This window comes from Bacillus sp. B19-2, from assembly GCF_022832475.1.
GTDB classification, from domain to species: domain Bacteria; phylum Bacillota; class Bacilli; order Bacillales; family Bacillaceae; genus Bacillus; species Bacillus paralicheniformis.
This window is the reverse complement of record NZ_JALHKQ010000001.1, coordinates 287294-344635: the sequence shown is the minus strand read 5'-3', so window position 1 is coordinate 344635 and position 57342 is coordinate 287294. Positions and strand designations below refer to the sequence as shown.

Sequence of the window (57342 nt, the reverse complement as noted above, 5' to 3'; positions counted from 1 at the left end):
GAGCTTCTCTGGCTGATCAGACAAAAGCTCAGACATACAGATGTGATGATGATTACGGCGGCGAAAGAAGTTGAGTATGTCGAGCAGGCGATTCGCGCGGGAGCCGTCGATTATTTGATCAAGCCGATTATGTTTTCCAGACTGAAAGAAACGCTGTTAAACTATCGGTCCTACCGGCTCAAGGTAAATGAAATGTCTTCAATCGATCAGACAGACGTTGACAGCTTGATGGCAAAAAGGCGAAGCATCATGAAAGAAAAACAAACCGCTGAAGCCGATTATCCGAAAGGAATCGACGGTCTGACGCTGAAAAAAGTAGCCGGCGTTTTAAACAAAAGCGAAAACAGTGATGGCATCACCGCCGAAAATCTCGGGCGCACCATCGGTGTCAGCCGGACGACCGCAAGACGCTATTTAGAATTTTTAGCTGCCGAAAAACATGTGAAAACAGAACTTTTCTATGGAACCGTCGGACGTCCCGAACGGCGCTACAAGCCTGTGAAAAATGAAAGTCCGGAAACATAGCGTTCCGGACATCAAAAGCCTAGCCTTCCAAATCGATCGATTTTTTATTTCTGTTCTTCATTGCCCGGGAAATCGGCGGCACGATGAGCGACAAAAGAGCTGTTATCAATAAACCGATTGTGACGGGACTTTCAAAAAACACGGACAGGCTTCCTGATGACAGCGTCATCGCTTGTCTAAATGATTCTTCCATCAAACTTCCGAGAATAAAAGCCAAAATAAACGGAGCCGCTGGAAAAGACAGCACTCTCATAAAATATCCGAGGATTCCGAAGAACACAAGAATATAAAGGTGCACGACATTAAATGTCACGGCATAGACGCCGATCAGGCAGAAAACAAATATGAGCGAAATCAACAGCTGCTTTGGAATCAGAAGAATTTTTGACAAGAAAGGAATTAACGGCAAATTTAAAATCAGCAGAAATAAATTGCCGATATACATGCTTGCGATCACGCCCCAGAACACGTCGGGATGATCTGTCAGCATGAGGGGCCCCGGCTGAACGCCGACGACCAAAAGGGCGCCGAGCAGGACGGCCGTTGTCCCTGACCCGGGAATCCCGAGTGTCAGAAGGGGTACGAATGCGCCGCTCGTTGCCGCATTGTTTGAAGTCTCAGGTGCTGCGACCCCTTTAATATTTCCCTTTCCAAACGTTTCAGGATGTTTTGAGATTCTTTTCTCCGTAATATAAGAAATAAATGATGCAATTGTCGCCCCTGCACCGGGCAGGATGCCGAGCAAAAATCCGATGACCGAATGCCTTGCAATCGGTCCCGAAATCTCTTTCATTTCGCTTTTCGTCAGCTTCAGGCTGCCGACCTGAGACGCTCCCTCCGTCATCGGCTTGTTCCGCGTCTTGATTAAGAACGCAACTTCAGCAAGTGCAAACAAACCGAGAGCCACAATCAGAAAATCGATGCCTTCGAGAAGGCTTGCCGCACCGAATGTAAACCGTTCGGTCCCCGTCTGCGGATCAATCCCGATGGTAGCGGTCATAAAGCCCAATGTCGTAGAAATCAGCGCCTTGACTGTCGATCCTTCGGAAAGGCTCGAAATTGCCACCAGGCCGAGCATCATCAATGCAAAATATTCTGTCGGTCCAAATGTCACCGCAATGTTTGCCATTGCCGGCGCGACGAGCATCAGCGCAACTACGGTGATCGTTCCGCCTGCGAAAGAGCAGATGGCAGCGATGGCGAGGGCTTTCCCCGCTTTTCCCTGCTTTGCCATCGGATAGCCGTCAAACGATGTCGCGACAGTGCCCGCTACTCCGGGTGCATTTAACAGAATCGATGACGTCGAACCGCCAAAAACCGCTCCGTAATAGACACCCGCCATCAAAATTAACGCGGAGGCCGGGTCCATTCCATAACTTAGTGGGATCATAATGGCAATCGCGGTGATCGGTCCGAGCCCGGGCAGCATCCCGATAACCGTCCCGATCAGCACCCCGATAAAAGCGAACATGATATTTTGCGGAGTCAGCGCCACCTGAAACCCGTATAATATACTATCTAACATGCACTTCCCTCCTTATGTTCGATTAAAAAGGCATAACCCCCTGCGGAAGCATGATGTTGAGCACATAATTGAATGAAAAATAAATTGTGCTGCTGAAAATCAGTGAAACGATCGCAGCCGTTTTCCAATTCCGATATCCCAACACCGCGGGCAAAACGACCAGCAGCAATACCGTAGAAAGCAAAAATCCGATGAATTCTAAAACCGAAATGTAGATCAACAGAGAAACAACACAGAGCATCATGACCTTGACGTCTTTTTTCTTCAGCTGAAACAGCTTTTTCACCGTTGTATCCTTTTGATCTTTTTCAAAAAACAGAAATATTCCCAAAATGAGAAGCAATATGCCTAAACTTTTCGGCAGCACGTCCGCATCGATCACCGCGTACGGATAGCTGTCTAAATTAAAGCTGAGCGCCAGGTAAATGGCTGCCACAGCCAAAATGATGACAGAAACGGCCCGGTTTGTGATTCTCATGGTTTACACCAGCCTTTCTCGATTTCAGCTTGCCGGTCGCCGGCTGTGCCGGGCAAAGCTTTTAAGGCTTTCCCGTACCGGCAACCGTGCGGAGACCATTTTATTTGCCACCCAATCCGATATCATCAAGAAGCGCTTCCATTTCTTTATATTGAGCGTCAAGATAGTCTTTGAATTCTTGATGGCCCATAAAGTTATCCGTCCATCCATAGCTGTCCCGAATCGATTTCCAGCTGTCTTTTTCCATCATCTCTTTGATTTTTTCTTCATAGTATTTTACGGCGGACTCGCTCATTCCCGGAGGTCCCATAAATCCTCTCCAGACCGTAAATTCATCATCGATTCCCTGCTCTTTTAAGGTCGGAAAATCTTTGACGGTATCTCCTTTCATGCGCTCGGGAGCGGTGATGGCCAGCACTCTGACTTTTCCGGCGCGCGCCTGTTCGGCCGCTTCACCGACACCCGTCGAGTAGACATCGGCTTTTTTACCGAGCAGCATGCTCATCCCGGCGCCGTCTTGCGCCGTAATGTATTTCAGCTCTTTCGCATCAACGCCAGCCTTTTGAACAGCGCTGACAAATTGCATGTGGTCCATGCTTCCCGGAGAAGACGTCCCTACAATAGAAGCTTTTTTCGGATCTTTTTTCAGCGCATCCACAAGGTCTGTCATCGACTGATAAGGCGAATCTTTATGAACGACAAACGCTCCGTAGTCGGCAATCACGCTTGCGATCGGCGTAAAATCATTGTGGCCGTACTGGGATTGTCCGTTTAAAGGCACGAACAAAATCGGCGGAGATGTAACAAACAACGTATGGTTATCACCTTTTTTGCGGTGGACATACGACCATCCCGACGCTCCCCCGCCGCCCGGTTTATTGACGACAGCCATCTTTTTAATCAATTTTTCTTCACCCATAATTTTCGAGATCGTTCTGGCCGTTGTATCCCATCCCCCGCCGGCTCCGGCAGGCGCAACGACCTCAATTGCTTTCGAAGGTTTAAAGTCTTTTTCGTTCGCGGCTTTATTTGAAGCCGTGTTTCCGCCGCATCCTCCCAAAATCAGCGCAAACACAAGTAAAATTGCAAAGCCGTAACATCTACCCCTCTTTGTCATGTCGTGCTCCCCCTTAATTGTAATCGCTTTCATTATAGCTCCTCCGACTTTTCGTGCACAGTTTAACTGCATAATATTCTTTTTGTTCATAAAGTTCACAAAAAATCTTCCTCAAATAGAGATGTAATTTTTGTTAAAGGATATTTACGGGATCAACTTCTGGCGAATGAAAAACCCCTCTCCGCAGAGAAGGGTCAGTCTTTCAATTTGATATTACATTCTTTAAGGAAGGTACATCGCAAATTTGCCGTTTGCCACCAGGCTGTTCAGCATGTAAAGGCATGATCCGTAATAATCTTCTGGAATATAGGCGCTGTTAAACGCATTGGCAAATCCCGTCCTTAATGATGCATCGCTTGCTGCACTCGCGCCGCCCGCATTGGCGGCGATCAGGCCAACCGGGCTTCCTTTTTTGACGGCCGTCCCATTCAGCGTATATTCATGGGCGGTTCTCCCGTGGTTTTCCCGTTTCATAAACGTCAAGAACTTGTTAACCGCTTTTTGCTCGCTGGCGCGATATGCGTTATCTGCCGAGGACCAAAGTGTATAATCCATAGCGATATGGGACACCGTCCGCCAAGCATCATAGCTGAAATTTCGGTCTGTTTCCGTTGAGGAATGAGCCGCATCGCATACGCCGTCAAAGCCGGCTTCATCGGGAAACAGGCCTGTCGCGGCATTGGTGACGGTTGATCCGTTATTTAAAACGCTTTTAAACGTCGTTTAGTATGTTCGAGATTTGTTTGCTGCGTCTTTCCAAAAATACTGCTGGCTGCTTCTGGCGCTTTTAGCGAATAACTCGAAAAAAGCAGGAACGTGGTAGGATGGGTCCGTCCAATTGACATAAGGGCCGAATCGAACCATCGCATAGCGCTGATCCTTGCTGTTTTTTATAAACACTCGCGATTCCTTACCGGCGTTGGCGTATTCTCCGTCACCGGCCAAAGCGTCAAGCATGTCTTGAGCCCGCGCTTTGTAATCATACGGGTATTTTTTATCTCCCCAGCGGCCGGACGCCATCATGAGCGCTGCCGCAAACCAGACCTCGCCGTCAGATGCAACATTCTGATCAATGGTTTGCACGTCAGAGCCGTTCGTTTTCATATGCCAGCTATGATAGCCGTACAAACTGTCGTTTCTGTCAGAATGGCGCATATATTTACGGACGAAATCCCACAGCTTTTGGAACTTATACTCATCATTCATTTGCAGCGTAATCATCATCCCGTAACTCATACCCTCTGTTTTGACGCTGTAGTAGCCATTGCCCAGGTTATCATCCGTCGTCGAAGCGATGTATGCTGAACCGTCCTTCATATAATGAAACAGCGATCCGCCTTTACCATCGCCTTTCGCATCAAAGTATTTTTTATAGGCCTGATTCAAATTGTTTTTGCCCGTTGTTCCGAGAATATCCGGAGTCTTGGAATGTACGGCTGCCATGGCTGTTTGAGAATAAGCGGCACAAAAACATGTTAAACCAATAAAGACAGCCATGATCCATGTTAAACTTTTTCGCATCAAATCGTTCTCACCTTTCAAAATTTGTCATAACACCAATCCATCTTGATCAATGAAACTGGAAGTGTATAGATCAGATTGACCTATTCGGTTTAGGGCGGAAATGATCGTTTTCTTTGAAAGTGGAGAGCCGTTTGAAAGATGTAAAATGGGAGGAGGGAAGTTGTGGAAAATTTAAAGCTAATGAAGACACTTCGTATCATTGTTCCAGAAAGTTAAAGCCGGCTTCAAAAGAAACCGGCTTTTTTATGCGAAGTGCTTTTTTATTGTATGAAGAGCATGATCCGCTGCAATTAGTGTTCCATACTCTTTCAGCATATGAATCGTCGTCTTTGATTCTGAGGCATACTCCAGTAGAATGCTCAGCTGGTTTTCCACCTCTTCATCAGGCAGTTCACTGAAATCCACGAATAAATAATAGCGGTTCTCGTGAGAATATAATGTCGTTTGGCAGCCGCTGATAGACATTTTTGACAGTGAGATTAAATCCTCAAAATCGTCAAACTTTAAAACAAACTGCAGTTTCTGCTCTTCTGCCTGCTCTTCTTTTTGAAAGTCGTCAAGCAAAGCATCAAGGCTTTCTTCTGCTACATGCTGTTTTTTATCTTCAGGAATCGGCAGTTCCAGCTTTTGTCCGTCTTTGGACAGCTGAGCTCTTGTCACAATGATTTCCAATCCCTTATCAAGGGCCTGCACTTGAATCCAAAGGGGGCCTTCAACGGCAAACTCTTCTTCTTCGTGCACTTCGTCCATCATTTCCCAAAAAAGCTCTTCACTGCGTTCTCGATTGTACCAAATTTCTTCTCTGTCAAACCCGCGGTCTTCGATATCACCGTAGGAAATATAAAACTTAACCGTGTGTTCGTTTATTCTTTCGATTTCCATTTGCCAACCTTCCCTTCTTTGTAAGATGTTGAAGGGATAACTAAGCTCCCAATTAATTGTACTTTACTACACTTTACCCATTACGTCCACTTCTTAACCTTACCCATGATCAATCTTTATTTTCTATTTTATGATAAAAAAGGCGGAAAAGAAATAAAAACGCCTCCAAGGTCAAGCTAACATATTTTCCGGCCTGCTTCATATATTAGTTGTACAAGCAGCAGCTGTAGATGCGGGCGCCTTTTCAGGCAAGCCCCGATGCAAAGGCAAAGCGAGGTGCCAGTGGATGGAACACGATATACTGATGTCGTTCCTTGTGATCATCGGAATCGATCTCATACTTGGCGGCGATAACGCTGTTGTGATTGCAATGGCAAGCCGTCATTTGCCTCCCCGGCAAAGACAAAAAGCGATCATCATCGGCACATTGATCGCCATCATGATGAGAATCGCGCTAACAATGGCAGCAGTGTACCTGCTCGCGGTTCCTTATCTGCAATTTATCGGAGGAATCTTCCTGTTGTACTTAGGATATCAGCTTCTGATTGAGAAAAAAGATGCCCAGCATGTCAAAGGCGGGACATCTTTATTTAAGGCGATCCGCATCATCGTGATTGCCGATTTGTTCATGTCGCTTGATAATGTGATTGCGGTCGCTGGAGCTTCGCACGGACGCCTGATGCTAGTCGTTGTCGGCCTGATGGTCTCCGTTCCGGTCATCATTTGGGGCAGCAGGCTGATTCAAGCGGCTCTTGCCAAATTTCCGCTCTTCATATACGCGGGAAGCGGACTGCTCGCTTATACTGGCGGCGAAATGATCGTCAGGGAGCGGGAGTTGTCTTCCTTTATGGCGCAGCACAGCACCCTCGAAATGCTGCTGCCCGTCCTGACGGTGATTTTTGTGATTTTAGCCAGTATTTATTATGAACAGACGAGTGAAAAGCATTAAAAAAAGAAGGCTGAAAAATTCAGCCTTCTCAGCGTGCCGACAAACCTTCGCATTCGTTGTCAGGGCCTGCGCGTCGGTGCTCACGAATAGAATAAGGTTCAGCGGCTAACCACTCAGGCGTCCTGCCTGAACGCCGCCGTCATCACATCCTGTGAAAGTCTGCTCCGATGCTCGGCCATCCTAGACTGCAAAGGTTTTCGGATCACGCTGAATCAAAAGTTGACAAAATCGTTTAAATTTTGTCTACAACTAAAAGAAGGCTGAAAAATTCAGCCTTCTTTTAGTTTGCGAGACGCTGCGCTTCGCGAAGCTGGAATGTGCGCACTTTGCGCGGCAGGAAGCGGCGGATTTCGTCTTCGTTGTATCCAACCTGCAGGCGCTTTTCGTCAATGATGATCGGACGGCGCAAAAGGCCCGGATGTTCATTGATGAGCTGGTACAGCTCTTGAAGCGGCATTGTTTCAAGGTTGACGTTCAGTTTTTGGAACACTTTGGAACGGGTTGAAATAATTTCGTCTGTTCCGTCTTCCGTCATTCGTAAAATCTCTTTTATTTCATCAATTGATAAAGGCTCTGAAAAAATATTTCTTTCCGTAAACGGAATATCATGTTCTTCTAACCATGCGCGCGCCTTTCTGCAAGACGTGCAGCTTGGGGATGTATATAATGTAACCATATTGCTTCACTCCTTAAAAAGTAGAATGAAATTAGCGTATTCTTAAATTGAAATAAATCTAAAAAAGTAATCTTTATTGAGTATTATACTATAAAAAAGTAAGTGTGAACAGTCTGTAACAGAAATTTTTTGACAATCCAGCGACTTTTGCTTTTTTATGCCATCTGTTATTCTCATTTAGCTCAATTCATCGAAAATGTTCTTCTGTTTATGATCGTCAACAATCGTCAGGACGTCATCCACATCTTCATAAGATTCTCCATACCACTTCTCATCTTTGTATGTATGGATTTTTTCGTACGTTTCTTTCATCGCGTCAAACACTTCTTTCTCCGTGTTTGATTTTGGAGACCAATACAAAATCTCCATTTTGTTCACTTTGCCGGTTGCGAGTGACCGGCGGCGGTAACCAATCGACTCAGCGTGTTTAAAGTTTTCCTTTTGATAAAATTTAAGACGTTTCGCCGTATCGGCATCATCTTCATCCACGGGCTCGACTTCGAGGAGGATCGGTTTGTTTTTCTTTTTCAGCTTCTCAATCAGCTTGGAACCAAGTCCCTGTCCTCGCGCGTCTTTAGAAACGAATAAATAGTCGATGAAAATAAAAGAGTCGAATTCGGCGTACATCAACACATGATGGCGGCCTTCTTCTTTATGGTAAATATCGTTTTGTTCCTTTAACAATGCTTCCATGTGCTCTTTTGATTTCATTTCTTCAATCGGGAAATACTCGCTAAGCTTCTCATACCAATTCATTGATTTGCTCCTTATGGATGTTCTAATTTCACACTTTAGATATACCCGCTTTCTTTTTAGTTTAAACAAAATCTTTTTTAGAAAGGAGCTTCAGTGAAGCTGAGCATGTTACCTACATATACTAAGACGGTTGTCTCCCGCGAAGGTTTCAAATTTTTTCTCAAAAAATGGCCGGCGGTTGTTCGGCATAAAAAAAGACAGCCTTGTGCCGGCTGTCTTCCTGCTTCGTTTATTTGGATTGATAGGCTTTAAATTCTTCCTCTGTGCACATAACGAAATGGCCGGGCTTTACTTCGCGGAGCTCCATCTGTTCGTCGCCTTTCAGCTGATGGACACTTGGATCATATGTCTTCCGCACGCGCGTGCGCTCATAATCCGGATCAGGCAGCGGAATGGCGGAAAGCAATGATTGTGTATACGGATGAAGCGGATTTTCATACAGTTCATCTGCCGGCGCCAATTCAACAAGCTTCCCGAAATACATGACGCCGATCCTGTCGCTGATGTATTTGACCATCGACAGATCGTGAGCGATGAAAAGGTATGTAAGCCCTCTTTCCTTTTGCAAATCCTTCATTAAATTGACGACTTGCGCTTGAATGGACACGTCCAGAGCGGAGATCGGTTCATCGGCAATGATGAATTCCGGCTCGACCGCAAGCGCCCTTGCGATTCCGATCCGCTGGCGCTGTCCGCCGGAAAATTCGTGCGGATAGCGGTTCGCGTGCTCTTTATTTAAGCCGACGAGTTTGAGGAGTTCATGAACGCGCTCAAGCCGCTCTTTTTTCGTTTTGGCCAAACCGTGGATATCAATTCCTTCTGCGATGATGTCGGCAACCGTCATCCGCGGATTCAAGGAAGCATACGGGTCCTGAAAAATCATCTGCATCTTCCGGTTGAATTCGAGAAGGTCCTTGGCAGACTTTTTGTCGTGGACATTCTTTCCCTTAAACAAGACTTCTCCGGAAGTCGCTTGATACAAACGAATGATCGAACGGCCGGTCGTCGACTTTCCGCAGCCGGATTCACCGACAAGACCGAGCGTTTCCCCTTTGTAAATGTCAAAAGAGATTCCGTCAACAGCTTTCACAATCCCTTTCGGCGTTGAAAAGTGCTGTTTTAAATTCTTGATTTCGAGCAGTTTTTCTGCCACATCATTCACCTTCTTTCACTTGAACCGGTTTTTCATACTGATTTTTAAACTCCTTCATCTTGCTTTGGACAGCCGCCGGCGGCTCGACTTTTGGAGCGTCCGGGTGCAAAAGCCATGACTTCACGTAGTGTGTATCAGATATTTTAAACATCGGCGGTTCTTGTTCAAAATCGATTTTCATTGCGTACGGGCTTCTTAATGCAAAGGCATCGCCCTTCGGCGGATTGGTCAAATCAGGCGGAGATCCCGGTATCGCCATTAATTCTTCATCACCGTCGTTGTCAAGGCTCGGCATTGATGCCAACAGCCCCCATGTATACGGATGCTTCGGATTGTAGAAAATCTCGTCGACCGTACCGATCTCCACAATCTGTCCCGCGTACATGACGGCGACTCTGTCTGCGACATTCGCGACAACGCCGAGATCGTGCGTAATAAAAATGATGGATGTCTCGATCTTTTTCTGCAATTCTTTCATCAGCTCTAAAATCTGCGCCTGAATCGTCACATCAAGAGCTGTCGTCGGTTCGTCCGCGATTAAAAGCTTTGGATTGGCCGCAAGCGCCATCGCGATGACGACGCGCTGCCGCATCCCGCCGCTGAATTCGTGCGGATACTGGTTGACGCGGCGTTCAGGCATCGGAATTCCGACCAGGCTGAGAAGCTCTACCGCCCGCTTATTGGCCTCTTCTTTTGAGATCTTTTCATGCTTAAACAGCACTTCTGTGATTTGACGGCCGACTTTCATCGTCGGGTTCAAGGAAGTCATCGGATCCTGAAAGATCATGCCGATCTCTTTTCCCCTGATTGACTGCATTTCTTTTTCCTTTTTCGGAACCAGGTCTTGTCCGTCAAATAAAATTTGTCCGTTTTTGAAATAGCCCGGCGGCATCGGAATCAGTTTCATAATCGCCTGCGAAGTGACGCTTTTGCCTGATCCGGATTCTCCAACAATTGCAAGCGTCTCTCCTTTGTCGACATGAAAGTTGACGCCGCGGATCGCCTGTACTTCTCCGGCGTATGTTTTAAAAGAAATGGCTAAATCTTTCACTTCAAGTAAGTGTTTCATCTTTCTCACTCCTTTATTTACGCAGCTTCGGATCTAAAGCGTCGCGCAGTCCGTCGCCGATAACGTTGAATGCAAACATGGTCAGACAGATAAAAGTAGCCGGGAAGAACAGGCGCCACGGGTAATACTCCAATCCCTGCACACCGTCTGTTGCCATCGTTCCCCAGCTTGCAAGCGGCTGCGGAACCCCGAGGCCGAGGTAGCTTAAAAACGCTTCATAGAAAATAGCCGTAGGCACGGTTAATGTCATGGTTACCAAGATCGGGCTCATGATGTTGGGCAGCAAGTGCTTTCTGATGATGCGCGAGTTTTTCGCTCCCAAAGTTCTTGAGGCGAGCACAAACTCCTGATTTTTGAGCTGGAGTACTTGTCCACGGACGATTCTCGCCATGTTGATCCATCCCGTAATAACCATCGCCACGATCATCGTGATCAAGCCTTTTCCCATGACTACGAGCAGCAGGATCGTCATTAATAAGGAAGGAATCGCCCATAAAATATCTGCAATTCTCATCATAATTTCGTCAGTACGTCCGCCTCTGATGCCGGATATCGCACCCCATATCACACCGATCAAAACGTCGATCAGCGCGGCAGCCAGTCCGATTGTCAGCGAGATGCGCGCGCCGACCCATGTACGGACGAATACGTCCCTTCCAAGGTCATCTGTTCCAAACCAGTGCTCACCGCTCGGCGGCTGGTTCGCATTCGTTAAATCAGTTTCTTCATATTGAAAGCTTGAGAATACCGGCGCGAAGATAGCCATCAGAGCGATCAGGATCAGAACCACCAGTCCAAACAGCGCCAGCTTGTTTTCTTTAAATCTCAAGAATACGTCTGTCCAAAAAGAAAGGTTTTTCTTTGAGATCTTTTCGGCTTCGCTATGGTCAACAGCTGCAGGTTCAAACATGTCTTTTGGTATTTGCTGCATCCTCTTACTCCCCTTTCTTAGCGCCAAACAGTTTAATGCGCGGATCAATTAAGCCGTATAAAAGATCGACGATCAAGACACAAAGCAGCAAGATTGCCCCGAAGAAGACGGTAACACCCATGATCACCGTGTAGTCTCGGTTCGTAATGCTGGTGACAAAGTGCATGCCGAGTCCTGGTATACCGAAGACTTTTTCGACGACAAACGTTCCTGTCAAAATGGACGCCGCCATTGGCCCCATATATGTAACAACCGGCATGATGGCATTTCGTATCGCATGCTTAAACGTAACGGCTGGTGTGCTCAAACCTTTTGCACGCGCCGTGCGGATATAGTCGCTGCTCAGCACTTCAAGCATGCTCGAACGCGTCAAACGGGCGATAAACGCCATCGGCATCGAGGAAACAGCGATTGCAGGAAGGACAGTGTGTCCCCATGACTCCCATTGTGCGACAGGGAACACGCCCAGCTTCATTGCCAGCACGTATTGGAGAAGTGCGGCCATGATGAAGTTCGGCACTGAGATCCCGACAACCGCAATGATCATCGCTGTGTAGTCCTGCCACTTGTTTCGCTTCAGCGCGGCGATCACGCCGAACAAAACGCCGAAAGCGAGCGCAAGGCAAATCGCTTCCAATCCGAGTGTAAAAGAAATCGGAAAACCTGAGCTGATCAAGTCGTTCACAGTTTGTCCCTTATATTTAAATGACGGCCCGAAATCCCACTTTGCTACCGATACTAAATAATCGAGATATTGTTTAAAAAGAGGCTGGTCTAAACCATAGTAGGAATTGAGACTGGCTTCAATTGCAGGGGGAAGTTTCCTCTCGCCTGAAAAGGGTCCGCCCGGTATCGCTCTCATCAGGAAGAAGGTAGCTGTGACGATAACCCAGAGAGAAATTAACATATAAACAAGACGACGGCCTAAAAATTTAATCAATTTTACACACCTCCGAATATTCAGTCTATTAACTTCTTTTCATAAATAAAAGTATATGGGGGGAAAGTCTAAGCCCCATATACTTTCATGCAATTTTATTCAAAATACGCGGTTTTGAAATAGATCTCACCAGTACCGGTTAGAACAAAGTCTTTTAAGCTTTCATCATGAAGATACGGCATTGTGTAGAAGTAGATCGGTGCGACCGGCAGTTCATCCATGATGATGCTTTCTGCTTCTTTCATCAGCTCGATACGTTTCGCTGAATCAGTTTCTCTCGATGCTTTATTCAGCAGCTCTTTATACTTTGCGTTTTCCCAGTTCGTATCATTGTTTCCGCCTTCTTTGTCGCGGTATGTTTCAAGGAAGTTCATTCCGTCGTTAAAGTCGGCGGTCCAGCCTAAACGGCCGATTTGATAGTTTCCGGCATGGAGCTTATCGATGTAAACGTTCCATTCTTCATTGCCTAATTCCACATCTACACCCAGTTCCTTGTTCCACATTTCCTGAACGGCTTGAGCGATTTTTTGGTGCGCTTCATCCGTGTTGAAGGAAAGTGTGATTTTCGGAAGGTCTGACGCTTTTTTCAAACCGAGCTCTTTCAAGCCTTTTTCCAAGTATTCTTTCGCCTTATCGACATCATGGTCTTTGAAATAGCCTTTATTTGACTCAAAGCCGTGGACTGCCGGCGGCACTAATCCCATCGCAGGCAGCTGTTCCGCTTGCGTGATATTTTTAACGATCGCTTCGCGGTTGATCGCGTATGTCAGCGCCTTGCGGATGTTGACATTGTTCAGCGGAGCCGCTTCAGTGTTGAATTTGTACAGGTAAACCGATGCGAACGGATCAATGTTCAGGCCTTCTTTTTTCAGGCTTGGAATCGCATCCGTTGAAATCTGGTCAAGCGGCTGTCCTACAAAGTCAAGCTCGCCTTTTTTGTACATGTTCAGACCCGTGTTCGGATCGTTGACCATCGCCATATTGATTTTCTTCAGCTTAACAGCGTCTTTATCCCAGTACTGGTCGTTTTTCTCCAGTACGATGTTTCCGCCGTGCTTCCATTTCGCCATTTTGAAAGGTCCGTTAGATACGTAGTTCTCGTCTGCGTTTGTGTACCATTTCGCATTCTTCTCTGCTACCTTTTTATTGACTGGCATATATGTGTAGAATGCTGTCAGTTCAGTAAAATACGGTGTCGGTTTTTCAAGCTCGACTTTTAAATTCTTATCATTAACAGCTTTAACGCCGACATCTTCAATTTTCCCTTTGCCGGTGTTCGCTGCTTCCCCGCCTTTTAAGTAGTAAAGCTGATACGCATATTGCGATTCGTTTTTAGGGTCGAGCGCCCATTTCCATGCGTATTCAAAATCCCCTGCTGTTACAGGATCTCCATTTGACCATTTCGCGTCGCGGAGTGTGAATGTGTATGTTTTTTGGTCGTCGCTGACTTCGATTTTTTCGGCTGCCGCTTCAACCGGCTTTCCGTCTTTGCCGATTGTCGTCAATCCTTCAAAAGTCTGACGAAGCACGTTTGCAGACACCGAATCGTTTGCGAGTCCCGGATGTAGTGAAAACGGTTCTGTTTTAATGTTGACATTTAATGTGTCTTTCCCTTTGCTGTCTTTTTTACCGCCGTCACCGGAGCTTGAGCCGAAGCCGCAGGCGCTGAGGACGAGTGTGAAAATGAGCATTAAACTGATAAATGACAAACGCTTCTTCAAAGAGAAACCCCCCCAATTTCTTGTTTTTTTAGTTCCTTACTCCTGAACATTCAGATTTATCATAAAAAAGTAATAGGCCCACTTGCCATACTTTTTCCTCTGTTTCGTCTTTTCTGAATATTTGTTATGTAAGAAACCTGTAACACCGAGGTGAACAAATTCATTATAATTAATAGAATAATTTATTGCAATATTAATTTTCAATTATTTTTTTATTCAAACTATTTATGATTGTCAGGTTTTCTGCCAAATGTACAAATACACTTCTCTGTTTTAAAGCGTAACCACATTAAAAGGAAAGTTTATGTTTTACAGGTTAAAACGTTTTACACGTATAACATTAACCATTCTTTATATCGAACCGGACGATGCTGCGCCAACTTTATTCAGCCCGGTATTCGTTTTCTTTTCCCCGAGGCTGTCGACTTTCATTTAAAATTTATATATAATAAAATTATGAATAACATGCGATGAAGAAGAAGAGTACACATTTCTCCCCATTTAAAGAGAGTCCGCGGTGCTGGGAGCGGATAATGGCGAATGTGGAATGGGCTTCGGAGCAGCTGACCGAACACGGATAAGTAGGCTCAGCCGGAGAAGACTCCGTTACAAACGTCTAGAGCGATTTCATTTTGACCATAATGAAATAATCAGGGTGGTACCACGGTTCATTCGTCCCTTTTCTTTTAAGGGAAGAATGGGCCTTTTTATTTTGAAATGGAAAGAGGGATTCACATGAAAAAAACGATTTTTTCCGGTATCCAGCCGAGCGGCTCTGTCACCCTCGGTAACTATATCGGAGCGATGAAGCAGTTTGTCGACTTGCAGGATGACTACAACTGTTACTTCTGCATCGTCGATCAGCACGCGATCACAGTCCCGCAGGACCGGCTCGCGCTGAGAAAGAACATCCGGAACCTTGCCGCGCTGTATTTGGCGATCGGCCTCGATCCAAAAAAAGCGACGCTGTTTATCCAATCGGAAGTGCCTGCGCACGCTCAGGCGGGATGGATGCTTCAGTGCGTCGCCTACATCGGCGAGCTTGAGCGGATGACGCAGTACAAAGATAAATCAGCCGGAAAAGAAGCTGTCGTCTCCGGGCTTTTGACATATCCTCCATTAATGGCGGCGGACATTCTGCTTTACGGAACAGACGTCGTCCCTGTCGGAGAAGATCAGAAGCAGCATCTTGAATTAACCCGGAACTTGGCGGAGCGTTTCAATAAGAAATACAATGACATTTTCACAGTTCCGGAGGTTAAAATACCGAAGGTCGGCGCCCGCATTATGTCGCTTGCCGACCCGCTCAAAAAGATGAGCAAATCCGATCCGAACCAAAAAGCGTTCATCACCCTGCTCGACGAACCAAAACAGCTTGAGAAAAAAATCAAAAGCGCTGTCACGGATTCCGACGGAATCGTCAAATATGATAAAGAAAACAAGCCCGGCGTATCCAACCTTCTAACGATCTATTCGATTCTCGGACAAGTCTCAATCGAAGAGCTTGAAGCAAAATACGAAGGCAAAGGCTACGGTGAATTTAAATCAGACCTTGCTGAAGTCGTCATCGGCGCACTGAAGCCGATTCAAGACCGTTACCACGAATTGATCGAATCTGAAGAGCTGGACCGGATTTTGGACGAAGGCGCCGAACGCGCAAATCAAACAGCAAACAAAATGCTGAAAAAAATGGAAAACGCGATGGGGCTCGGCCGAAAAAGACGCTGATCCAAAAACACCTTCTGATTGTACGATAATCGGAAGGTGTTTTTCATAGAGAACAGCCGCAGCTCCGCATTCACTTGCCTCCGGATCACGATACTCCTATAATAAATGATTCAAAACACATGTCTCCAGTCCTTCATTGACCGCTTTGTCAGAAAGACAGCTCACATTTTTTATTTTTTAATATAGAATTTTCGCTTTTGCAAATAAAAAGACCGCCGCACTTCCGGCAGTCTTGATTCTTAATTTAGTTGACTTTAGACTCATTCTCAATTTCCCAAAGCTTTTCAAAAAACGGCTGTCCTTTAATCAAATTTTCACAAAAGTCCCTGTGTTTGTCTGACCATCCGTCGATCGTCTCATTGAAAAGCATGTCCCAAATTTCTTCAAATGTCATGCGCTTGATCTGTTCATACATATACGGATTCCATTCGGTGTACCAATAGGCGATCTCGGCCCGGTTTTGGAGCCCTTTGAGCTGATCGAGCGCCATGAACAGCAGCTGTTTGAGCTGGCGTTCTTTTCTCGTTAATCCTCTGACATGCTCCGGTGATAAGGATAAAATGTGGTATTCTTTGGAAGATTGCAGCTTCTCTGGTGCAAACTCGTAAGTTTCCGCTTCAACGTCCTTCACCATTTCATAAACGAGCTGCTCCTGTCTCGGGATGAGGCGGCTTTTTCTTACAGGTATTGTGTAACCGGCCGTATCGACCGCGAGAATACCTATGCCGTCCGTTACGACGAAACAATGATCAAGCTGTGTCCGCTCATGATTTTTGCGAATATACGCTTTTTGATGAACCTCGTTCAATAATTCGGCCGGAAGCTCTGACAAATCATTTTCTATGTAGTGAAACAAAACAGACGACACCCTTAACAAAGGCACCTGGTCAAGCAATTCAACACTGTCTTCCTTCCGCCATTCATGAAAGTGGCAGACGTTGTAGCCATTTTCTTCTCCCTCAAACCAATTCACCCACACATCATGAAGAAACAACATTTCTAACCCCTCACTTTTAATAAAAACTGTTGTCCACAGTATAGGCAAGGGGGAAGGAATTTATTCCAAGCGGATGAGATTATGGCAATCGCCATCAAAAAAAAGCCAAGGGCGGCAATCCCTTAGCTTTTTATTTCATATTCTTCGGATCAAGCGCATCGCGGAGTCCAGACAATGGGCAAAATCATGATGACTGAATGAAGCAATTCACACATTATTTATTCAACACGTTTGTAAAAAAGCTGTATTCTTTAGCGTTTATTTTTTCTGATGAAGGAATTGATCTTAAAGAAGACTGAAACACCCAATAAACAGATACAAACAGCATTGCAATTCCTCCTATAAAGAAAACCTTATCGCTGCCGATCAATGACGCGGTAAACCCTCCAAGCAAAGATCCAAAAGGAGCTGCTATGCTTGTCAAACTTGCGATAAAAGAAAAAACTCTCCCTATAAACTCTTCCGGCAGTATGCTTTGCAAAATGGACATGAAAATGACGTTTGTCACGCCGATGGATATTTGAGACAAACCAAATAAAATAATCGATATGTATGAAGAGGTGGCGACCGCCGAAATACTCCATAAAACCCCTGAAATGAAAAATCCGTATATCGTAAGTGATCCTATCGCGAATCGACCAAACACTGTTGCTAATATTGAACCTAACAGTAAACCGCATGACATGGAAGCCAAATAATATCCATAGTATTCTTCTCCTCCTCTAATCGAAGAGAAGCTTGGCAAAATCACAATCGTCGCACTAAGCATGAAGTTAGAAATCATCGAGCCCAAGAGGATTTTTGGAATGAGGGAATGACGAATGAGTGTAAATCCCTCTTTTATATCCGTTGTATAATTGTGTATGACTTTTTTGAAGTGGAATCGGGGCTTATGTTCTATCTCATTTTTTTGTTCTAATTTTACGCACTTAAAAAACAGCGCCGCTAACAAAAAAGTGAAAGAATCAACTAAGTATATGCTTATAGCTCCTGCCGAAGCAATCACAATACCTGCAATACCAGTAAATATAATATCTGTACCTTGATATGAAAATGACATAAGTGAGTTTGCTTTAACCAGATCTTGACTTTTGATTATTTTAGGCAGTGCGGCAGATTGCGCAGGATAAGTAAATTGCTCAATGAATACGATAAGTGGCATAATCATCATGATGATCCAAATGTTCAAATATCCAATGAAATAAAAAAGCGGAATAATCAACACCAAAATAGCTTGGATAAGTTGACTCCAAACCAAAACTTTATTTAATCTGACTTTATCAACAATCGGACCTGTTAAAAACTGCAAAACAGTCGGGAACATCGTTAAAAAACCAGCTAATCCGGAATAAAATGTACTTTTTGATAAATCAAACACAAGCCACATTGCCGCAACTGTATACATACTGTCCCCAATATTGGTTACCAAACGCCCCAATATCAAGAATAAAAAGTTTTTATTTTTCAATACGCTTAACATCGTTAAAACCTCTATTCATTTAACAAAGCGATTTATTTTTTTGCTACGGCTCCCATTTCTTCATTTAACAGTTCCAAAAGATCTTCAGGAGTTGGAAGACCTGCTTCTGTTTGAACAAAGTGAGATACCAAAGATTTACGAATGATGATTACCTTTGGTACCTCATTTATGAAAGTGTTCTTTATCGACTAACAGGAAACATTCGTTCAATGTCCACCACATAGATTCATTGAAAGCTAAATTTATGAACCTTCCATTTTGTTAAAATATTGCCCCTAAAATACGCTGCACAGATCATTTAATATTCTTCGGATCAAGCGCATCGCGGAGTCCGTCGCCTAAGAAGTTAAAGCACAGCACAGTGAACAGGATCATCAGGCCCGGGAACAGCGGATACCACCACGCCTGGATCATGATCGTAAAGTTCTGAGCATCCTGAAGCATATTGCCCCAGCTTGCCATCGGCGGCTGAACCCCGAATCCAAGATAGCTTAATGCCGATTCCGCAAGGATCACGGTACCGACGGAAAGCGTCGCGGCAACGATAATCGGCCCCATCGCATTCGGAAGAATATGAGAAAAAATGATTTTGTAATTTCTTGTGCCGATCGTTTTCGCCGCCAAGACGAACTCCCTCGACCTCAAGGACAAAAACTCGCTCCGGACGAGGCGCGCCGTCGTCGTCCATCTCGTCAAGGCGAATATTAAAATCAGTTTATCTATGCCCGGCTGGAAGATGGTGACCAGCGTGATCAACAGAAAGATGTCGGGTATGGATAATACAATATCCACCAGCCTCATCATAATGGCATCGATTATTCCGCCAAAGTAGCCGGCGATTGCGCCGACCACCGTACCTATCGTAATCGATCCAAGTACAGAGGCAAAGCCTACAAGTAAAGAAACCCGAGCCCCATAAAGTAAACGGCTGAAAATATCTCGGCCAAACTTGTCTGTTCCCATTAAATGTTCACCACTTGGCGGTTTTAGCTTATTCAACAGGTTTTGCTGTTCTGGCGGGTATGGAGCGATCACCGGAGCAAAAATCGCTGATAGGACAATAATAGATAATAAAACTCCTCCAATTACCGCCAGCTTGTTTTTATAAAACTTTTCAAAAAAGATTTTTGTCATTGTCTCGGGCTTTGGTGCGACATTTTCCTGCAATGTGATCTCCGGCGAAGGTGTCGATGGATTTGGCTGTGTCATGAATCAATTCCCTCCTTCATTAATACTCAATCCGCGGATCGACCATTGCATAAAGAATATCCGCAACTAAATTTCCAATGACAACAAGTGTGGCTGAAATAACCGTCATTGCCATAATGACAGGATAGTCCCTCTGGAAAGCAGAGTCGACAAACAGCTTTCCAAGTCCTGGCCAACTGAAAATCTGTTCAGTAACGACAGCTCCGCCGATGAAAGAAGGAATCATCAGACCAAAGATCGTAATAACCGGAAGCAAACCATTTCGAAGCCCATGCTTGTACACGACACGATTTTCTTTAAAACCCTTTGCCCTCGCCGTCCGCATGTAGTCTTGCCTGAGCACATCAAGCATGCTCGATCTCGTGTAGCGGGTGAGTCCCGCCATATCTGCGGTCGCCAGGACAAATGCAGGCAAAATTAAATGATGAATACGATCCCATAAACTAAAATCAGCATTCAGAGTCATAACGCCTCCGGTTGGAAACCATCCTAAATTGACAGCAAGAAACATGATTAGAATCAGTCCAAGCCAAAAATTTGGGACGGCAAGACCGATAAATGATGTGAATGTGATGCCATAATCCAATTTAGAATATGGCCGCCTAGCTGAAAGCACTCCAAGCGGGATCGATATGAGGAGAGCCAAAATGGTTGAAACGAGCATTAACAATAACGTATTCGGCAATCTCGCCATAATCAAATCGGTCACTGGCGTTCCTTTTCTGACGATTGAAGTACCGAAGTCGCCTTGAACCATATTTCCGAGCCACTTTAAATATTGAACAGGTTCAGGTTCATCCAACCCGTATTTTTCAATGAATTTTTCGCGGTCTCCCGCGCTGATGGTCGGATCCATCATCAATGCCATTGGATCTCCCGGCGCTGCTTTCATAATCGCAAATGACAAAATCGTAATGCCAAATAATATTGGAATCGACATGAGCGTCCTTCGAATGATATATGTAATCATTTTTTATCCCCTTTTTTAAAAGTCATTCAGAATGAAGGGAAGGAAGCTGCAAGCTACACTTCCCTCAAGGGATTCTCGTTATTTTTGATCCAGCCACCAGTCTTCGGCTTTATAGAAATCTTCTTTCGGATGGAATACGTAACCTTTCATATTTTTTGGCATCGCTCTATGGTAATTCGTATAATACAAGAATGTATACGGCTGATCTTCCGCCAGAATTTCGTAAATATCTTCATACGCCTTTTTATATTCTTCACGGTCCTTCAACGTTTTAGCTTCATCCAGAAGTTTATCAAGCTTTTTATTTTGATACCAAACATAGTTTAGTCCTTTTTCAGCTTCTTTCGAATGGAAAATGTTGCTCTGATCAGGGAACGTAGCAAGGCTCCAGCCCATGATCATCGCATCAAAATCCCAATTCGGCGGGTTCATTTGTTCAATTAAAGCACTCCATTCAACAATTTGCGGTTTTGCTTGAATACCAATTTCTTTTAATTGCTGCTGAACAACAACCGCGAGGTCTTCACGTGTTTTGTTTCCTTGGTTCGTTTTAATAACGAAAGAAAACTTTTTGCCGTCCTTATCTAAAATCCCATCACCATCTGAGTCTGTCCATCCGGCTTCTTTGAGCAGTTTTTTTGCTTTCTCTGGATCGTATTCAAACGTTTTAAACTTATCTTTGTTATCCGGATAGTTCCATGAAAGCGGGCTTTCCGGGATGTTTGCGATTTCCCCATCTCCATCAAGAACTTGGTCAACGAGCGCCTGACGGTCAAGCGCATGTGTTAATGCTTGGCGAACCTTTTTATCTTTAAACAGCTCATTTCTTTCGTTCCAGCCGATATACGTATAATTCAGACCTAAATCGGTTTCCATCTTCACATTGTTAAATTTCTCGGCCGTTTTATAGTCTGGTCCTGGCGTAACGACCAAGTAATCGACATCTCCAGCTTGAAGCTGTGACAGCGCTGCATTTGAATCCGGGATAATTTTATACGTGATCGAATCTAAGTGAGGACGTCCGGCATAATAATCATCAAAAGCCTCAACCTTGACATATTGTCCTTCTTTCCATTCTTTAAATTTAAACGGTCCCGTTCCAACCGGATTCTTTCGATTAAATTCGTGTTCGCCAAGCTCGCTGATCGGTACATCTTTTAAAATGTGCTTAGGCAGAATACCGTAACTGGAAAGTGTAACATTGTAAAAATACGGATCCGGCTTCTTTAATTTAAACTGTACTTCATATTTACCTTTTTTCGTGACGGACTCTATCATTTTAAAGTTCGAGCCGCGTTCTCCGACGTAGTCATCACTCATCGGAATGCTGTAAGTAAATACGACATCATCAGCTGTCATTTCTTCACCGTCATGAAACTTGACGCCTTCTTTGAGCTTAACATCAAATGTCAACCCATCCTCCGATTCTTTCACTTCATCAGCAAGCCGGTTCTCCACTTCAAGTTTCTCATTAACGTCTAACAAAGTGCTGTAGATCAGTCTTTCAATATCTGAACTTGCTGTATCAGTTGAATACAGTGAATTAAACAGCGTCGGTTCACCTGTGGATCCAGCAATCAGATCTCCGCCCTGCTGCGGCTTCCCGTCAGATTTGCCTTCTTTTTCGTCCCCTCCGACTTCGCCGCTGTTGCAGGCCGTTAGAAAAATCGATAAGATCAGCAGCAAGCTTAAAATTGAAAATCCTGTTTTGCGTTTATTCATTTTATGAATTCCCCCTTATTAAACTGTTGTCCTTCTTTCCACCCGATTGACCCCCGTTTTTTAAAGAAGACATTCCCCCTCTCAAGGATTTAATATGTGACGGCCTCCCCCTTTATTCGTAAAGGTGGCACGCCGCGAAATGGTTTATTTTCACTTCCTTGAAAGCGGGTTCGGCTTCCGCGCAAATCGCTTTTGCAGCCGGACACCTCGTATGAAAGACACAGCCTTTCGGAGGGTTGGCGGGGCTCGGCAGCTCGCCCTTTAAAACGATTCGCTCCCGCTTTGTCCCGCCTTTCTTCCTAGTGACGGGAACGGCGGACAGAAGCGCCTGCGTGTATGGATGAAGCGGGTTGTCGTACAGCTCATGCTTGTCTGTCAGCTCCATCATTTTGCCGAGATACATGACGCCGACCCTGTCGCTGATGTGGCGGACGACGCTCAAATCATGGGAAATGAACAAATATGTCAGATTGAATTCTTCCTGAAGCTCTTCCATCAGGTTGATCACTTGAGCCTGGATCGACACGTCCAATGCGGATACCGGTTCATCGGCGATAATAAGCTCCGGATTTAAAGCGAGCGCCCGTGCGATTCCGATCCGCTGGCGCTGCCCTCCGGAAAATTCGTGGGGATAGCGGTTCGCAAACGACGGATGCAACCCGACCTTTGCCAAAAGCTCTTCGGCTTTTTCGTTACGTTCTTTGAAATTGTACATATGATGCGTGTGGAAGGGTTCTTTGATGATGGAACGCAGCGTTTTTCTCGGGTTCAGTGAGGCAAACGGATCTTGGAAAACCATCTGGATGTTTTTGCGGACGCTCTTTCTCAATGCTTCTTCCGACAAACTTGAAATGTCGCGGCCTTTGTAAAAGATCTGTCCTGCCGTCGGTTTATAAAGGCGGATCATCGTCCGTCCGGCGGTCGACTTTCCGCAGCCCGATTCACCGACAATGCCGAGAGTTTCGCCGCGTTTAAGCGAAAAGCTGATGCCGTCAACCGCTTTGACATCGCCGATTTTTTTCTGAAATATCCCTGAGCGGATCGGAAAGTACTTTTTGACATCTTTCAGCTCCAGAAGGGATTCTTGCGGGTTCATTTCCTGTCCGGGCTGTAATCGTTCAGCTGATGAAGTCATCCCTTATTCTCCCTCCTCATATAAAAAACATCTGACAGACCGGCCGTCCGGACGCGTCTTCAAGCCCGGCTGCGCTCCCCAGCATTTGTCGACCGCGCTCGGACACCTCGGAGCAAACCGGCAGCCGGCCGGAAGGTTGTCAGGCGTCGGCACATTTCCTTTAATGGCTGTTAATTTTTCAATGGAGCCTTCAATAACAGGGATGGAGTTTAACAGTCCTTTTGTGTAGGGATGCAGGGGTTCGTCGAATAGTTCATCTACTGTGGCATTTTCAACAACTTGTCCGCAATACATGACGATCACGCGGTCCGCAATTTCAGACACAACGCCGAGATCGTGGGTAATGAGAAGTATGGAGGTATCGAATTTGTCGCATAGGTCTTTCATCAGTTCCAGCACTTGGGCTTGAATGGTGACGTCAAGCGCTGTTGTCGGTTCATCCGCGATGAGCAGCTTCGGATTGCAGCTTAAAGCAATGGCGATCATCACCCTCTGCCTCATGCCGCCCGACAGGCGGTGCGGATATTCTTTCATCAGCTCGCCTGCCCTCGAAAAGCCGACAAGCTTTAATAATTCTACCGCTTTTTTGACGGCTTCTTTTTTCGATAGCTTTTTATGATAGATCAGCACCTCTGTGATTTGTTCGCCGATCGTCAAAACCGGATTGAGCGAGGTCATCGGCTCCTGAAAAATCATCGAGATTTCATTTCCACGGATCTTGCATAAATCTTGTTCTTTGTATGTAACGAGATCCCGTCCTTCGAGCTTGATGGAACCGTTTATGATCTTTCCGCCCGAGCCCTCGACGAGTCCCATGATTGACAGAGACGTGATGCTTTTACCGGATCCCGATTCACCGACCAGCGCCACGGTTTCCCCTTTTTTAATTGAAAAATCAACGCCGTCCACTGCGGGTATCGGCTGCTTTTTTCTGAAAAAATAAGTTTTTAAATCATTGACTTCCAGCAATGCGCTCATCCAGATTCCCCTTCCATAGACCAGAAGTTAAATATTATGAAAAACTAATATATTACTTTTTTAGAATTTTCTTAATATGACTGAATTATCTTAAAATTTTATAGTTGTATATTATTACATAATCATTACAAAAGCAAGGAGTTTTTTGATTTTTTGTAATAATATTAATTTAATCCCATAATTTTAGTATTTTAAAGCGATAGCTTTATAAAGTCTTCTGACGGGAAGGATAAAACGTCGGCAACCTTCAAATTTCGAGCCGATAAATATTTTTTTACAATACTGTAACCGACAGCATATCCGAGCATGTCGGGGTAGTGCCCTTTTCCAAATAAAATATTGGAGAATAGCCGGCTATCGTGTCGGCGCAGCTCGAAATGAGGCTTTACGAACCGGTCCTGGAAATGACGAAGCTGTTTTTCGGAGTAATATGACGTCCATGCGGCTGTTTCGGCTTCCCCCAACCGTTCGAAAACGGCATATTCTGCGATGCCTTCGAGAATGATTGTATCAAGCAGCGTCATCTTTTTTTCTTCTTTCGGCATATTTTCTAACCGGCAAACGTGATTATATTCGTGCGTCATGATTGCAGAAATCGATGACCGGGGAAGATCTGCCGATAAAAACAAAAATAATTTGTCGCTGAACGCGAGGCCTGATTTCGAGCCAAATTCGACGCGGATTTTGCGGTTTCTTTCATCGACAGGCAGGATGAAAATCGGAACATCCGGTCCGTTCCATCTTTTGCAGAGCAGCTGTTCTTCCCGTCTGACATGCTGAAATAAGCCGTTTTTCTTAAGCTGCTTCATCGTACGCTCCCCGTCCGTCCACGAACGGAACAAGCCGTGGGTCTGCAGGTGGCTGACAATCGCCGCCGCATCCGCTTTTGAAGCGCCTTTAAAATACGGCAGGAGAAAGCTTGACAATTCCCGCACGGATGAAGCCTGTTCAAGCCATTCATACGTGCTTGCTATACTCATTTTAGATCACACTCCTTTTTCATCTGTATGGTATGCACGCTAAAAAAAAACGGCCACCATCTAAAATGGCAGCCGTTTATATTGCGGTTATTCATATTTTTTGAAAATCAGTGTTGCGTTGTGTCCGCCGAAACCGAGCGAGTTGCTGAGCACGACATTTACGTCCTGGCGGCGGGCTTGATCCGGTACATAGTCCAGATCGCAATCTTCATCAGGTGTTTCGATATTGATTGTCGGAGGAATGATGCCTTCCTTAATGGCAAGGACGGAGAAAATCGCTTCGATGCCTCCGGCAGCTCCGAGCAAGTGCCCTGTCATCGATTTTGTCGAGCTGACGGCAAGCTTGTAGGCATGCTCTCCGAACACTTCTTTAATGGCGATCGTTTCAAATTTATCATTGTACGGCGTACTTGTTCCGTGCGCATTGATATAATCAATGCTCTCAGGGGACAGACCCGCATCTTTGATCGCTTCTTTCATGGCTCTGACGCCGCCTTCCCCATTTGGCGCAGGAGCCGTGATATGATAGGCGTCTCCCGTTGATCCGTAACCGACCACTTCCGCGTAGATTGTCGCTCCGCGGTTTAACGCGTGCTCAAGCTCCTCAAGAACGACGATTCCCGCTCCTTCTCCCATGACGAAGCCGTCGCGGTTTTTGTCAAATGGACGGCTTGCCGTTTTCGGATCCGGGTTAGTGGACAGCGCTTTATTGGCGGAAAAGCCGGCAAACGACATTCTTGTAAGCGGGGCTTCCGTTCCCCCGGAGATCATGACATCTGCATCGCCGCGCTGAATAACTTTAAAGGCGTCGCCGATTGAGTTTGTCCCCGTCGCGCAAGCCGTCACCGTACAAGAGTTGACCCCTTTTGCACCGAGAGAGATCGAAATCTGGCCGGTCGCCATATCAGGAATCATCATTGGTACAAAGAACGGGCTGACGCGCCGCGGTCCTTTTGTTAAAAATGTTTCGAACTGCTGTTCAAGCGTTTCAAGGCCGCCGATCCCGGAACCGACCCAGACGCCGACCCGGTCTGCGTTGCTCTCGTTAATGTCGAGCCCCGCGTCTTCCACGGCCATTTTCGCCGACACAACGGCATATTGTGTGAAGCGGTCCATTTTTCTCGCGTCTTTTTTATCCATGTAATCTTCTATCTTAAAATCTTTCAGTTCCGCGGCTACTTTAGCTGGATACTCGTCCGCGTTCACCCTTGTGATCGGACCGACTCCGGAAACTCCGTTGACCGCGTTGTTCCAGCTCGTTTTGACGTCATTACCAAGAGGTGATAAAGCTCCTAATCCGGTAATGACTACTCTTTTACTATTCATAAGTTGCACCTCACCTTTCTTTTAGCGGCCCCAGCGCATGGCGATGGCTCCCCATGTCAAACCTCCGCCGAAGCCGACCATCACAATGACGTCACCGTCTTTTATTTTACCAGCTTCAAGCTCTTCCACAAGAGAAATCGGAATTGAAGCAGCTGATGTGTTTCCGTATTTATGAACCGTTTTAGACATTTTTTCGACTGGAAGCTCCAAACGTTCGCGCGCCGCTTCCATGATCCGGATGTTGGCTTGATGCGGTACCAAAAAGTCGACATCCTCTTTGGATAATCCGGCTTTTTCAATGACATTCACACTGGATTCACCCATTTGGCGGACGGCAAACTTGAACACTTCTCTGCCATTCATGATTGTATGATCTTTTTCATCCAAGTACAAGTGCTTTCCGCCTCTGCCGTCTGCACCGAGCTCAAAAGACAAAATCCCTTTATCGTCGCTGACAGGCCCGACAACTGCGGCGCCCGCACCGTCTCCGAAAAGAACAGCGGTATTGCGGTCATCCCAGTCCGTAATGCTTGAGAGCTTTTCAACTCCGATGACAAGCACATGCTTATACGTTCCGGCTTCGATAAACTGTTTTCCAGTGACTAAACCGTACATAAAACCGGCGCACGCTGCGCTGATATCCATTGCACAGGCATTGAATGCACCGAGCTTTTCTTGAATCATGCAGGACACTGTTGGGAATGCCTGATCAGGAGTAACGGTGGCGACGAGAATCATATCAAGATCTTCCGCCGCGATGTTTGCGTCTTCCATCGCTTTTCTAGCGGCGGCCACAGCCATGTCGGACGTTTTCTCGTCTTCAGCTGCGATTCTTCTTTCTTCTATGCCTGTTCTTGTACGAATCCACTCGTCAGAAGTTTCAACCATTTTTTCCAAGTCGAAATTGGTCAGCACCTTTTCAGGGATGTACCGGCCGATTCCAATAATTCCAGCTTTCATAGGAAAGACTCCTTTATACATGATTTTTTCCAACTAATGTTATGAGTAATTATTAGTATCTGGTACTAATCCTACCCTATTTTTTTTTAGTTGGCAATATATTCGTCTAATCTAGCAGACCAAAACATTCATATAGTAGTGATATATATGAAAAAGGAGGGATGAAGAGTGGCGAACGACGATTTTTTCACAAAAATGATGTTTGGCGCAAACGCACCCGGCAGGCATGAAGAGACGGAGACGGAGACGGATGCGGATGCCGATGCGGAAACCGCCGAAGACGCTGAAGTTCCTCAGGAAGCCGATTACATGCACGTGTTGAATCAGGTTGGAGAAATTATGGATTCGATCGATGAGCTGAAACCTGTATTTAAAGAAATCGGCTCAATGGTCAGCGCTTTGAAAAATAAGATATCCATATAAAAAAGCCACTTCTTCTGAAAAGTGGCTTTTTAAGCGTGTGCGGGCGTTTAAGTCAGGCGTCTGAACCGGCGTCCGCTTTACCGAGCTCGTAAGCCTCGGCCATCACTTTCGTAAACAAGTTCATGAATGGCTCAAGCATTTCCGGGGAAAGTTCAATTCCCGCTTTTTCCATCTCTGCTTTCGCTTTCGGAACGTACTTCATGGCAATTTGCAAAAATTCCATCGATTTTTCGTGCATCTTGATCACCTCAATGTTCGTTTGGCAGTTTGTTTGTTTTTTTGTATTCGTCAATCAGCCGATTCATCTTTTCTTGAAATGACTGATCGACAACAGGGCTGAATTTTCCCATTTCGATGACGCCGTCTTGAATGTCAAATGAGCGCTTGCCGCCTTTAAGCGTTCCTTTATTAAACTCATCGGCGGTGAGTTCATAAGCGTCGTCTACATGCTGTATGGTGCTTGTCAAAACGACATTCTCACCCAATTCCGACTGGTCGCTTACATAGCCGATAGCGTACAGCCCGTCCTTTTTGATTTGTTCGATGACAGGGACATTATACCCGTCTCCGGCCGGATACACAACATCCGCGCCTGCCTTCTTCATTTGTTCATACAGTTTGACGGCATTTTCGCTGTCGTCCCACTGGCCGACATATGCTGTCATCACCTCAATGTCCGGATCGAGGTATTTTGCTCCTTCGGCAAACCCTTCTACTTCAGGTTGCCATTTATACGTTGCGAGCACGCCGATTTTCTTTGTTTTTGACTGATGGGCCGCCGTCATTCCGCCGAAAAACCCCATCGCTTCTCCTTCAAGCGATATGCTTGTCACATTTTGGTGGTCGGCTTTCGAGTTCATTAAAACAAAATGAATATCAGGATAATCTTTGCATATCTCATTAAAGGCTTTTTCATATTCGCTTCCGTGCCCGTAGATGAGGTTGACGCCTTTTTTATGAAAATCTTCTACAGCCATTTTAATGGCAGCGTCATTATCGATTCCCTCTTTATAATAGACGTCGACATTGTAGACGGATTGTATTCTTAATAATCCTTTATATCCTTTGGTTCCCCATACTTGGTCATTTATCGTATCAGGGACAAGCAAACCGACTTTTTCAATTTTCCCTTTCAGCGGCGATTGTCCGCAGCCGCTTAGCGCCAGGAGAATGAAAAAAATCGCGACAAGCCTGTACACCATGCCATGTTCAACTCCCTTTCGAAAAAAAGCAATTCAAATCTATCTTTATTGTATCCTTTCAAGTGTAAATTAGGAAGATCTTTCTTATTTTTTGTCGAAAAATGTAGACATTTGTCTGCTCCATTCTTGAATGACCTCATCGGCTTTATCGGCTGGCGTCTCCTGTACAAACCGCAAATCCGAAAAATCTTTTTCAACAGCACAGGCAGCGGCTTGTGCGGCCGCGTCGTTCACAAAAAGCGCTCCGTCCCTGTTTTGTTTATCCTCTGCCCTGACGTCCCACGGACCGAACAGATCCGGAAGCACGATCAGTTCAACGCCCTTTTCTTCCATGCCGGCGCGTAAATCCTCTTCGAATTGTTCTTGATAGACAAACAGAATAACAGGCTTGTTTTCAACGCCGGCAGCCAGCGCTTCTTCCGGCACTGAGCCTGTGTATTGGATGAAGACTTGTTCGTACGGGGCTTCGAGCTCTTTTTCGATGAGGCGGAAATGCTGGTTTCTCCCCAGCCACATCAGCCGCTCTTCGAGGTACATCAGCTTTTTTTCGTCGCTTGTCTGTTCCAGCTTTACATCGATGTCAACACCCTCTTCAAGTAGATGTTCACAAAATGAAAGGCCGAAGAACTCATCTGCTCCATATACAAGTGCCGGCTTCATTCGATGGACCACCTTTCGTTTCAGCTTTTTTAACCAAGCAAAAAACAGCCCTTTTCACCATTTTCGGGCTGCTATTATTCTATTCTCTATAAGACTTTTTCATGCGTTTTGAAAAAGTTCGCGATTGCTGAATGAATGCGCTGAGGATGTTCAGACAGGTGCAGGGTAAGTCCCACGCTGTGACGGCCTTTAAGCTGGCGCTCCTCAAACGTTTTGGCATGAATCATATACGGATACGGTGAGCCGTTCAGTCTTTGCCAAATATGAACGGGCACGAGATTTTGATAAGGGGAGATGCTTTTGAACGGATAATCGGCAGCCTCCCGCTCCGTAATTCGGTAGCTTGCGGCAATTTCTTTAATAAACTGTTTGTAGAAAAACTTGTTTTCTTTTTCTCGTTTATGATGAGCCTGAAGATCGAGGCAAGGATTAACCATCGCTGCAGAACGTATTTGGTTCGGGATCGAGCGAAGGAGCTCATCTGCAATGAGGGCGCCTGTGCCTTCCGCCAATAGATGAATTTTTTCATTTAAAATCTCTTGTTTGAACACGTAATGAATCAGCTGTTTAGCATATGCAACCGCTTTTTCGGAGCCCCAGTGCCTGCCGAACAAATTGCTGTTTACCAGGGTGTAGCCTTTGTTTCTCAGGCTCGTTAGAAGCTGATTTCTCCCGTAATGCTGAAGCCAGAAGCTCGAATCTTCCCCGACGAAATGGTTCCGGTCGCCGAAAATGAACACCAGAAAACCGTTCGGCTTGTACGGAAGATGAACCACGTTCCATTCTGAATCCACTTGAAAAAAACGTTCGGTTATTTTCATCACTTGCCTGCCTCCTTCCTGCCGTAATCTGCTCATTATTTTATGTCGTACGTGCAGCAAACGAATAAGGAAAAGTCCCAGTCTTCATGATGAAAAATGAACTTTAATAAAATGTCCTTTATGATATTTCTGAAAACAGAGTTGAAAGCCCTGTCTTGTTCACTAAAATGTCTTTTCCAGCTGGCTATGTATATGGTATGATAAGTTTTAGAATTGAATGAGAAGGACGAGGTGGAAAACGTGCGATTTGTGGTCGCTTTTTTCTGGACATTTCTTTTGACGCAGATGGCCTGCTATATTGTCGGCGCCATGAACGGTGCTGGGTATGACCTACAAACCAGTGTCATTATGGGCTTTATCATCACCGCAGCCGTTATTGTTCTTGGAGAAATTATGCCTGTTAAACAGGATGCAAGTCAACATTAAAACCCCGGCTTTTGAAAGCGGGGTTTTTTGCTTTAGACAGCCAGCCGTCCGAAAAAGCCGACGGCTGTTTTTTAAGGCTTTCTTTTATATGTCCAGAGCCGGTTATGGTTGGAGGTTTCAGGGAAGAACTCGCCGGCGCTCAATTTGATTTGCTGAGGATTCTGAACCATGCTCCCCGTTTCGCCGATCTCCACATACACTCCATTATTGGGCGCTTTTTGACCCGGCCGGAATTGACGCTGCTGTCCCATTTGCTTCACTCCCTTTTATGATTAGATTACCCCACTCTCCCAAAAAACATGTCGATTTTATCTTTACATCTGTTTGCTTTGTGTAGTTTAATGAAAAAAGTGTTCCGAAAATTGAAACGAACCGCCCGTTCATTCCGTCTTTTAAAAGGGCGTCACAACTCGTGGGAAACGGAGGAGTATCATGGATTTTTTAATGTTGATCAAGTATATCCTTTTAGGGTTGCTTCAGGGATTCACAGAGCCGATTCCTGTTTCTTCAAGCGGCCACTTGGTGCTTGCACAGCACTTTTTAGGCTTGAACATTGAAGGCTTCAGTTTTGAGCTTTTGATGAATGCCGGTTCTTTAATTGCCGTATTGCTCGTTTATAAAAACGATATTTTCAGGCTGGCGGTAAACGGACTGTCTTATGTCACAACAAAAAATGAAAAAGGAAAAGCGGACTTCAGGTTTATCATCTATCTGATTATCGCCACGATTCCTGCCGGTGTCATCGGCGTTTTATTTGATGATGAGATTTCGGCTTTCTTTAAAGACGGCGTACGGATCACCGCGGTTACTTTGCTGATCACGGGTCTGGCATTGTTTCTCATTCGCAATTTGCGCGGCCGGAAAAACGACGGCGAAATCAGGCTGAGAGACGCCGTGATCATCGGCTTGTCGCAAATGGTGGCACTTGTTCCCGGTATCAGCCGTTCGGGAGCAACGATCGTTCCTGCGATGGCGCTCGGTCTCAAATCTGAAACCGCGCTCAGGTTTTCATTTTTACTGTACATACCGGTCAGTCTTGGCGGGACCATTTTAAGCATTACCGATATTTTTCATGATCCGCGTTTAGGGGAGCTTTTCCTTCCTTATTTGTTTGCGTTCATCGCATCGATTATCGCTACATACTTTTCATTGCGCTGGTTCATGAATATTATGGCGAAAGGAAACTTGGTTTATTTCTCGATTTACTGCTTTGTCATCGGCATCGCCGTTTTGATATTCGCCTAAAAAAACAGCTGATCAAGTGTGATCAGCTGTTAGATTGTTGACAAAATCCCAAAACGACTTTTTGTTTTGGGATTTTGTCATTCCTTCAGCGTGACCCGCAACCCTTGCAGTCTAGGAAGGCTGAGCATCGGAAGCTGACTTTCACAGGATGTGATGACGGCGGCGTTCAGGCAGGACGCCTGGGCGGTTAGCCGCCGATCCTTCACCTATTCGTGAGCACCGACGCGCAGGCCTGACAACGAATGCGAGGGTTTGTCGACACGCTGACAGCTGATCAATTGTGATCAGCTGTTTTTTATTTAAGATAACAGTGCTTTTAATAAAGCTTTTTGGACGTGAAGGCGGTTTTCAGCCTGCTGGAATACCGCTGAATTCGGGCCGTCGATGATCTCTGCGGTGACCTCTTCTTCCCGGTGGGCAGGAAGGCAGTGCAGAAAGACGTAATCCGGTTTGGCATGGGAGACAAGCGCTCTGTTGACCTGATAAGGAGCAAAGATATTCATCCGTTCTTCGGCTTCCTTCTCCTGGCCCATGCTTGTAAACACATCGGAATAGATGACATCCGCATGTTGAACGGCTGACACGGGGTCATTTGTGATTGTGACGGCCGCTCCGGACTCTTCGGCGAATCCCTCGGCCAGTTTTACCACTTCCTGATTCGGCTCATACCTTTCAGGCGAAGCGACCGTAATGTCGCATCCCACTTTCGCGCAGCCGATTAACAGCGAATGCGCGACATTGTTTCCGTCTCCAACATAAACGGCTTTCAGCCCTTTTAATGTTCCTTTCATCTCTTGAATCGTCAAGAGGTCACTAAGCGCCTGACACGGATGAAAAAGATCGGTCAATCCGTTGATCACGGGAATCTCGGCATGCTTGGCAAGCTCTTCGACTTTTTCGTGCTCGAATGTGCGGATCATAATCGCGTCGACATAACCCGAAAGCACTTTCGCGGTATCTGCGATCGTTTCCCCTCTGCCCAGCTGCATGTCTTTACTGCTTAAAAACAGGGCGTTTCCGCCGAGCTGCGCCATTCCGGCTTCAAATGATACGCGCGTTCTCGTCGACGACTTTTCAAAGATCATCGCCAATGTTTTTCCTTTAAAGATGTCTTGAATTTTATTTTGCTTCATCTCTGCTGCCTCTTTCAGCAAATAAACGATCTCTTCTTTTGAAAAGTCTTTCAGGCTTAAAAAATCGTTGCCCGACAGATTGATTTCCCGGGTCGCCCCGATGTTTACAGTAGACATGTCTCCACTTCCTTTTTATATAAATCTTTAAGCGACACGGCTTTAGTCGTTCCATGCCCGCTCGTCAAAAATGCCCGCACCGTCTCTTCCTCCGTCATTACCGCCACACCGTGGGTGACGGCTTCCATTCGCTGCTTGCTCGCCTCTTTTGATTCGGCTAAATGGATGTGCAGCGCTTTGTCTTTCCGTTTGATCCAGCCCGGAAAATCGTCCGACTGTACGGTGAAACCCGCCTGTTCTGCGAGAGAACGAAGCTCACCGGCCCCTTCCATGTAAATGCAGCCTTTCGTTTGCCAGATTCCCGCAAAGATTTTCTTCAGGGCGCTTTCCGGATTGAAGCCGACATACATGCCTTCTCCGGTCGATTTCATTTCCGGCCCAAGCTTCAAATCGACATCCTGAATAGCGTGCGATGAAAAGACCGGAAACTTCACGGCAACGCCGTGTGAGTTTTTGGCGGCGGGCTTCAATTCTTTGAGTGACGAACCGGCCAACAGCTGCGCCGCAAGCGGGATCATCGGAACCCCCATCACCTTGCTGACAACCGGAACCGTCCGGCTCGCCCTCGGATTGACTTCAAGGATGAGCAGTTCATCCGCATCCGCTATAAATTGAATGTTCATAATACCTTTAAATCCGAGCTTGCGTACGATTTTTGCGGCAGCATCCCGCGCGGCGCTTTTCATCTCCGGAGTGACCGAAGGCCCCGGCAAAATCGCGTAACTGTCACCTGAATGCACGCCCGCTTTTTCAATATGCTCGATATAAGTCGGGATATAAAGATCGTCGCCATCGCTGACAAGGTCGATTTCAAACTCTTTTCCCGATACGTATTGATCGATCAGAATCGGGTAAGGCATTTGCGACGCTCCGCCCAGCAGCTCTCTGAGCTCCGCTTCGGAGTGAACGATCATCATGCCCATACCGCCGATCACATATGACGGCCTGATCAGCACAGGATAGCCGATTTCGTTCGCTTTCTGCACCGCTTCCGCTTTTGATGAAGCCGTTTCTCCTTTGGCATGGGAGATGCCGAGCTCGTCAAGAAGCTGATAAAATTGATCGCGATCTTCAAGTATGTCAAGGGTTTCCGATGATGTCCCAAGCAGGGTGATGCCCGCTTTTTCAATCGCTTCAGCCACATTGATGGCGGATTGGCCGCCGAATTGAACAATCGCAAAGTCGATGTCTTCCGCTTCAGCGACATTGAGAATATGCTCGGGTGTAATCGGTTCAAAGTACAGGCGGTCTGCCATTTCATAATCCGTGCTGACGGTTTCCGGGTTGTTGTTCAGCATAATTGTTTCAAACCCGAGGTTTTTCAGCGTCATGACGCCGTGCACGGCGCTGTAGTCAAATTCGACTCCCTGGCCGATCCGTATCGGGCCGGAACCGATAATCAGTGCGCGCTTTTTCGTTTTTTGAGAGATGTCTCCGTCGCTTTTCCCGAAATACGTCGAGTAAAAATAGTTTGTCTTCGCATCAAATTCTGCTGCGCATGTATCGACGATTTTAAAGGATGCGGCAATGCCCATTTTCTTGCGGAGCGCGCGCACTTCTTCTTCCGTCTTTCCGGTGAGGGAAGCGATCGTAAAGTCGGTAAATCCCTTTTCTTTCACCTTTTTCAAAAGGCTGACGGACAGCGCGTCTCCCTGTTGCATCAACATGTTTTCCAGCTGAATGATGTTAGAAAACACATGAAGGAAATAGTTATCGATTTTCGTTTTCTCATGTATCTCGCTGATGGAAGCCCCCCTGCTCAGCAGCTCCATGACCGCAAAGAAACGGCGGTCATCAGGGGTCTCAAGCAGCTTCCACAACACTTCTGAAGATACGCCGCCAAGTTCGGGCAAATGGGTTCCTGACGTTTTCAGCTCAAGGGATGCGACCGCTTTTTGCAGGGCCGCTTCAAGATTGCGGTCAATCGCCATGACTTCTCCGGTCGCTTTCATTTTCGTGCCGAGCTTACGGTCGGCTTGTTTGAATTTGTCGAACGGCCATCGCGGAAATTTGACGACGACATAGTCAAGCGCAGGCTCGAAGCTGGCGTATGTCGAATCTGTGAGCGGATTTTTCAGCTCGGCAAGCGTGTAGCCGACAGCCAGTTTAGCCGCCATTTTTGCGATCGGATAGCCGGTCGCTTTTGAGGCGAGCGCCGATGAACGGCTGACTCTCGGATTCACCTCGATGACATAATAATTTTTGCTTTCCGGGTCCAAAGCGAATTGAATGTTGCAGCCGCCGACAACATCGAGCGCGGAAATGATCTTTAAGCTGGCAGAACGAAGCATTTGATAATCCGCATCCGTTAATGTCTGCGACGGGGCGACAACGATCGAATCCCCCGTATGGACGCCGACCGGATCGATGTTTTCCATATTGCAGACGGTGATGCATGTATTGTTTCTGTCACGCATGACTTCGTATTCGATTTCTTTAAAACCGGCAATGCTTTTTTCGACAAGGCATTGATGAATCGGGCTTGCGAGGAGGGCGCTTTCGATTAAAGGCAGGAACTCCTCTTTCGTCGCCGCGATGCCGCCTCCTTTTCCGCCCAGTGTATAGGCCGGCCGCACGATAATCGGAAAACCGATTGAGAGCGCAAAACGAAGCGCATCATCTTGATTGTCAACGATTTCTGAATCCGGCACAGGTTCGTTCAGCTCCTTCATCAAGGCGCGGAATTTTTCCCTGTCTTCGCCCTTTTCGATCGTATCGACAGATGTTCCAAGCAGCTTTACCCCGTATGTTTTAAGAATACCGGCCTTTTCGAGCTCGACAGCCAAATTCAGCGCTGTCTGTCCCCCCAGATTGGCGAGCAGTCCGTCCGGTTTTTCGCGCTTGATGATTTGTGTGAGGCTTTCCACTGTCAAGGGCTCAAAATAGATTTCATCTGCAAAAGATTCATCGGTCATGATGGTCGCCGGGTTGCTGTTGACTAAAATCACCCGGTAGCCTTCGCTTTTCAGCGCCATGCAGCCCTGGGTTCCGGAGTAGTCGAATTCAGCGGCCTGCCCGATAATAATCGGCCCCGATCCGATAACGAGAATGCTTTTGATGGTTTGATCTTTAGGCATGGGCGATCTCTCTCCTTGCTTCGTTCAATTTCTGCAAATATTCGCCGAATATCCATTCGCTTTCAGCCGGTCCCGGATGGGCTTCCGGATGAAACTGAACGGATATGACAGGCAGTGTTTTATGCATCAGCCCTTCTACTGAACCGTCGTTGACATGATGAAACCTGACGGAAAATTCATTTTCGCTGATGGTGTCCCGATCAACGACATAGCTGTGGTTTTGGCTTGTCATGAACACGCGTCCGGTCTCTTTGTCCATGACTGGATGATTGGCTCCCCTGTGGCCGAACGGAAGCTTATAAGTATCGCTTCCGAATGCGAGCGCGATCAGCTGGTGTCCGAGGCAGATGCCGAGAGTCGGATAGGAAGAGATGATATCCCGGAGCGCATCCAGATATGGAAGGATCGCTTTCGGATCGCCCGGCCCGTTTGAAAGGACGATCCCGTCCGGATTCAGCTTTGAAATGCCGTCCATCTCTTGATAGGGAACGACCGTTACTTTGCAGCCCCGGTTTGCAAGCGATGAAGCGATCGACTTTTTATAGCCGAAATCGATCACCGCAATATGCATATTGCCTTCCCCGAAGGCGCCGTTTTCGTTTTGTCCGGCAACCTGTGCCGCATAGTTTTCCAGTTTGCGCGGAGCCGGAATGCCGTCCTTTTGTTGCGTCAGTCTGGCATTCAGCGTCCCCTTTGCCCTGATATGCTGGACAACCGCTCTTGTGTCAACGTGCGATAAAAGCGGAACATCCCACTTCGCCAAGTATTCCCGAAGGCTTTCTGTCGCCTGATGATGGGAAAACCAGTCACACGCTTCATAGACGACAACCCCTTTTACCTGAGGCCGTTTGCTTTCATCATCGCTTTTATTGATTCCGTAGTTGCCGATCAGCGGGTACGTAAAGACAATGATCTGGCCTTTATAAGAAGGGTCTGTCAAAACCTCCTGATAGCCGGTCATGCCCGTAAAAAAGACGACTTCACCGGTGCAGCCGTCAAGACCGTCCAGTTCACCGCTGAAGGATGTACCATCTTCAAGAACTAAATATCCTTCCATCTTATGCCCACCTTTGATGAATAAATAATGATATTCATGAATTTTTATACTTGTATATCGAAAAAAAATTACTGTTTTACAGCTGAATGATGTGCCATGACAGCTTTCAGCTTTTCCACGGCCGCTTTGATTTCGCTTTTCGCAACCGTCAATGGCGGCAGAAGTCTGATCACGTTCGGGCCCGCGGGAAGAACGAGCAAGCCTTCCTTTTGAAGCGCTTCGATCAGCGGCTGCACAGGTTCTTTGCACTCGATTCCGGCGATCAGCCCTTTCCCGCGGATATCTTTTACAAACGGAAATTGAAGCTTATCTTTCAGCTGTTGATGCAAAAATGCACCTTTGGCGCTCACTTCTTCAAGAAAGCTTCCCTCAAAAATGGTCTCCAACGTGGCGTGTGCTGCAGCCATCGCCAGCATGTTCCCTCCGAATGTCGTGCCGTGGGAACCCGGAGAGAACGCTTCTGAAAGTTCTTTTTTCCCGATGACGGCTCCGACCGGAAAACCGCTGCCCAGCCCTTTCGCGACCGTGATGATATCAGGTGACAGCCCTTCGTGTTCATAGCCGAAAGCTTTACCGGTGCGTCCGATTCCGGTTTGAACTTCGTCAACGATAAGGAGAGCCTGCTTTTCGCGGCAAAAATCTTGAACGCTCTGCAGAAATTCCCTGCTCGCCGGGATGACGCCGCCTTCGCCTTGAATCGGCTCGAGCATCACCGCCGCGATATCTTTTTCACCCTGCAATTCGGCAAATGCTTTCGGCTCGTTGTATGGTAAGTAGTGGAATCCTTCAAGCATTGGTCCGAATCCGTGCTTAATCTTTTCCTGTCCGGTTGCGGCCATTCCCGCATATGTCCGTCCGTGGAACGATTGCTGAAACGTTACGATTTTTGTTTTTTGCGTGTGTTTTCGCGCAAGCTTCACCGCCCCTTCATTCGCTTCCGCTCCGCTGTTGCAAAAGAAGACGAGATCGCCTGCACTGTTTTTGGCAAGAAGCTGTGCAACCTTTTCTTGAAGCTCATTTTGAAACAGATTGGAAACATGCCAGACATCATCAAGCTGTTTTTTGACAGCAGCTGTCACTGAATCAGGGCAATGCCCGAGATTGCAGACCGCGATTCCCTGGACGAAATCGAGATAAGCGTTCCCCTTTTCATCCTGAACGATCGTGCCTTTCGCTTTTTTAATATTGATATTCCAGCGGCTGTACGTCTGAAATAAATGACTCACGATACGGCCTCCTTTTGTTTGATGATTTTCGTGCCGATGAAATCGTCTTTCGTGAGGAAAGATCCTTTTCCGCTCACGATCATCACTTCATCCACTTCATCTGTGAGGGCTTCTTTTGCAGAATCCACTTTTGGTATCATGCCTCCCGAGATCACACCTTCAGCCATCAGGCTTTCGATGTCTGCGGGCGTCAGCTCTTTCAGCATTTCTTCGTTTTTCATAATCCCTTTGACGTCTGTCACAAACATTAATTTGTCAGCGCGCAAGGCTGCCGCAACAGCCGATGCCGCCAAATCGGCGTTCACATTCAAAGTCTCACAGCCATCCGTCATCGAGAGGGGGGCGATAACCGGAATAAACCCTTTTTCCATGAGCGCTTCGGCCATTCCGACGTTCACTTTTTTAATGCGCCCGACCTGACCGTATTGTTTTTCATTTAAATAGTCGGCAAGGAGCAGTCCCCCGTCTTTTCCTGATACGCCGACAGCCGGAAGGCCGTGCTTTGTCAGCTCTGTAACGAAAAATTTGTTGATCGAACCGGATAAGACCATTTCAGCGACTTCAAGAACCGCTTTTGTCGTCTTGCGCTGTCCGTTGACGAATTCGGTTCGAATATTGAGTTTCTTCAGCATCTTTGTAATATCGGGTCCGCCCCCGTGGACGAGAGCAATTTTCCAGCCGTTTTCTGTCAGCTCTTTCAGATTTTGAAAAAATTCATCCGATAGTTCGCGGATGACGCTTCCGCCGCATTTAAAAACGATTGTTTTATCCATTGTGATCCCCTTTTTACGTACGATAGCTCGCATTGATTTTGACGTATTCATAAGTTAAATCGCAGCCCCAAGCCGTACCCTTTCCTTCACCTTCCTGCAAGCGAACCTCAATTTTCACTTCGCTGTTTTCTAAATATGTTTTGGCCAGCTCTTCTGAAAACGGCTGCGGTTCATTATTTTTAAAAAGGCATTGGCCGCCGAGGTAGATTTCCACCTTCTCCGGTGTCACAGCAGCCATGCTGTCCCCGATCGCGACAACGATTCTGCCCCAGTTCGCATCCGTGCCGTAAACCGCGGTTTTTACAAGGTTTGAGCCGACGATTTTTTTGGCGATGATTTGCGCTTCAAGATTGCTTTTGGCGCCGTTCACTTCAACCTCGATCAGCTTTGTCGCCCCTTCCCCGTCTCTCGCAATTTGTTTGGCGAGGTCTGTGCAGACAAGCTGCAGGCCTTTTTTGAAAATCGGCCAATCTTCGTGTTCTTCATGGAGGCGCTCATTTCCGGCGCATCCGTTCGCCATGACGAGCACCATATCGTTCGTCGATGTGTCACCGTCGACCGTTATCTGGTTGAATGAAACGTCCGTAATTTCCCTTAATGCCCTTTGCAGCGCGCTTTCTTCGATGCATGCATCTGTTGTGACAAAGCCGAGCATCGTCGCCATATTCGGGTGGATCATCCCCGATCCTTTTGCTGCTCCGCCGATCGTCACTCTTTGACCGCCGATCATCAGTTCATAGCACGTTTGTTTGATCACCGTGTCTGTCGTTAAGATCGCTTCTTCGAAAGCGCCTTCGGCAGGCTCAGTCTCTGCGAGAAGGCTGATGCCTTTTGTAATGCTCTCCATATTGAGGTATTCGCCGATGACGCCGGTTGAGGACACGGCCACCAGTTCCGGCTCGATCCCAAGCATATCAGCGCTTTGGCGGCGCATCTCATATGCATCTTTTAAGCCCTGCTCTCCCGTGCATGCGTTGGCATTGGCACTGTTGACGATGACGGCTTGTAAAAGCGCGCTTTTTTTGAGACTTTCCTGCGTCACCTTGATCGGCGCAGCCTGAAAGTGGCTTTGCGTATAAACGGCGGCGCTCACCGCCGGTCTTGAGCTGATGATGATTCCAAGATCCTTTTTTGAATAGCGGAGGCCGCAGTGGACTCCTTTTGCCAGATAGCCTTTAGGCGAAGCGACGTTTCCGTCTGTTTTTTTTATGCTGTCTTGACTCACCTGAATCATAAGTTTGTTCTCTCCCGTCTTATGGATAAATTGGCGTAAATTCAAGCCCGGCGGTTTCGCTCCAGCCGTTCATAATGTTGAAATTTTGAACAGCCTGACCCGCGGCTCCCTTCATCAAGTTATCGATCACTGACACAATTGTCACTCTGTTCGTCCGTTCATCAACGGTAACGCCGATATCGCAAAAATTGCTGCCGTACACCTCTTTAGTCGCAGGGAACGCACCGGGTTCTCTCACCCTGACAAAGTACGAATCTTTATAAAATTTAGAAAAAATAAACTGGAGCTGTTCGGCATCCTTGCTGTCTTTCAGCTCTGTGTAGATGGTCGCCATAATGCCCCTTGTCATCGGAACCAAATGCGTGCTGAATGTGATCGGTTTAAATGCGGAGTCCCACTGTTTAACAGTCTGCTCGATTTCAGGCGTATGCTGGTGTTCGTTTACTTTGTATATTTTGAAATTATCATTGATCTCTGAAAAATGAGTGCCCATCGACGCCTTTCTGCCTGCTCCCGATACCCCTGTTTTCGCATCGATGATGACAAAAGATTCGTTGATGCTGCCGCTTTTGACGAGCGGCGCCAAGCCGAGAAGAACCGCTGTCGGGAAACATCCTGGATTGGCTATGTACTGCGCCGTTTTAATGTCTTCCCGATTCAGCTCAGACAGTCCGTATACCGCTTTTTGAAGCACGTGTTCAGGCGCGGCTTCCCTTTTATACCACTTTTCATAGACGCTCGGGTTCTGCAGCCTGAGATCGCCGGACAGGTCAATGATCGGTATGTCATATGCATCGAACTGTGGCGTCAGCCGGCTGGATACCCCCGGAGGCGCAGCCATAAATAAAAAATCGATTTCGTTCGCAATCTTCTTTACCTCGATTGGTTGCAGGTGTTGATCTGTCAGTTTCATAAGGTGCGGGTATGCGGCATCATAGCGGGCTCCCTCATCACTCGATGAATACAATATGCATTCATCTGCATAAGGGTGAGACTTCATAATCCTCATAATCTCTGCCCCTCCATAGCCAGTAGCACCTATAATACCTATTTTCAAAACAAGTTCACCTTCTTGGTCTTTGTGAAATTATTTAACATTATAACATGAATAAAAATTAATTCAATTGTATATTTAATATTTTTTCATTCACCTTTCATATTGGTTCTTTCCTCCCGCCGTTGGTCCTTTCAACGGCTTGGTCGTGCTCCGTTCCCATCTTCCCGGATTCTCCGTTTTTCAAACCGGAGAATGTGCCGGCTGGCGTTTTTGCAATAAAAAAAGAACGCCTTGTACAAGCGTTCTTTTTTATAACAGGAATGGCGATCTGCCAGGATACGCCCGCGTATCTATTCCGGCGGCTCCCTTTTCGAAACAGAAAGAGCCTGTCAACGAATGAGCAGGCTCTGAAAACGTTTATTGGATGCCAAGTGCGATTTTCGCATATCGCGACATTTTGTCCCGTGTCCAAGGCGGATTCCAGACGATTTGAACGTCAACTTCCTTGACTTCTGGAATATCTGCGAGCGCTTTTTTGACTTCATCTACGATGATCGGCGCCAGCGGACAGCCCATTGAAGTCAAAGTCATGGTCACGTCTGTTTTGCCGTTCTCATCCATATCCACGTCATATACAAGACCGAGATTGACGATATCGACACCCAGTTCAGGGTCAACGACCTGTTCAAGGGCGCCCATGATGTTCTCTTTTAATGCTTCATCCACTCTTCCTCACTCCTTTTTTCATCAGTATAACGCACTTCTTTCATTTTCTAAACCGATAGCACTTAAAGGTACGCTTCAAACCATTCGACTGTTTTCAAAAGACCTTCCCTCGATACTTTATGTCCGGCCCGCTCATCTTCGATAAAATGCAGCAAATCAGGCTGAGCTTTATACAGCGGAATCGTCGATTCATAGAAGCGGCGCGCCAAAGCAAACGGAACGGTGCCATCCTGTTTGCCGTGCCAAAATAAAAGCGGCCTCATCTTCAATTTATCCGGCTGCAGACTCAAGTCAAAACGCTTCAGTTTATCGCGCTGCTGTTCGATTTGTTCTTCTGTGAAAGGAAGTTCAATTTTCTTTTCACGCATAAAAGCGAGCTGTTGATCAAAAAATTCTACATAGGCGGGACTGCCCATTAAACTGACGGCAGTTGTAATCCATTCGTATTGGGTCAAAGCGCCGAGCGTGACAATGCCGCCCATCGAAGTTCCGGCGGCGCCGATACGGCCCTTTTCAATCAGGTTTTCCTGTTCAAAGTGGTTTTTCAGCACTTCGAGCTCTTTGATTTCATTCGTGACGATCTCCCAAAACCTCGGGGCGAGCTCTTCCTGAGTGAGCTGTTCATCCCTCTCCCCGTGACAAAGAGCCTCAGGCAGGATCACGCGCATTCCTTTTTCGGCAAGCAGATATGCGAAGTGAAGGTTATGCTCTTTTGCGCTTGTAAAACCATGTATGAAGAAAACAAGAGGAAGAGCTTTCTCTTTTTTCTCCTCTTTTACAATATGCAAAAGAGGAATGTTTGAAATATGTTGCTTCTCGATTATGATCACGACTGTTTCTTCCTCCTTTTAGGATGTCCATCAACATCAGTTTAACATGTAGACAATAAAGAAGGTAAAAAGATACACTATAGGTAAGCCAGAACTTTCAAATTCACAACAAAGGAGCATTTATGGAGACAAAACCATATTTAATTGCATTGGACTTAGACGGTACATTATTAAAAGACGACAAAACCATCTCGGAAAGCTCCAGCGACGTCATCCGCAAGCTGCGGGAAGATGGACATTACGTGTGCATTTCTACGGGAAGACCGTTCCGAGCAAGCTCCGTGTATTATGATCAGCTCCAGCTTGATACGCCGATCGTCAATTTCAACGGGGCGTTTGTCCATCATCCTAAAGATCAAAGCTGGGGACGCTTCCACACATCTCTTGATCTCGAGGTGGTCAAACAGATCATTGAAGTGAGCGAGACATACAACGTACATAATATCCTTGCTGAAATTATCGATGATGTTTATTTTCATTATCATGACGAAAAACTGATTGATGTCTTTACGATGGGCAGCCCAAATATTACGGTCGGAGATTTAAGGACAAACCTCGGCCAGGATGTGACAAGCGTACTGATCCACGCAAAAGAAGAGGATGTTCCGGCGATCCGCTCCTACCTGTCAGACGTTCACGCGGAGATGGTCGACCATAGAAGATGGGCGGCCCCGTGGCATGTGATCGAACTGATTAAAAGCGGCATCAATAAAGCGGTCGGCTTAGAGAAAATCACGGACTACTACGGGATACCGCCTGAGCGGGTGATTGCCTTCGGCGATGAAGACAACGACCTTGAAATGCTCGAGTTCGCGGGCTGCGGCGTAGCGATGGGCAACGGCATCGAAGGGGTCAAAAGCGTTGCAAACAAGGTTACAAAATCGAACGAAGAAGACGGTATCGCAGTCTTTTTAAAGGATTACTTCGCTTTATAATTTTATAATTTGCCATTCATAAACGGCTTTTCAAAACGGCAATACTATGAGAAGACGGCCGCACCGGACCGTCACTCGTGTTAAGGGGGAATTTCAAGATGGGTAAACGTAGCAAATCAAAACGGTTTATTCAACAAGGCAAGGATTCGCTTAAACAGCATGCCTCCAGGTTCCCTTATCGCTCCACATTAGAAGAGGCTGAACAAAAGAGCGGCCCGACGGAATGCGGAGGGCTGTAACATGAGAAACGAACTGTTTCAAATGGCCAAAGCAGCCGTTCATGAAGCTGAAGCTTCGACGGATTCAGGTGAAAAGGCAAAAGCTGTTGCAAGAGCCAAAAACGCCCTTTCCTCAGCATTTGCCAATTCAACTGATGCCGAACGGCGCCAGCTTCACAATCTTCAGGAGCAGCTAGATCAACTATCATAAACACCCACCGGCTTTTTTGACAGCCGGAAAGGAGTCTGTGCCATCGGCACGGCTCCTTTTTTATGTTTCTAATTTCAAAACATAAAAATTTGACATCGGAAGCAAAAGGAAGTACATTATAAAAGGCGAACATTTTATATAACAAATAAATAAATATTCGTTTTTGGGGGTTTTTATATTGGAAAACGTGTTTGATTACGAGGATATTCAACTAATTCCTGCAAAGTGCATCGTCCAGAGCCGCTCTGAATGTGATCCGTCCGTGCAGTTCGGCGGAAGAACATTTAAACTGCCTGTGGTGCCCGCCAATATGCAGACCATTATAGATGAAAAGCTGGCTGTTTCATTAGCGGAAAACGGTTACTTTTATGTGATGCACCGCTTTGAGCCGGAAACACGGATCGATTTTGTGAAAGACATGAAAGCGCGCGGTTTGTTTTCTTCAATCAGTGTCGGTGTCAAAGATGAAGAATACGCATTTATCGAAGAGCTGACGAGAGAGAATCTCACGCCTGATTACATCACGATCGATATCGCCCACGGTCACTCGAACGCCGTCATCAATATGATTCAGCACATTAAAAAACATCTTCCGGACAGCTTCGTGATCGCAGGAAATGTCGGAACGCCTGAAGCTGTGAGAGAACTTGAAAATGCCGGCGCCGACGCTACAAAAGTAGGCATCGGTCCCGGAAAAGTCTGCATTACAAAAATTAAAACCGGTTTTGGAACGGGCGGTTGGCAGCTGGCTGCGCTGCGCTGGTGTGCAAAAGCGGCGAGCAAGCCGATCATTGCAGACGGCGGCATCCGCACCCACGGGGACATCGCCAAATCGGTCAGATTCGGGGCGACGATGGTCATGATCGGTTCGCTGTTTGCCGGACATGAAGAATCGCCCGGGGCAACGATCGAAAAAGACGGCAAGCTCTACAAAGAATATTTTGGTTCTGCTTCTGAGTATCAAAAAGGTGAAAAGAAAAATGTCGAAGGCAAAAAAATGTACGTGGAGCATAAAGGCGCAATCATGGATACGCTGACAGAAATGGAACAGGATCTGCAGTCATCCATTTCCTATTCGGGAGGAAACAAGCTCGATGCGATCCGCAACGTAGATTACGTCATCGTTAAAAATTCTATTTTCAACGGGGATCAATATTAACGGTCACAGGGTGGTGTTCAGGCAGCAGCCGTCCCTTCCTGCCTGACAGCATACAAAAAAGGCATCCTTCCCGGGATGCCTTTTTTGACGGCTATTTCACTTCAAACGTTTTGCCGGCCCTCAAAGTTGCAAACTGTTCCGATCTTCCCAAAAATGTCACGTTTACTTCATACGTGCCGGGTTCAGGCACCTCTTTCCATACATCTGTAAAATCGTAAGACTCTTTCGGATTAAGCGTCATCGTTTGGAACGCCTGTGTAAACATTTTTCCTTTCGAGTAGCGGTACCTTTCATTCCCTTCTTTGTCGCTGACAATCAGTTCAAATTTCTGTCCGCTGCTGAATTCAAACTCTGCCACGTCATCCGTATGGTTGACAACCGACATCCGAAATTCGATTTCTCCCTGCTTCTGGACGGGTTCAACTGTTAATGCCACACTCCCGTTATTCACTTCCCCTGATACCTCCTTATCGGGGACTTGATCCCCGTTTTGCCCGCATCCACTGACAAACAGCAACATTACAATCATGGAAATCAGCCGCATTCATTCACCCTTTCATTAATCTTTGCGGAAAAACCCTAAAACCTGCGTTGTCTGGACGACGTTTGTGAAAGCGTTTGGATCCACTTCATTAATGATTTTTTCCAAGTCGTATAATTCGTACCTTGTGATAACAATGATCATCATTTCTTTCTGTTCATTCGTAAAGGCGCCTTTTGCCGGAACGGTTGTAATGCCGCGGACCATCTTTCCGTAAATCGCTTCTTTGATCTCCTCCGCTTTCTTTGTGACAATCATAACGGTGAGCTTGGCGTGGCGGGTGTGGATGGCATCAATCACCCTGGTTGTCACATATAGTGTAACGAGCGTATATAATGCTTTCTCCCACCCGTTCAATAATCCTGCTGTTAAAATGATCGCACCGTTTAAAATAAAAAAATAGGTGCCGACCGGCTTATCCTTCCATTTCGCCAGAATCATGGCGATGATGTCCAAACCGCCCGTTGAAGCTCCGTATTTCAGCGTCAGCCCGATTCCGACCGCAGAGATCACTCCGCCAAAAACGGCGTTCAGCAAGATATCGTTTGAAAGGCTTGTTTCCGGCAGCATGCCAAGGAACACCGTTGTCAGCGCAACGCTTAAAACACTGTAAACCGTAAAAGAACGCCCGACCTTCAGCCACCCCAAAATGCCGACGGGAATGTTTAAAATAAACAATAGCGTCCCCGTTGAAAAATAAATCGGGCTGTACTGGTCAAGCGCACTCGATAAAAGCTGCGCCACCCCCGTAAAGCCGCTGGCGTAAACATCGGCGGGAATCAGAAACAGATTCAATCCGATGGCATTTAACAAGGCGCCGATGATGACAATGAACAATTTTTTTGCTTCAGCTATGACCATATTTAGTTCCTCCGCTACTTTCGTATATATTTGGTTTACCCTTAAAACAATATTTTGAAAACGTCAATGTGAAAATATATGATATAGTTGACCTAAAAAACGAAGTATACCGAAGGACAGTTTGGTGTCCTTTTCAACCATTTTTTAGAAAGAAGGGGTTCAAATGAACGTTCACCTTTTAGCAGACAGTGCGGCAGATTTGCCGAAATCTTTTTATGATGAACATCACATCTCATTTATTCCGTTAAGGGTGCTGCTTGATGAAAAAGAGTACGATGACCTTCTGACGATTCAGCCTCTGGATGTTTATGAAGCGATGCGCGAAGGCAAAGCGCCGAAAACGTCCCAGCCGTCCATGATGCGGTTCAAGAATGCATTCAGCGAGCTGGCCGGCGAAAACAAACCCGCTCTCTATATCGCCTTTTCTTCAGAGCTTTCCGGAACATACCAGACGGCTGTGATGGCGGCAAACGAAGTCAAGGAAGAGTTCCCTGATTTCGATCTGCGGATCATCGATTCAAAATGCGCTTCATTAGGCTATGGGCTCGCGGTTAAGCATGCCCTTAAACTCGCAACTAACGGCAATACAATACAAGAAATTGAATCGTCTGTAAAGGACTTTTGCGAACATCTTGAACATATTTTTACCGTGGATGACCTGACTTATTTGGCGAGAGGCGGAAGAATCAGCAAAGCATCGGCATTTGTCGGCGGTTTGCTGAATATTAAACCGCTCCTGCATGTCGAAGACGGCAAGCTTGTCCCCTTGGAAAAAATCCGGGGCAAAAAGAAGCTGCTCAGACGGATGATCGAATTGATGAAAGAAAGAAGCGTCGATTTGAGCGGGCAGACGGTCGGCATCAGCCACGGAGATGACGAAGAGACGGCCGAAGAAGTCAAACGGATGATCGAAGCCGAATTTCAGCCGGGGGAAATCGTCATCAACATGGTCGGTTCAGCGGTCGGCGCCCATTCCGGACCCGGAACATTGGCGGTCTTTTTTCCGGGGAAAGACAAAAGATAAGCTAAAACAGAGGCCTGCTTGATAAAAGCAGGCCTTCTTCGTCAGCTGTCTTCGGTGACTGTCCCTTCATCGACTGCCGGTGTAAGCGCTCCATCAAGAAAGCCGGCAGCCGCTGTCGCGACATCTGGACCTCCAGACCCCTCGACCACTTTTTCCATTGTGATCGGACAAATTTTGAACGCACCGCCGAAATTGACGACTCCTCCTGCCGAGACACGTTGAATGTTAACTGAGCAGCAATGTTTCATACCAAGTCTCCTTTTTTTGGTCTTATGATATGTGTATGCTGGCGGTACAAGAAGGCATAAACTTCCCGGCAAAAAACATCGCGATTGGAAGAGTACATAGTTTCGCCGGCAGTGCGCAAGCTAAAAGCGACATTTTGACAGGAGGTGCTCCCTCATGAAAGATGATGATAAAAAGCCGGTTGACAATAACGCCGTCAACCAGCAGAAAAACCGGCTCGCCGAAAAGAACAGACAAGCCGGTAAACACCGGGAATCAAAGAAGCCTGATCACCTGTAAAAAACCGGCGGCGTCCTCATCGGAACGCCGCCTCATATCATTTTTTCTCGTATGTCCAGCCCTCTTCCTGATAGATTTTATCCTGTTTCATCAGATGGCCGAGCGCCCTTTTAAATGCTGCTTTGCTCATGTTGAAGCGCTCTTTGATATCCTCCGGATCGCTTTTATCCCAGAACGGCATCGCGCCGTTTCTCGTTCTCATATAAGTCAAAATTTGTTCCGCATCAACCGACAAGGCATCCTGCTTTCTTGGCAGTAGCGACAGATTAACAGAACCGTCTTCTTTTACTTTGATCACCCTTGCGGTCAGCTTTTCGCCGAACCTCGGCTCTTCCTTTCGCTCAGAAGAATGGATGAAGCCTCTGATGCCGGTTTCGGAAATCATAAAAGAGCCTGATGCGATCAAGCGGTAGATCGTCCCGGTGAGCTCTTTATTCATCAGACCGGATGAAGCTTCAGTAAACAGCTCGCTGATCTTATCCTCCGGCGCCGGTTTGGCAAACATCCTTCCGTGCCCCGTGATTTTCAGCATACAGTAGAGCCTGTCCCCTTTTTGCGGCCATACTGACTCATACGGCGGGAGATGCTCTGTCGCAACGAGGGCGTCCTTCGAGAGCCCGACATCGACGAAAACCCCCATGCCGCTGACGGCATCAACGACTTCCACCCAGCCATACTGTTCAGCGCTAATGATCGGCTTTCTCATCGTAGCCGCCAAGCGGTCTTCATGATCGACATATAAAAAGACATCGACCTCTTCCCTGTCTTCAATATCCTCGGTGATCTCGCTCTGATGCAGAAGGACCGCCGTTTCGCCGTCCGTCAAAAAGTAACCGTAATCGGCTTTATGATCTATTTTCAATGTTAGCTGCTGTCCTGGTTTCATACTGTTTCTTCCTTTCTTATTCGCCTGTTTTTCTTTTTCTTATTATTCCTCCAATGTTCAAATTATTGCCGGATCGCGGCCAGGCAAACCGCTCGATATTGGAAGTTTCACCTTATTCTACTATAATTGATTCATAAGTAAAATGGATGGAGGTTTTCACATGGCGAAAGAAAGCTCATTTGATATCGTCTCAAAGGTTGAACTGCCTGAAGTTCAAAACGCAATCCAGACCGCTCTCAAGGAAATCGGCACACGCTATGATTTCAAAGGGTCAAAAAGCAGCATCACACTCGAAGGAGACGAGCTCGTTCTCGTATCTGACGACGAATTTAAAATGAACCAGCTGAAAGACGTGCTTGTCGGCAAACTGATCAAGCGGAACGTCCCGACGAAAAACATCGAATACTCAAAGCTTGAGAATGCTTCAGGCGGTACGGTCAGACAGCGCGGAAAATTAGTTCAGGGCATCGACAAAGAAAACGCGAAAAAAATCAATAACCTGATAAAAAAATCGGGTCTGAAAGTTAAATCGCAAGTGCAGGATGATCAAGTCCGCGTAACCGGAAAAAATAAAGACGACCTTCAGCAAATCATCGCGATGGTGAGGGAAGCCGACCTGCCGATTGATGTCCAATTTATAAATTTTCGATAAATTCTTAATTTACTGTTGATTATTCCCCCGATTTTCGGTAAATTGAGTAAAAGTAATCAATAGAAACTAAATAGCTGTTCTTATCAAGAGAGGCAGAGGGACTGGCCCGATGAAGCCTCAGCAACCGGTGAATGAATATTCATGACCAAGGTGCTAAATCCAGCAAGCAGCCTGCTTGGAAGATAAGAAGACGGACAAATGTCGATGAAAAGTCTTCTGCTTCACAGAAGACTTTTTTGTTTATCAAAAATGCTTAAGGGGGAAAACGATGGGTTTTTTGGAGGATATAAAAAGCAAAACGTTAATCGCGGACGGCGCAATGGGCACACTTCTGTATTCCTACGGGATCGACAGGTGTTTTGAGGAACTGAACATCTCCAAGCCCGAAGAAGTGAGACGCGTCCACGAAGCGTATGTACAGGCCGGCGCCGATCTCATTCAAACGAACACGTACGGCGCAAACTTCATCAAGCTGTCCAGATACGGACTCGAAGACGAAACAAAACAAATCAACGAAAAAGCGGTCCGTCTCGCCCGCTCCGCCGCCGGTTCTGCTTATGTTCTCGGTACGCTCGGCGGAATCCGGACGTTCAACAAAAACTCGTATTCTCTGGAGGACATTAAAAGAAGCTTCCGCGAACAGCTCTACCTTCTGTTAAATGAGCAGCCGGACGGACTTCTGCTCGAAACCTATTACGATTTAGAAGAAGCGCGCGAAGTTTTAAAGATTGCCAGAAAGGAAACCGAGCTGCCGATCATTTTGAATGTCTCAATGCACGAAGAGGGCGTTCTCCAGGACGGAACCCCGCTTGCGGACGGCCTGAAGCAGCTGGCATCCCTCGGCGCAGACGTCGTTGGCATCAACTGCCGCCTCGGCCCTTATCATATGATCAGAGCGCTTGAAGAAGTCCCGCTTTTAGAAGACGCCTATCTTTCCGTCTATCCGAACAGCAGCCTCCCGTCCCTTGTCGAAGGCAGGCTTGTTTATGAGACGGATGATGAATATTTCAGGGAAAGCGCGGCGGAATTCCGCAATCAAGGCGCACGGATCATCGGCGGCTGCTGCGGAACGACGCCGAACCACATCAGGGCGATGGCTGAGGCGGTCAAAGGGCTTCCTCCAGTCACTGAAAAGCGCGTGAAAATTAGAGAGAAAGCGGCGCTTGCTATTCAAAACGAAAGGACAGAGCCCGCTCTTGACGATCTGGCCAAGCAGAAACGTTCCATTATCGTCGAGCTCGATCCTCCAAAACAATTAAACTTTGAGAAATTTTTACACGCCGCTGAAGAGCTTCAATCAGCCGGAATCGATGCACTGACATTGGCGGACAACTCGCTTGCCACACCGAGGATCAGCAATGTCGCCTGCGGCGCGCTCTTAAAACAGCGCCTCGATATGAGGTCGCTGATCCATATCACATGCAGAGACCGCAACCTGATCGGCCTGCAGTCCCATCTAATGGGGCTTGATACATTGGGGCTGTCAGACGTGCTGGCGATTACCGGCGATCCGTCGAAGATCGGCGACTTTCCGGGAGCGACTTCCGTCTACGACCTGACATCGTTCGATTTGATCAGCCTGATCAAGCAGTTTAACGAAGGCTTGTCATATTCGGGTAAACCGCTCGGCAAGAAAACAAATTTCTCAGTGGCGGCCGCCTTCAATCCGAATGTCAGACACATTGACAAAGCGGTGAAACGGCTTGAGAAAAAAATCGCCTGCGGCGCAGACTATTTCATTTCTCAGCCTGTCTATTCAGAGGAGCAGCTCATCAAAATCCACGAGGAAACGCGGCATCTTGAAACACCGATCTATATCGGCGTCATGCCGCTGACCAGCAGCCGCAACGCGGAATTCATCCACAACGAAATCCCCGGCATCAAGCTGTCCGATTCAATCCGCGAAAAGATGGCGCTGGCGGGAAACGACAAACAAAAACAGGCCGAGGAAGGACTCGCGATCGCCCGCTCCCTGCTTGATGCGGCGTGCGACCTGTTCAACGGCATTTATCTGATCACACCGTTTTTGCGGTCTGATTTAACCGCTGAGCTGACGGCATATATCCACCAGAAAGAAAAGGAGAAAACAAATGTCTAACATCAATGACCAGCTGAAGAAAAAAATCCTCGTCCTTGACGGTGCGATGGGAACGATGATCCAGGACGCAGGTTTGTCCGCCGCAGACTTCGGCGGCGAGGCCTATGAAGGGTGCAATGAATTTCTTAGCATCACGGCGCCCCATGTCATTCAAGGCATCCACGAAGCTTATCTAGCCGCTAAAGCCGATATCATCGAAACCAATACATTCGGAGCCACCCGGCTCGTTCTGGACGAGTACGACCTCGGGCAGCGCGCCTATGAAGTCAACCTCGCTTCAGTCAAACTCGCCAAAGCGGCCGCCGAAAAGTTTTCAACACCTGAATGGCCAAGGTTTGTCGCCGGCGCGATGGGTCCGACGACAAAAACCCTTTCCGTCACCGGCGGCACGACCTTTGACGAGCTGATCGATAACTACGAGGAACAGGCAAGAGCGCTGATCACAGGGGGAGCCGACCTCTTGCTGCTCGAAACGAGCCAGGATATGCTGAACGTTAAAGCCGGCTTTATCGGCATCAGACAAGCCTTCGAAAAAACCGGCAAAACCCTTCCCCTCATGGTGTCAGGCACGATCGAACCGATGGGCACGACACTGGCCGGCCAGGATATCGAATCGTTTTATATCTCACTCGAGCATATGAAGCCGGTCAGCGTCGGTTTAAATTGCGCGACGGGCCCGGAATTTATGACAGATCACATCAGAACCCTTTCTTCCCTTGCGAGGACGGCCGTCAGCTGCTATCCGAATGCCGGCCTCCCCGATGAGGAAGGACAATACCATGAATCACCGCAATCGCTCGCGAAAAAAATCAAGGCGTTTGCAGAAGAAGGCTGGCTGAACATTGTCGGCGGCTGCTGCGGAACGACTCCCGCCCATATTGAAGCGCTGGCCGATGAAGTAGCCTCGCTGCCGCCGCGGACGGTTCCTTCGGAAAAAAAGCCGCACACCGTCTCAGGGATCGACGGACTAATTTATGAAGAAACGATGCGTCCCCTTTTTGTCGGGGAGCGGACAAATGTCATCGGATCGAGAAAATTCAAGCGGCTGATCGCCGAACAGAAATTTGAGGAAGCATCCGAAATCGCGAGAGCCCAAGTGAAAAACGGCGCCCATGTCATCGACATCTGCCTTGCAGACCCGGACCGCGATGAAGCGGAAGATATGGAAGGCTTCTTAAAAGAAGCGATGAAAAAAGTAAAAGCCCCGTTTGTCATCGACTCGACGGACAAAACGGTGATCGAAAAGGCGCTGAAATACTCACAGGGAAAAGCGATCATCAATTCGATCAACCTTGAAGACGGCGAAGAACGGTTCGCTGACATCCTTCCGCTCGTCAAACAGTTCGGAGGCGCACTCGTCGTCGGCACGATCGATGAAGAGGGAATGGCGGTCTCCGCCGAAAAGAAGCTGGCCGTCGCCGTCCGGTCGCATCAGCTGCTCACCGAAAAATACGGAATACCGGCCAGCGATATCATCTTCGATCCGCTCGTCTTCCCGGTCGGAACGGGTGATGAACAATACATCGGCTCAGCTAAAGAAACGATCGAAGGCATCCGCCTCATTAAAGAGCGGCTCCCTGAATGTTTAACGATTCTCGGCGTCAGCAACGTCTCATTCGGTCTTCCGCCCGTCGGCCGGGAAATCTTAAATGCTGTATTCTTGTACCATGCAACACAGGCCGGGCTCGATTACGCGATCGTCAATACGGAAAAGCTTGAGCGGTTCGCTTCCATTCCTAAAGAAGAAGTCGAAATGGCTGAAAAACTTCTGTTTCACACTGATGACAAAACGCTCGCATCCTTCACTGACTTCTACCGCGGAAAGAAAAAAACGGACAAACAGCCGAAAACGTCCCTTTCCCTGGAAGAGCGCTTGGCTGAGTACGTCATCGAGGGTACGAAAGAAGGCTTGATTCCCGATCTCGAGCAAGCGTTGAAAAAATTCGCCGCCCCGCTCGACGTGATTAACGGTCCGCTTATGGACGGCATGGCAGAGGTTGGACGGCTGTTTAACAACAATGAGCTGATCGTCGCTGAAGTGCTCCAGTCGGCAGAAGTCATGAAAGCTGCCGTTTCCTTTCTCGAACAGTATATGGAAAAGAAAGACGACAGCGGCAAAGGAAAGATCATTTTGGCAACCGTTAAAGGCGATGTCCATGATATCGGCAAAAACTTAGTCGACATCATTTTAAGCAACAACGGCTACAAGGTTGTCGATCTTGGGATTAAAGTGACACCGCAGGAATTAATCGAAACGGTCCGCAAAGAGAATCCCGATATCATCGGTCTGTCCGGCCTGCTCGTCAAATCGGCGCAGCAAATGGTCGTTACAGCGCAGGACCTCGACAAAGCGGATATTTCCATCCCGATTATGGTCGGCGGAGCCGCGCTTTCAAGAAAGTTCACGAACATGAAAATTTCGCCTGAATATAAAGGGCCGGTTTTATACGCGAAGGACGCCATGGACGGCTTATCGCTCGCCAATCAGCTGCGGACGGACCCGTCGCAGTTTCTCGAGAAAAAAGAAGCGGCTGCACCCGCCGCCGTCGCAGAAAAAAAGCAGACGAAAGCCGTGATTGAAATGCTTGAAAAACGAGCGCACGTTCCGCAGGCGCCGGTCTTTCAGCCGGAAGACTTGAAGCGGCACTATTTAAAAAACATCGACCTTTCCTATATCGTTCCGTATGTCAATGAACAAATGCTGCTCGGCCATCACCTCGGCTTGAAGGGAAAAGTAAAAAAACTCCTGGCTGAACAGCATCCGAAAGCATTGGAGCTGAAAGAGCTGATTGACGAGTTGCTGAGAGACGGAAAAGAACACGGCTGGTTCGATCCCGCGGTCGTCTATCAATTTTTCCCCGCGTACAGCGACGGGGATTCGCTCCATATTTTAGACCCCGGGAACAAAGACAGCATCCTTGAAACGTTTGTTTTTCCTAGGCAGGAAAAGCTTCCGTACCGCTGTATTTCCGATTATGTCCGACCGAAAGGAGAGCTTGATTATGTCTCGTTCTTTGCCGTAACGGCAGGCAGGCATGTAAGAGCAGCCGCCAACCGCTTTAAGGAGGAAGGCGACTACTTGAAAAGTCATGCGGTACAAGCGCTCGCTCTTGAGCTGGCCGAAGGACTCGCCGAACGGACGCACCAGGTTATCCGCGACCGCTGGGGCTTCCCTGATGCACCAGACTTCACGATGGAACAGCGTTTTCAGGCGAAATACCAGGGACAGCGCTATTCCTTCGGCTACCCGGCCTGTCCGAATCTCGAAGATCAGGAAAAACTCTTCAGACTCATCCAGCCCGAAGGAATCGGCGTGCACTTAACAGAAGGCTTTATGATGGAGCCCGAAGCTTCCGTATCAGCGATCGTTGTCTCCCATCCGGAAGCCAGATATTTCAATGTTCATTAACCCAAAGACCCTGCCTGCCGTTTGCGGCCTGCAGGGTCATCTTGTATGTTCGTAACATATGCCGCGAATATTTCAGGATTTATAATGAGCAACAATAGATTCGGCCATGTTGAGTATCTTCCCGTGCAGTTCTTTAGGTTCAATAATCCTTATGTGCTCTGCGAATCCGAGTATATACCTTTTCGCTTCTTCTTCCGTATCAAAAGATAATGTAACGGGTATCCACCCCTCCTGATCGACCTCATTTGTTTCGATGATCCGCACAAAATAATTGGTAAATGACAGCCTCGGCAAGATGGCCTGCGCCGCCTTCACCCGTACTTCATACGTCGGCAGCCTTTCGATAAATTCCTTTGTTGAAGACTGCCATACGTGAGCAATATCAAAGTTTTCGGGCCTTTCAAATGTTTCGCGAACAGGAATGGCAGATTGAATGCGTGAAGCCCTGTAATTTCGAATCTCCCCATTTTCTTTAGATGCAATCAGATACCAGTTTGACCCTTTAGCTACCAGTCCAAGGGGTGCTACAATTCGATCAGCCGTTTGTCCATCTGCCCGCTGATAAACGATCTTTAATTTTTGATCTTTCCATATGGCGTCTTTCAGCACTTCAAAGGATGCTGCTTTTTCTTTCTTATGGCGCCATGAACGGGTATCAATATATATTCGGTTCCATACGTCTTTCGCGTTTTGACGATATACCGCAGGCAGCGAGGCTATCAGTTTATTTCGGGCTTCTTCGGATATGCGGGTTAAACCGAGATCGTCCAGCAATTGTTCAGAAAGCGGGACAAATAATGCGCGTATTTCAGATTCTTTTAAGCCGGTTAAAGTGGTTTGGTAATCATCAAGCAATGACCAGCCTCCGTTTATCCCGCGTTCGGCCACAACGGGAATTCCAGCTCCGCTTAACGCTTCCATATCCCTGTAAATCGTCCGCTCCGAGACTTCCAGCCTTTCCGCTAATTCTTTCGCCGTCATTTGTCCCTGCGCCTGAAGCATTAAAAGAATAGATATCAGTCGATCTCCTCTCATATGACCACCTTTTTTATCAATGGATGAACTTATTTAATAAAATATGACAATGGTTGTCAAGATTGAGCTTTTATAATGAGCATATCTTTTATGATGAAAGGAATGGGATG

At 46.9% G+C, this 57342-nt stretch carries 56 protein-coding genes, 2 pseudogenes, 1 riboswitch and 1 other annotated feature (1 of these 60 running past the window's edge); of the genes and pseudogenes, 15 read left to right on the top strand and 43 right to left on the bottom strand.

Annotation, left to right across the window (positions count from 1 at the left end; all coding sequences use genetic code 11):
- Positions 1 to 525, top strand: the 3' portion of a protein-coding gene (locus MST20_RS01765; protein WP_020450941.1) for a response regulator. 195 nt of this gene lie to the left of the window's left edge; 525 of the gene's 720 nt are visible here — the last part of the coding sequence; its start codon lies off the left edge, out of view; the stop codon is at positions 523 to 525.
- 19 nt (positions 526 to 544) lie between these two features.
- Here MST20_RS01765 and MST20_RS01760 read toward each other — a convergent pair whose 3' ends face one another.
- The 7 genes and pseudogenes from MST20_RS01760 to MST20_RS01730 all read right to left on the bottom strand — a co-directional run bounded on the left by MST20_RS01760 (position 545) and on the right by MST20_RS01730 (position 6158).
- The gene (locus tag MST20_RS01760) at positions 545 to 2050 is read right to left on the bottom strand and encodes a tripartite tricarboxylate transporter permease (RefSeq protein WP_243939689.1); all 1506 of its coding nucleotides are present in this window, start codon (positions 2048 to 2050) and stop codon (positions 545 to 547) included.
- Positions 2051 to 2072: 22 nt separating this feature from the next.
- Positions 2073 to 2528 carry a tripartite tricarboxylate transporter TctB family protein gene (locus MST20_RS01755; protein ID WP_243939687.1) on the bottom strand — a complete coding sequence of 152 codons (456 nt, stop codon included), beginning with the start codon at positions 2526 to 2528 and terminating at the stop codon, positions 2073 to 2075.
- 100 nt (positions 2529 to 2628) lie between these two features.
- Positions 2629 to 3678 carry a tripartite tricarboxylate transporter substrate binding protein gene (locus MST20_RS01750; RefSeq protein WP_243939685.1) on the bottom strand — a complete coding sequence of 350 codons (1050 nt, stop codon included), beginning with the start codon at positions 3676 to 3678 and terminating at the stop codon, positions 2629 to 2631.
- Between the two features lie 189 nt (positions 3679 to 3867).
- Positions 3868 to 4200, bottom strand: coding sequence for a hypothetical protein (locus tag MST20_RS01745; protein WP_243939680.1), 333 nt, complete (start codon positions 4198 to 4200; stop codon positions 3868 to 3870).
- A 168-nt stretch (positions 4201 to 4368) separates the two neighbouring features.
- Positions 4369 to 5166, bottom strand: coding sequence for a glycosyl hydrolase family 8 (locus tag MST20_RS01740; RefSeq protein WP_243939678.1), 798 nt, complete (start codon positions 5164 to 5166; stop codon positions 4369 to 4371).
- A gap of 246 nt (positions 5167 to 5412) precedes the next feature.
- A complete protein-coding gene (gene mecA / locus MST20_RS01735) occupies positions 5413 to 6051 on the bottom strand; it encodes an adaptor protein MecA (protein ID WP_003180627.1) in 639 nt (212 codons plus the stop codon).
- A pseudogene (locus tag MST20_RS01730) lies at positions 6033 to 6158 on the bottom strand (hypothetical protein). The gene mecA and the pseudogene MST20_RS01730 overlap by 19 nt, the downstream one beginning before the upstream one ends.
- 179 nt (positions 6159 to 6337) lie before the next feature.
- On the opposite strand from MST20_RS01730, the gene MST20_RS01725 reads away from it, so the two are divergent.
- Positions 6338 to 7000: a TerC family protein gene (locus tag MST20_RS01725; protein ID WP_075753414.1), complete on the top strand. Its 663-nt coding sequence runs from the start codon at positions 6338 to 6340 to the stop codon at positions 6998 to 7000.
- A 280-nt stretch (positions 7001 to 7280) separates the two neighbouring features.
- Here the strand turns inward: MST20_RS01725 and spxA are convergent, their stop codons facing one another.
- The 7 genes from spxA to MST20_RS01690 form a co-directional block, all read right to left on the bottom strand.
- Positions 7281 to 7676 (bottom strand): transcriptional regulator SpxA, encoded by a 396-nt coding sequence (gene spxA / locus MST20_RS01720; RefSeq protein WP_009328833.1) that lies wholly within the window; start codon positions 7674 to 7676, stop codon positions 7281 to 7283.
- 177 nt (positions 7677 to 7853) lie between these two features.
- A complete protein-coding gene (locus MST20_RS01715) occupies positions 7854 to 8432 on the bottom strand; it encodes a GNAT family N-acetyltransferase (protein WP_003180619.1) in 579 nt (192 codons plus the stop codon).
- Positions 8433 to 8661: 229 nt separating this feature from the next.
- The gene (locus MST20_RS01710) at positions 8662 to 9585 is read right to left on the bottom strand and encodes an ABC transporter ATP-binding protein (RefSeq protein ID WP_026579902.1); all 924 of its coding nucleotides are present in this window, start codon (positions 9583 to 9585) and stop codon (positions 8662 to 8664) included.
- Between the two features lies 1 nt (position 9586).
- Positions 9587 to 10654 carry an ABC transporter ATP-binding protein gene (locus MST20_RS01705; protein ID WP_279599783.1) on the bottom strand — a complete coding sequence of 356 codons (1068 nt, stop codon included), beginning with the start codon at positions 10652 to 10654 and terminating at the stop codon, positions 9587 to 9589.
- Between the two features lie 13 nt (positions 10655 to 10667).
- Positions 10668 to 11585, bottom strand: a complete 918-nt coding sequence (locus tag MST20_RS01700; protein ID WP_003180613.1) for an ABC transporter permease — start codon at positions 11583 to 11585, stop codon at positions 10668 to 10670.
- Positions 11586 to 11589: 4 nt separating this feature from the next.
- On the bottom strand, positions 11590 to 12525 hold the full coding sequence (locus MST20_RS01695; RefSeq protein WP_243939656.1) for an ABC transporter permease: 936 nt from the start codon (positions 12523 to 12525) through the stop codon (positions 11590 to 11592).
- A 95-nt stretch (positions 12526 to 12620) separates the two neighbouring features.
- Positions 12621 to 14246, bottom strand: coding sequence for a peptide ABC transporter substrate-binding protein (locus MST20_RS01690; protein WP_243939654.1), 1626 nt, complete (start codon positions 14244 to 14246; stop codon positions 12621 to 12623).
- Between the two features lie 461 nt (positions 14247 to 14707).
- Positions 14708 to 14929: a binding site (T-box leader), on the top strand.
- Positions 14930 to 14981: 52 nt separating this feature from the next.
- Here MST20_RS01690 and trpS point away from each other — a divergent pair.
- Positions 14982 to 15974 carry a tryptophan--tRNA ligase gene (trpS, locus tag MST20_RS01685; protein ID WP_023856651.1) on the top strand — a complete coding sequence of 331 codons (993 nt, stop codon included), beginning with the start codon at positions 14982 to 14984 and terminating at the stop codon, positions 15972 to 15974.
- A 244-nt stretch (positions 15975 to 16218) separates the two neighbouring features.
- Here the strand turns inward: trpS and MST20_RS01680 are convergent, their stop codons facing one another.
- From MST20_RS01680 to MST20_RS01635, 10 genes are all read right to left on the bottom strand, one after another.
- On the bottom strand, positions 16219 to 16971 hold the full coding sequence (locus MST20_RS01680) for a YjbA family protein (protein ID WP_003180605.1): 753 nt from the start codon (positions 16969 to 16971) through the stop codon (positions 16219 to 16221).
- Positions 16972 to 17185: 214 nt separating this feature from the next.
- On the bottom strand, positions 17186 to 18451 hold the full coding sequence (locus MST20_RS01675; protein WP_075753430.1) for an MFS transporter: 1266 nt from the start codon (positions 18449 to 18451) through the stop codon (positions 17186 to 17188).
- A 294-nt stretch (positions 18452 to 18745) separates the two neighbouring features.
- On the bottom strand, positions 18746 to 19660 hold the full coding sequence (gene opp4C, locus MST20_RS01670; protein WP_243939652.1) for an oligopeptide ABC transporter permease: 915 nt from the start codon (positions 19658 to 19660) through the stop codon (positions 18746 to 18748).
- Positions 19661 to 19679: 19 nt separating this feature from the next.
- Positions 19680 to 20630: an ABC transporter permease gene (locus MST20_RS01665; protein WP_075753434.1), complete on the bottom strand. Its 951-nt coding sequence runs from the start codon at positions 20628 to 20630 to the stop codon at positions 19680 to 19682.
- A 78-nt stretch (positions 20631 to 20708) separates the two neighbouring features.
- Complete coding sequence (locus tag MST20_RS01660; RefSeq protein ID WP_243939650.1) at positions 20709 to 22352, bottom strand: peptide-binding protein; 1644 nt, start codon at positions 22350 to 22352, stop codon at positions 20709 to 20711.
- A 112-nt stretch (positions 22353 to 22464) separates the two neighbouring features.
- Positions 22465 to 23448, bottom strand: coding sequence for an ABC transporter ATP-binding protein (locus MST20_RS01655; RefSeq protein ID WP_243941120.1), 984 nt, complete (start codon positions 23446 to 23448; stop codon positions 22465 to 22467).
- A 42-nt stretch (positions 23449 to 23490) separates the two neighbouring features.
- Positions 23491 to 24465: an ABC transporter ATP-binding protein gene (locus MST20_RS01650; protein WP_243939648.1), complete on the bottom strand. Its 975-nt coding sequence runs from the start codon at positions 24463 to 24465 to the stop codon at positions 23491 to 23493.
- A gap of 191 nt (positions 24466 to 24656) precedes the next feature.
- The gene (locus MST20_RS01645) at positions 24657 to 25445 is read right to left on the bottom strand and encodes a DUF2268 domain-containing putative Zn-dependent protease (protein WP_243939646.1); all 789 of its coding nucleotides are present in this window, start codon (positions 25443 to 25445) and stop codon (positions 24657 to 24659) included.
- A gap of 87 nt (positions 25446 to 25532) precedes the next feature.
- Entirely contained in the window at positions 25533 to 26771 is a 1239-nt protein-coding gene (fabF, locus tag MST20_RS01640) for a beta-ketoacyl-ACP synthase II (protein WP_243939644.1), read from the bottom strand.
- A gap of 21 nt (positions 26772 to 26792) precedes the next feature.
- Positions 26793 to 27731: a beta-ketoacyl-ACP synthase III gene (locus tag MST20_RS01635; protein ID WP_243939642.1), complete on the bottom strand. Its 939-nt coding sequence runs from the start codon at positions 27729 to 27731 to the stop codon at positions 26793 to 26795.
- Positions 27732 to 27899: 168 nt separating this feature from the next.
- Between MST20_RS01635 and MST20_RS01630 the strand changes: the two genes are divergently transcribed.
- On the top strand, positions 27900 to 28154 hold the full coding sequence (locus tag MST20_RS01630) for a hypothetical protein (RefSeq protein ID WP_243939640.1): 255 nt from the start codon (positions 27900 to 27902) through the stop codon (positions 28152 to 28154).
- 52 nt (positions 28155 to 28206) lie between these two features.
- On the opposite strand, the gene MST20_RS01625 is transcribed toward MST20_RS01630, so the two are convergent.
- From MST20_RS01625 to MST20_RS01610, 4 genes are all read right to left on the bottom strand, one after another.
- Positions 28207 to 28392, bottom strand: coding sequence for a ComZ family protein (locus MST20_RS01625; RefSeq protein WP_243939638.1), 186 nt, complete (start codon positions 28390 to 28392; stop codon positions 28207 to 28209).
- A gap of 10 nt (positions 28393 to 28402) precedes the next feature.
- On the bottom strand, positions 28403 to 29356 hold the full coding sequence (locus tag MST20_RS01620) for a BMP family ABC transporter substrate-binding protein (RefSeq protein WP_243939636.1): 954 nt from the start codon (positions 29354 to 29356) through the stop codon (positions 28403 to 28405).
- Positions 29357 to 29440: 84 nt separating this feature from the next.
- Positions 29441 to 30016 (bottom strand): hypothetical protein, encoded by a 576-nt coding sequence (locus MST20_RS01615; RefSeq protein WP_243939630.1) that lies wholly within the window; start codon positions 30014 to 30016, stop codon positions 29441 to 29443.
- 86 nt (positions 30017 to 30102) lie between these two features.
- Positions 30103 to 30837: a hypothetical protein gene (locus MST20_RS01610; RefSeq protein ID WP_243939628.1), complete on the bottom strand. Its 735-nt coding sequence runs from the start codon at positions 30835 to 30837 to the stop codon at positions 30103 to 30105.
- 231 nt (positions 30838 to 31068) lie between these two features.
- Here MST20_RS01610 and MST20_RS01605 point away from each other — a divergent pair, with 231 nt between their 5' ends.
- Complete coding sequence (locus MST20_RS01605; RefSeq protein WP_243939626.1) at positions 31069 to 31263, top strand: YjzD family protein; 195 nt, start codon at positions 31069 to 31071, stop codon at positions 31261 to 31263.
- A gap of 71 nt (positions 31264 to 31334) precedes the next feature.
- Here MST20_RS01605 and MST20_RS01600 read toward each other — a convergent pair whose 3' ends face one another.
- The gene (locus MST20_RS01600; protein ID WP_003180573.1) at positions 31335 to 31514 is read right to left on the bottom strand and encodes a YjzC family protein; all 180 of its coding nucleotides are present in this window, start codon (positions 31512 to 31514) and stop codon (positions 31335 to 31337) included.
- A 181-nt stretch (positions 31515 to 31695) separates the two neighbouring features.
- Between MST20_RS01600 and MST20_RS01595 the strand changes: the two genes are divergently transcribed.
- The gene (locus MST20_RS01595) at positions 31696 to 32508 is read left to right on the top strand and encodes an undecaprenyl-diphosphate phosphatase (protein WP_243939624.1); all 813 of its coding nucleotides are present in this window, start codon (positions 31696 to 31698) and stop codon (positions 32506 to 32508) included.
- Between the two features lie 299 nt (positions 32509 to 32807).
- On the opposite strand, the gene argF is transcribed toward MST20_RS01595, so the two are convergent.
- From argF to MST20_RS01550, 9 genes are all read right to left on the bottom strand, one after another.
- Entirely contained in the window at positions 32808 to 33758 is a 951-nt protein-coding gene (argF, locus tag MST20_RS01590) for an ornithine carbamoyltransferase (RefSeq protein ID WP_243939622.1), read from the bottom strand.
- Positions 33746 to 36835 (bottom strand): carbamoyl phosphate synthase large subunit, encoded by a 3090-nt coding sequence (locus MST20_RS01585; protein WP_243939620.1) that lies wholly within the window; start codon positions 36833 to 36835, stop codon positions 33746 to 33748. The genes argF and MST20_RS01585 overlap by 13 nt, the downstream gene beginning before the upstream one ends.
- Entirely contained in the window at positions 36828 to 37892 is a 1065-nt protein-coding gene (locus MST20_RS01580) for a carbamoyl phosphate synthase small subunit (RefSeq protein ID WP_243939619.1), read from the bottom strand. The genes MST20_RS01585 and MST20_RS01580 overlap by 8 nt, the downstream gene beginning before the upstream one ends.
- 68 nt (positions 37893 to 37960) lie before the next feature.
- The gene (locus tag MST20_RS01575) at positions 37961 to 39118 is read right to left on the bottom strand and encodes an acetylornithine transaminase (protein ID WP_243939617.1); all 1158 of its coding nucleotides are present in this window, start codon (positions 39116 to 39118) and stop codon (positions 37961 to 37963) included.
- Positions 39115 to 39891, bottom strand: a complete 777-nt coding sequence (gene argB / locus MST20_RS01570; RefSeq protein ID WP_243939615.1) for an acetylglutamate kinase — start codon at positions 39889 to 39891, stop codon at positions 39115 to 39117. Before argB ends, MST20_RS01575 begins: the two co-directional genes overlap by 4 nt.
- Positions 39892 to 39904: 13 nt before the next feature.
- Complete coding sequence (gene argJ / locus MST20_RS01565; RefSeq protein WP_243939613.1) at positions 39905 to 41125, bottom strand: bifunctional ornithine acetyltransferase/N-acetylglutamate synthase; 1221 nt, start codon at positions 41123 to 41125, stop codon at positions 39905 to 39907.
- 19 nt (positions 41126 to 41144) lie between these two features.
- The gene (argC, locus tag MST20_RS01560; RefSeq protein ID WP_243939611.1) at positions 41145 to 42182 is read right to left on the bottom strand and encodes an N-acetyl-gamma-glutamyl-phosphate reductase; all 1038 of its coding nucleotides are present in this window, start codon (positions 42180 to 42182) and stop codon (positions 41145 to 41147) included.
- A 357-nt stretch (positions 42183 to 42539) separates the two neighbouring features.
- On the bottom strand, positions 42540 to 42848 hold the full coding sequence (locus tag MST20_RS01555; protein ID WP_075754968.1) for a metal-sulfur cluster assembly factor: 309 nt from the start codon (positions 42846 to 42848) through the stop codon (positions 42540 to 42542).
- A 62-nt stretch (positions 42849 to 42910) separates the two neighbouring features.
- Positions 42911 to 43678, bottom strand: coding sequence for a prolyl oligopeptidase family serine peptidase (locus MST20_RS01550; RefSeq protein WP_243939609.1), 768 nt, complete (start codon positions 43676 to 43678; stop codon positions 42911 to 42913).
- Between the two features lie 122 nt (positions 43679 to 43800).
- On the opposite strand from MST20_RS01550, the gene MST20_RS01545 reads away from it, so the two are divergent.
- From MST20_RS01545 to guaC, 4 genes are all read left to right on the top strand, one after another.
- Positions 43801 to 44613: a Cof-type HAD-IIB family hydrolase gene (locus MST20_RS01545; protein ID WP_243939607.1), complete on the top strand. Its 813-nt coding sequence runs from the start codon at positions 43801 to 43803 to the stop codon at positions 44611 to 44613.
- Between the two features lie 98 nt (positions 44614 to 44711).
- Positions 44712 to 44852 carry a hypothetical protein gene (locus MST20_RS01540; RefSeq protein ID WP_165426648.1) on the top strand — a complete coding sequence of 47 codons (141 nt, stop codon included), beginning with the start codon at positions 44712 to 44714 and terminating at the stop codon, positions 44850 to 44852.
- Position 44853: 1 nt separating this feature from the next.
- Entirely contained in the window at positions 44854 to 45042 is a 189-nt protein-coding gene (locus tag MST20_RS01535) for a DUF3813 domain-containing protein (RefSeq protein ID WP_075754966.1), read from the top strand.
- Positions 45043 to 45220: 178 nt separating this feature from the next.
- Complete coding sequence (gene guaC / locus MST20_RS01530; RefSeq protein ID WP_243939605.1) at positions 45221 to 46201, top strand: GMP reductase; 981 nt, start codon at positions 45221 to 45223, stop codon at positions 46199 to 46201.
- Between the two features lie 91 nt (positions 46202 to 46292).
- Here guaC and MST20_RS01525 read toward each other — a convergent pair whose 3' ends face one another.
- Both MST20_RS01525 and MST20_RS01520 read right to left on the bottom strand, forming a co-directional pair.
- Positions 46293 to 46745 (bottom strand): BsuPI-related putative proteinase inhibitor, encoded by a 453-nt coding sequence (locus tag MST20_RS01525; RefSeq protein ID WP_347880847.1) that lies wholly within the window; start codon positions 46743 to 46745, stop codon positions 46293 to 46295.
- A gap of 15 nt (positions 46746 to 46760) precedes the next feature.
- Positions 46761 to 47603 (bottom strand): YitT family protein, encoded by an 843-nt coding sequence (locus tag MST20_RS01520; RefSeq protein ID WP_154495632.1) that lies wholly within the window; start codon positions 47601 to 47603, stop codon positions 46761 to 46763.
- A gap of 163 nt (positions 47604 to 47766) precedes the next feature.
- Between MST20_RS01520 and MST20_RS01515 the strand changes: the two genes are divergently transcribed.
- The gene (locus tag MST20_RS01515; protein WP_243939601.1) at positions 47767 to 48627 is read left to right on the top strand and encodes a DegV family protein; all 861 of its coding nucleotides are present in this window, start codon (positions 47767 to 47769) and stop codon (positions 48625 to 48627) included.
- 41 nt (positions 48628 to 48668) lie between these two features.
- On the opposite strand, the gene MST20_RS01510 is transcribed toward MST20_RS01515, so the two are convergent.
- Positions 48669 to 48875 carry a spore germination protein gene (locus MST20_RS01510; RefSeq protein ID WP_152847465.1) on the bottom strand — a complete coding sequence of 69 codons (207 nt, stop codon included), beginning with the start codon at positions 48873 to 48875 and terminating at the stop codon, positions 48669 to 48671.
- Between the two features lie 154 nt (positions 48876 to 49029).
- Here MST20_RS01510 and MST20_RS01505 point away from each other — a divergent pair, with 154 nt between their 5' ends.
- Positions 49030 to 49152, top strand: a complete 123-nt coding sequence (locus MST20_RS01505; protein WP_243939600.1) for a DUF3941 domain-containing protein — start codon at positions 49030 to 49032, stop codon at positions 49150 to 49152.
- Between the two features lie 37 nt (positions 49153 to 49189).
- Here MST20_RS01505 and MST20_RS01500 read toward each other — a convergent pair.
- Positions 49190 to 50058 (bottom strand): annotated as a pseudogene (locus MST20_RS01500) (CvfB family protein).
- 140 nt (positions 50059 to 50198) lie between these two features.
- On the opposite strand from MST20_RS01500, the gene MST20_RS01495 reads away from it, so the two are divergent.
- The 3 genes from MST20_RS01495 (at position 50199) to metH (ending at position 56197) form a co-directional block, all read left to right on the top strand.
- Entirely contained in the window at positions 50199 to 50690 is a 492-nt protein-coding gene (locus MST20_RS01495; protein ID WP_003180528.1) for a YajQ family cyclic di-GMP-binding protein, read from the top strand.
- Positions 50691 to 50767: 77 nt separating this feature from the next.
- Positions 50768 to 50879, top strand: a riboswitch (SAM riboswitch).
- A 79-nt stretch (positions 50880 to 50958) separates the two neighbouring features.
- The gene (locus MST20_RS01490) at positions 50959 to 52788 is read left to right on the top strand and encodes a bifunctional homocysteine S-methyltransferase/methylenetetrahydrofolate reductase (protein ID WP_243939588.1); all 1830 of its coding nucleotides are present in this window, start codon (positions 50959 to 50961) and stop codon (positions 52786 to 52788) included.
- On the top strand, positions 52781 to 56197 hold the full coding sequence (gene metH / locus MST20_RS01485; protein ID WP_243939586.1) for a methionine synthase: 3417 nt from the start codon (positions 52781 to 52783) through the stop codon (positions 56195 to 56197). The genes MST20_RS01490 and metH overlap by 8 nt, the downstream gene beginning before the upstream one ends.
- 72 nt (positions 56198 to 56269) lie before the next feature.
- Here the strand turns inward: metH and MST20_RS01480 are convergent, their stop codons facing one another.
- On the bottom strand, positions 56270 to 57232 hold the full coding sequence (locus tag MST20_RS01480) for a helix-turn-helix transcriptional regulator (RefSeq protein ID WP_243939585.1): 963 nt from the start codon (positions 57230 to 57232) through the stop codon (positions 56270 to 56272).
- Positions 57233 to 57342: the final 110 nt, after the last annotated feature.

Excerpts from the sequence above, each read along its gene's own strand:
- MST20_RS01700 (WP_003180613.1), bottom strand. The coding sequence starts at position 11,585 with ATGCAGCAAATACCAAAAGACATGTTTGAACCTGCAGCTGTTGACCAT.
- MST20_RS01495 (WP_003180528.1), top strand. The coding sequence starts at position 50,199 with ATGGCGAAAGAAAGCTCATTTGATATCGTCTCAAAGGTTGAACTGCCT.
- trpS (WP_023856651.1), top strand. The coding sequence starts at position 14,982 with ATGAAAAAAACGATTTTTTCCGGTATCCAGCCGAGCGGCTCTGTCACC.
- MST20_RS01675 (WP_075753430.1), bottom strand. The coding sequence starts at position 18,451 with ATGTTAAGCGTATTGAAAAATAAAAACTTTTTATTCTTGATATTGGGG.
- argB (WP_243939615.1), bottom strand. The coding sequence starts at position 39,891 with ATGGATAAAACAATCGTTTTTAAATGCGGCGGAAGCGTCATCCGCGAA.
- MST20_RS01760 (WP_243939689.1), bottom strand. The coding sequence starts at position 2,050 with ATGTTAGATAGTATATTATACGGGTTTCAGGTGGCGCTGACTCCGCAA.
- opp4C (WP_243939652.1), bottom strand. The coding sequence starts at position 19,660 with ATGACACAGCCAAATCCATCGACACCTTCGCCGGAGATCACATTGCAG.
- MST20_RS01750 (WP_243939685.1), bottom strand. The coding sequence starts at position 3,678 with ATGAAAGCGATTACAATTAAGGGGGAGCACGACATGACAAAGAGGGGT.
- MST20_RS01545 (WP_243939607.1), top strand. The coding sequence starts at position 43,801 with ATGGAGACAAAACCATATTTAATTGCATTGGACTTAGACGGTACATTA.
- MST20_RS01705 (WP_279599783.1), bottom strand. The coding sequence starts at position 10,654 with ATGAAACACTTACTTGAAGTGAAAGATTTAGCCATTTCTTTTAAAACA.
- MST20_RS01620 (WP_243939636.1), bottom strand. The coding sequence starts at position 29,356 with ATGGTGTACAGGCTTGTCGCGATTTTTTTCATTCTCCTGGCGCTAAGC.
- MST20_RS01600 (WP_003180573.1), bottom strand. The coding sequence starts at position 31,514 with ATGGGACAGCAGCGTCAATTCCGGCCGGGTCAAAAAGCGCCCAATAAT.
- MST20_RS01510 (WP_152847465.1), bottom strand. The coding sequence starts at position 48,875 with ATGAAACATTGCTGCTCAGTTAACATTCAACGTGTCTCGGCAGGAGGA.
- MST20_RS01595 (WP_243939624.1), top strand. The coding sequence starts at position 31,696 with ATGGATTTTTTAATGTTGATCAAGTATATCCTTTTAGGGTTGCTTCAG.
- MST20_RS01645 (WP_243939646.1), bottom strand. The coding sequence starts at position 25,445 with ATGAGTATAGCAAGCACGTATGAATGGCTTGAACAGGCTTCATCCGTG.
- MST20_RS01540 (WP_165426648.1), top strand. The coding sequence starts at position 44,712 with ATGGGTAAACGTAGCAAATCAAAACGGTTTATTCAACAAGGCAAGGAT.
- MST20_RS01535 (WP_075754966.1), top strand. The coding sequence starts at position 44,854 with ATGAGAAACGAACTGTTTCAAATGGCCAAAGCAGCCGTTCATGAAGCT.
- MST20_RS01755 (WP_243939687.1), bottom strand. The coding sequence starts at position 2,528 with ATGAGAATCACAAACCGGGCCGTTTCTGTCATCATTTTGGCTGTGGCA.
- MST20_RS01740 (WP_243939678.1), bottom strand. The coding sequence starts at position 5,166 with ATGCGAAAAAGTTTAACATGGATCATGGCTGTCTTTATTGGTTTAACA.
- MST20_RS01515 (WP_243939601.1), top strand. The coding sequence starts at position 47,767 with ATGAACGTTCACCTTTTAGCAGACAGTGCGGCAGATTTGCCGAAATCT.
- MST20_RS01480 (WP_243939585.1), bottom strand. The coding sequence starts at position 57,232 with ATGAGAGGAGATCGACTGATATCTATTCTTTTAATGCTTCAGGCGCAG.
- MST20_RS01580 (WP_243939619.1), bottom strand. The coding sequence starts at position 37,892 with ATGGAAGGATATTTAGTTCTTGAAGATGGTACATCCTTCAGCGGTGAA.
- argF (WP_243939622.1), bottom strand. The coding sequence starts at position 33,758 with ATGTCTACTGTAAACATCGGGGCGACCCGGGAAATCAATCTGTCGGGC.
- MST20_RS01520 (WP_154495632.1), bottom strand. The coding sequence starts at position 47,603 with ATGGTCATAGCTGAAGCAAAAAAATTGTTCATTGTCATCATCGGCGCC.
- MST20_RS01625 (WP_243939638.1), bottom strand. The coding sequence starts at position 28,392 with ATGCACGAAAAATCGATGGAATTTTTGCAAATTGCCATGAAGTACGTT.
- MST20_RS01650 (WP_243939648.1), bottom strand. The coding sequence starts at position 24,465 with ATGAGCGCATTGCTGGAAGTCAATGATTTAAAAACTTATTTTTTCAGA.
- MST20_RS01725 (WP_075753414.1), top strand. The coding sequence starts at position 6,338 with ATGGAACACGATATACTGATGTCGTTCCTTGTGATCATCGGAATCGAT.
- metH (WP_243939586.1), top strand. The coding sequence starts at position 52,781 with ATGTCTAACATCAATGACCAGCTGAAGAAAAAAATCCTCGTCCTTGAC.
- fabF (WP_243939644.1), bottom strand. The coding sequence starts at position 26,771 with ATGAATAGTAAAAGAGTAGTCATTACCGGATTAGGAGCTTTATCACCT.
- MST20_RS01525 (WP_347880847.1), bottom strand. The coding sequence starts at position 46,745 with ATGCGGCTGATTTCCATGATTGTAATGTTGCTGTTTGTCAGTGGATGC.
- MST20_RS01665 (WP_075753434.1), bottom strand. The coding sequence starts at position 20,630 with ATGATTACATATATCATTCGAAGGACGCTCATGTCGATTCCAATATTA.
- MST20_RS01505 (WP_243939600.1), top strand. The coding sequence starts at position 49,030 with ATGAAAGATGATGATAAAAAGCCGGTTGACAATAACGCCGTCAACCAG.
- MST20_RS01490 (WP_243939588.1), top strand. The coding sequence starts at position 50,959 with ATGGGTTTTTTGGAGGATATAAAAAGCAAAACGTTAATCGCGGACGGC.
- MST20_RS01655 (WP_243941120.1), bottom strand. The coding sequence starts at position 23,448 with ATGAACCCGCAAGAATCCCTTCTGGAGCTGAAAGATGTCAAAAAGTAC.
- MST20_RS01745 (WP_243939680.1), bottom strand. The coding sequence starts at position 4,200 with ATGGATTATACACTTTGGTCCTCGGCAGATAACGCATATCGCGCCAGC.
- MST20_RS01660 (WP_243939650.1), bottom strand. The coding sequence starts at position 22,352 with ATGAATAAACGCAAAACAGGATTTTCAATTTTAAGCTTGCTGCTGATC.
- MST20_RS01585 (WP_243939620.1), bottom strand. The coding sequence starts at position 36,835 with ATGCCTAAAGATCAAACCATCAAAAGCATTCTCGTTATCGGATCGGGG.
- MST20_RS01715 (WP_003180619.1), bottom strand. The coding sequence starts at position 8,432 with ATGAATTGGTATGAGAAGCTTAGCGAGTATTTCCCGATTGAAGAAATG.
- MST20_RS01635 (WP_243939642.1), bottom strand. The coding sequence starts at position 27,731 with ATGAAAGCTGGAATTATTGGAATCGGCCGGTACATCCCTGAAAAGGTG.
- spxA (WP_009328833.1), bottom strand. The coding sequence starts at position 7,676 with ATGGTTACATTATATACATCCCCAAGCTGCACGTCTTGCAGAAAGGCG.
- argJ (WP_243939613.1), bottom strand. The coding sequence starts at position 41,125 with ATGATTCAGGTGAGTCAAGACAGCATAAAAAAAACAGACGGAAACGTC.
- mecA (WP_003180627.1), bottom strand. The coding sequence starts at position 6,051 with ATGGAAATCGAAAGAATAAACGAACACACGGTTAAGTTTTATATTTCC.
- MST20_RS01610 (WP_243939628.1), bottom strand. The coding sequence starts at position 30,837 with ATGAAAATAACCGAACGTTTTTTTCAAGTGGATTCAGAATGGAACGTG.
- MST20_RS01680 (WP_003180605.1), bottom strand. The coding sequence starts at position 16,971 with ATGTTGTTTCTTCATGATGTGTGGGTGAATTGGTTTGAGGGAGAAGAA.
- MST20_RS01615 (WP_243939630.1), bottom strand. The coding sequence starts at position 30,016 with ATGAAGCCGGCACTTGTATATGGAGCAGATGAGTTCTTCGGCCTTTCA.